The sequence below is a fragment of the Nonomuraea glycinis genome, assembly GCF_014646515.1.
Lineage (GTDB): Bacteria > Actinomycetota > Actinomycetes > Streptosporangiales > Streptosporangiaceae > Nonomuraea > Nonomuraea glycinis.
Window position 1 is genome coordinate 682,176 of record NZ_BMNK01000003.1, and the last position, 55,489, is coordinate 737,664.

A 55,489-nucleotide genomic window follows, 5' to 3' on the forward strand; every position below is an offset into this window, starting at 1 on the left:
GGGACTCGGGCGTGGTCCACCGGCCCACCACCGCGTCACCGACCAGCATCCCGCCCGCCGCCGCGACGAACAGCACGCCGGCCGAGTCCCCCGCGTACGGCACGTACAGCGCCTCAGCGCCGACGATGAGCCCGTTCGGCGCCCACTGGACGAGCAGCAGCCCGCGCAGATCCCGGTCGCCGAGGAGCAGCCGCGCCCCGGCGAGCGACCGCCGCTCGGTCGCCCGGGGCGCCCTGGCCCGCAGCCCCAGCCGGTAGAGCACCGCCACGACGGCGGCCGTCCCCGCGCCCGCCCACATCGCGGCCGTGGGCCCGACCAGTGACAGCAGCAGCGCCCCGCCGCCGAACCCGGCGATCTGCATGGCCCCGACCGCGATGTTCAGCACCGACCTGCCGAGCACGTACCCGTTGCCCGGCAGCAGGTCGGCCACCAGCGCGTTGCGCGCGGCGGCGGCCACGGAATCGGCCAGCCCGGCGGCCATGAGCAGCGCCGGCATCCCCCAGACCGGCAGCACACCGAGCGCGAGCACCGCGAGCGCGCAGGCGTGCACCGCCTCCCAACCGGCCAGCAGCAGCCTGGGCGGCAGGCGGTCGGCCAGCCCACCCAGCACGAGCGCGCCCAGCGCCTGCGGCAGGAACCCGGCGAGGTAGGCGACGGCGGCCAGGAACGGCGAGCCGGTGTGCGCGTAGACGAGCGTGGACAGCGCCAGCATCGTCACCGTGCTGCCCGCCACCCCCGCCGTCGCTCCGGCGAACAGCGTCCTGAACTCTCCGACCGCGAACACATCCCGATATGTCTGCATGAGAGGAGACCTTCGCGAGCCGGCGGCGCGCGGGCTACTGTTTCGCCGGAGGACGAAACAGCGATGGCTTATCTGGACTGCACCCCCGAAGACCTGACCAGGGTCAGGTTCGGCCTGTCCCCGATGGGGCAGGTCGTCGGCGCCATCGGAGTGCTGGGCGGGCACCCCGTGCCGCCGGGCATGCCGATCTGGAAGGCCCGCGTCCGTGACCGCTACGAGCGGCTGCTGGCCGCCGACCCCGCGCTGCGCGCTCTGGTCCGGCTGCACCGGGTCACCGACTACCTGCCCGACTTCTACTGCGTGCCGCCCGATGGCGTCGGCGTCACGTTCGAGGACGAGCTTCTCGCCGTCCGCCGCATCCCGCACGAGCGGGCGCTGGCGGACCTGCGGCTCAGCCATCGGGGGAGGCCGCTCGACACCGCGCTGGACGTGCCCGACGTGGCGCGGCGGGTGGCGGGGACGCTGGAGGCCGTCTGGCACGAGCTGGTCGCCCCCGAGTGGCCGCGCCTGCGGGCCCTGCTGGAGCGCGACATCGTGCAGCGGTCGGGCCGGCTCGCGGTCTACGGCTGGGCCGACGTGTTCGCCGGGCTCGGCATCGAGCCGGTCTCGCGGAGCGGGCGCATCCTGCTCGGCAGGCCGGGCGGCACGCCGCACCGGCCCGGCGGGGTGGGCCTGGTGCTCATGCCCAACGCGTTCGGCGCCGCCAGCGTCTACCTCGATCCGCCCCACGCCTACGGCCTGGCCTATCCGGCGCACGGGGTGGCCGCGCTGTGGGAGCGCTCACCCGCCGCCGACGGCCTGGTCGCGCTGCTGGGCCGGGGCCGGGCGACCGTGCTCGGCGCGCTCGACAGCCCGGCCAGCACCAGTCAGCTCGTCGCCCAGCTGTCGATGACGCTCGGCGGGGTGGGCGACCATCTGGCCGTGCTACGCAGGGCCGGCCTGGTCTCGCGCACCCGCAGCGGCCGATCGGTCCTCTACAGCCGCACCGCGCTGGGAGACGCGCTCATTGCTTGACGTTGTAGACGATCTCGACGCGGCGGTTCTTCGCCCGGTTCTTGGCGATCGGCCGGCCGTCGACGATGTTGGGCGCCTTGGGGCGGCTCTCGCCGTACCCCTGGGCCTGGAGGGTCACGTCCGCGCCGGTGAGCAGGCCGCGCATGACCTGCTGCACCGCCTGGGCGCGGCGCTGGGAGAGGCCGCGGTTGTAGGCGTCGGAGCCCTGGTCGTCGGTGTGGCCCTGGATCTTGACCAGGCCGCCCGCGCTCTCGGTGTTGACCTTGTCCGCGACCTCGCCCAGCCGCTGCCTGGCCTTGGCCGTCAGCTGCCATTTGTCCAGCGCGAACAGCACGTCGCTGGTGAGGGCGACGGTGACCTGGGTGCCCTCCTGGGTCTCGGTCTCGGTGCCGTCGAGTGACTCGATCTCGCCGATGATGTCCTCGACCGGCAGCACCAGGTCCTCGACCACCGCGTTGGCGGACTCCGGCGGGGCGGTGGGCGGCGAGGTCAGCAGCAGGGCGAGGGTGAGGCTAAGAGATCGGAACATCGGTCAGCACGCCGATCATCGGCATCTCGATGTTGAGCTTCGTCACGTCCGCCGGCGGGGCGGCGAAGAGGGCGTAGAGAGTGACCGTCTGCCCCTTCTTGAGGAATTCGCCCTGGGTGTCGGAGCACACGCACTCCGCGTCGGATCCGGTGCCGTTGCGCGCGACCCGATAGCGCTTGGCGTTGACGGGGTCGATCAGAGAGACGCCCGACACCGAGTAGTCCAGGACCGCGCTGCCCATGCCGTTGTGCATGTTGACCTCGCCGTCGACGACGGTGAGGGTCCAGTTGAGCGTGACGGTCTTGCCCTGCCGCTTGAGAACGGTGATGTCGGCACGGGCGGTGCCACCGGCACCCGCGGCACCCGAGGCGACCTTGGTCTCCCGGGTGGCGATCACCTGGTCGGACTGCGGCGCGGCGCTCTGCTGCGGCTCGTCCGACGTGGTCGGCCGCTGTGTGGGCTGCGCCTCGGTGGGCTGTGCCTGAACCGCGGTCTGCTGCTTCTCCTCGCCACCGCCGCCGCCGAGCTGTCCGGGAAGCATCCCGCAGCCGGTGAGCGCGACGGCGGCCACAGCCAGCGTGAGCGTCTTGCGCATGATTACGGTCACCTTTCGGGGGTTCGAACGTGTGACTGGACGCTAGCGGGGCGACCTTCAGAATCCGCATAGTCCGCTATATCCGGCGCTGGTGCGCCTCCTGAGCGAGGCGCTCGGCCTCGATCCGGCCCTGCTTGTCACCAAGGACGTCAAACTCTCCCATAGCACGCGTAAGCATCTCAACCGCCTCATCAATCTCATGAAGGTCGATGAGTACCGTCGACAGGACGAGCAGGGCGTTGCCCGCGCCCCGGCGATCACCGTACGCCGTGAAGGTCTCCAGCGCCTGACGGGCCGGGTCGACCGCGTCCTGCGGCGAGCCCTGCGCCCGCGCGATCCTGGCCAGGACGAGCAGGCCCACCGCCTCCGGCAGGCGGTCGCCGAGCCGCTGGTTGACGGCGATCCGCCGCCGCGCGCAGTCGCCGGCCTCGGCCGGCCGGCCCGCGTCCAGGTGCAGCCTGGCCAGGTCGAGCAGCGACTCGGCCTGGCCGCGCGGATCGCCCAGCTCGCGGTAGGCGGCCAGGCTCTCCTCCAGCAGCCGCTGATCCTGGCGCAGCGCGCCGAGCGCCCGCAGGGTGTCGGCCCTGCCCCGCTGGTCCGCCGCCTGTTCGAAGACCCGCAACGCCCGGCGCAGCACCCGCTCGGCCTCGGCCGGACGCTGCTCGACCAGGCCGAGCCGGAGCGTGATCCGGGCCTGTTCCAGCCCTTCGACCAGGGGTTGGGCGGCCCTCAGCGCGGCGGCCGCCGCGTCGTTGCGGCCCTCGGCCCGGTGCAGGTCGGCCAGGCCGCGCAGCAACAGCGCCTCACCCTGCCGGTGGCCCGCCGCCCTGGCCGCGTCGAGCCCCGTCGCCGTGGTGGCGTGCCAGTCATCGTGGTGCCCGCCGAGCTCGAACAGCGGAGTCAGGTAGAAGGCCAGCCGCCACGCCTCCTCGTGCAGCCCCGCCCGGAAGAAGTCGCCGACCGTCGCCACCAGGAACCGGCGCTCCGCGCTCAGCCAGCGCGCCTCATGCCGCAGCCGGCCCGTCTCCAGCAGGTGCTCGGCCGTACGGACCAGGGTCCGGCCCGAGCCCGGCTCGGCGGGCAGCAGGGTGACCCTGGCCCGCCTGGTCCTGTCGAGGATCTCGGCCGCCCGGCCGGCCAGCACACCGGCCGGGCCGCCCTCCTCCTCCGCCAGCCGTTCGGCCGCGTACAGCCTGGTCAGGTCGTGCCGGCCGTACCTCTCCTGCCCCGCCTCGTCCAGCCCGCGTGACTGCAGCAGCCCCGCCTCGACCAGCGGCTCCAGATCCTCGCCCAGCACCCACGAGGCGAAGTCGGGCGCCGTCAGCGCGCCCAGGGCACGCAGCAGCCGCCGCTCCGGCTCGGCCAGCCCGCGATAGCCCAGCGCCAGGCTGCCGCGCACGGCCAGGTCGCCCGCGCTGAGCTCGTCCAGCCTGCGCCGCTCGTCCGCCAGCCGCCCCACCAGGTGCGCCAGCGTCCAGCCCTGCTTCCTGGCCAGCCGCGACCCGGCGATGCGGAGCGCCAGCGGCAGCGCACCGCACAGCCGCACGAGGGTCCGCGCGGCCTCCGGCTCCGCCTCCACCCGGTCCCGCCCCGCCACGTTCGCGAGCAACCGCAGCGCCTCGCCCGCCTCCAGCACCCCCAGCTCGTACGCCCGAGCGGCCTCCAGCCCGGCCAGCGGTGACCGGCTCGTCACGATCGTCACACTGCCGGGCCCGGTCGGGAGCAGCGGCCGTACCTGCGTCTCGTCGGCGGCGTCGTCGAGCACCACGAGCAGCCGCCGGCCGGACGTCAGCCTGCGGTAGAGCCGCACCCGCCCGTCCAGCGTCGGCGGCACCGACCCGTCCGGGCAACCGAGCGAGCGCAGCAGATCCTCCAGCACGGCCCCCGGCGCCCGCGCACCGAGCACCGCGTACAGCCTCCCACCAGGCAGATCAAGCAACGTCGCAGCCCGTACGGCCACCGCCGACTTCCCACACCCAGGCGCCCCATGCACCACCAGACGCACCGGCGCCCCCACCACCCCACCCCCGAGGCCCCCCGACGCCGCACGGTCCCCGGAGCCCTCCAACGCCGCACGGTCCCCGGGGCCCTCCGCGGCACCGGCGCCGGGCAGCCCCGTCGATATGCCGTCCTGGGCGGGGGTCGTCGACGACCCGTGGGGGCGGGCGGAGGCGATGATCCAGGCGAGGACGTCGTCCCTTCCCGTGAAGTCCGAAATATCGGGCGGCGTCTCGTTAAGCGGGATTTTCCGCTCTTCGGGCGAAACGGCGCCTGCATACGCCTCGCCGCCGTCCAGCACCCGCTGGTGCGCCTCCCGCAGCTCGGGCCCCGGCTCCAGGCCCAGCTCCTCCACCAGCGTCCGCCGCGCCTCCTGGTAGACGGCCAACGCCTCCGACCTGCGCCCCGCCTGCCCCAGCGCGGCCATGAGCTGCCCCCAGGCGCGCTCCCTGAGCGGATAACCGCCGACCAGCGCCCGAAGCTCGCCGACCACCTCACCGCCCCGGCCCAGCCGCAGGTCCAGCTCCACGCGCTCTTCGAGCGCGGTCAACCGCAACTCCTCCAGAGGTACGCCATGCGCCCGGCGGAGCTCGGCACTGTCGATGCCCTCCAGGGCCTGCCCCCGCCACAGCGACAGCGCGGCCCGGAACCCGTCGGCGGCCTCGGCGACCGCCCCCGCCTGCCCGGCCTTCCTGGCCCGCGCCACGAGCCGCTCGAACCGGTGGCAGTCGACCTCGTCGGGATCGACCTCCAGCAGGTAGCCGCCCGGCACGGTGGCGATGCCGTCCACCACCTTGCGCAGCGCGCTGACGTACACCCTGAGCACCGACTCCGCCGAGACCGGCGCCCGCGCTCCCCACAGCATCGTGATCAGCCGCTCGACCGGCACGGCCTGCCCCGCCGAGACCAGCAGCGCCGCCAGCAGCGCCCGGTGCTTGGCCGGACCGGGCTCAGGACCGCCGTCGATCCGCAGCGGACCCAGCACCCGAAACCGCACCACCGTCATGCTCAGCTCTTCGCGGGCCTGAGCGCGAACGACTCGAACCGCACCCGCACAGCCCCGCCCGCGTCCGGAGCCGCGTGCACTCCGGCCTCGCTCGGCCCGTAGGCGTCCGTGGTGTCGGTGACCTCCGCGACGAGCCCCTCGTTCAGCCACATCCGCAGGATCACCCCGTCTCCGCTCCCGGCGCACTCAGCCACGACCCGATCGGCCTTGGTGGCCCTGGCGGCCGCGGGACCGTACAGGATCTCGCCCGGCTGCCCCGTGCGGCGCTTGACGATGGAGGCCTTGCCCGAGCCGCTCACGGAGAACTCGTAGCGGTCACCGGAGCCGGCCGCCCCGTGGCACCACACACCGTACTCCCCGCTCCCCTCCTGCAGCGTGGCCCGCGCGCTGACCACCACGCCGCCGGGCTCCCGCCGGGGCGCGGACTTCCACAGCCGCCAGCCGTCCTTGACGGTCAGCACGTACCCCGAGGCGTCCTGCGCCGCGCTGCCGCCGTCGGACGAGCCGACCGCCCACGAGTCGGCGAAGTCCGTCTCGTACGGCCAGGTCTGCTCGGCCAACCCCGGCACCACCACGACCGCCACCCCCACCGCAACGGCGACCAGCACCGCGACGCCCCCCAGCACCCACCCCTTACGCCGCCGCGCAGAGCCGGCGGGCGGCCCGGCGAGAGTGACCGTCCGTCCCGCAGCAGAGGCGTCAGACGACCCCGCGAACCCGGAGGACTCCCCCGCAGGGACCGCAGGCGACCCGGCGAAGCCCGAGGACAGCCCCGCAGAGGCGGAGGACGATCCCGCGAAGCCCGAGGACGCCCCCGTAGGGGCGAAGGACGATCCCGCAGGGGGCGAAGGCGGGCCTGCGGTGGTCGAAGGCGGGTCGGACCAGGTGCGTTCGACGACCTGGGTGGCTGAGGCGGCGCTGTGCTGGGTGCCGCCGAGCAGGTCGCCCAGGAGTCGCGTCACCGTGGGCCGGGCGCGCGGATCCTTGGCCAGCGCCCGCTCCACCACGCCCCGGACGCCGTCGTCGAGACCGTCGAGCCGGGGTTCCTCGTTGACGATCCGGTAGAGGACCTCGCCCGGCGCTCCGGCGCCGAACGGGTGCCGGCCCGTCCCGGCGAACGCGATCACCCCACCCCACGCGAACACGTCGGTCGCGGGCGTGAGCGGCTCGCCGCGCGCCTGCTCCGGCGCCATGAACGAGGGCGTGCCGAGGATGGCCTGGCTGACCAGGCTCTCGGTGTCGATGAGCTGGGCGATACCGAAGTCGATCACCCGGGGCCCGAGCGGGGAGAGCAGCACGTTGGAAGGCTTGAGGTCGCGGTGGATCACCCCGGCGCCGTGGATGGCGCTGAGCGCGGTCGCGATCCCCACCGCGAGCGCCTCCAGGTTGCTGCCGGACAGCGGCCCCTGATCACGTACGGCCTGCGCCAGGTCGGGACCCTTGACGTACTCGGTGACGAGGTAGGCGACGTCCCCGTCGATCCCGGCGTCCAGCACCGGGGCGGTGCAGAACCTGGCCACCCGGCGGGCGGCGGTCACCTCCCGGTCGAACCTGCGGCGGAAGGCGGGGTCGCGGGCCAGCGACGGGTGGATCACCTTGACCGCGGCCAGCCCTCCGGTGGGCGTGGTGGCCAGATGCACCTCGCCCATGCCGCCCCGGCCGAGCACGCGCCGCAGCACATAGCCGCCTAGGACCCGTTCGCCGCTCACCGCAGACAGAGTAGCCAGGTCCCGATTCTCCCGCTTCGCCCAGTGCCAAGCGAGTGGGTCAAGCGGGTGGGCCAGGCGCGTGGGGTCAGGCGGGCGCCTGGGCCAGCCGGAATCGGGACGGCGCGATCCCGTACCGGTCGACGAAGGCCTGGCGCAGGGTCTCGGCCGTGCCGAACCCGCAGCGGGCCGCGACCGCCGCCATCGGCAGCGAGGTAGAGGCCAGCAGGTGGGCGGCGGCCTCGGTGCGGGCCTGCCGGACGTACCGGCCGGGCGTCTGGCCGAGGTGCTTGAGGAACAGCCGGGTCAGGTGCCGCTCGCTCACCCCCGCTCCGGCGGCCAGGGCAGGCGTGCTGAGATCGGCGTCCAGATGGCCGGTGATGTGCTCGACGGTCCGTTTGATCAGGCTGTTGGAGGCGGGCGGCGCGCTGACGAACATGCTCATCTGCGCCTGGTTGCCGGGACGCTGAAGGTAGGTCACCAGGCCGCGCGCGACCGTGCGCGACAGCTCGACGCCGTTGTCCTCCTCGACGAAGGCCAGCGTGAGGTCCAGAGCGGCGGTGACCCCCGCCGAGGTGGCGACCTCCCCGTCGCGGATGAAGATCGGATCGGCGTCGACGCGGACCTCGGGGTGCAGGGTGGCCAGGCGCCGCGCCCACTGCCAGTGGGTGGTGGCGCGGCGGCCGTCGAGCAGCCCGGCGGCGGCCAGCACGTAGGCGCCGGTGCACACCGACGCGACCCGGCGGCTCTGCCTGGCCAGCCGGCGGACGTGGGCGACGATCGACGGGTCGGCGGCGGCGTTCTCGCAGCCGATGCCGCCGGACACGATGAGCGTGTCGATCGCCCCGGTGACCCGTTCGAGGGTGACCTGCCCCTGCAGGGTCAGCGCGGAGTCGGTGACGATGGGACGGCCGCCCGGGGTGGCCAGGCGCACCTCGTAGCAGGGGGCGGCGCCGTGCCAGTTGGCGCTCTCCAGCGCCGAGGTGACGCAGGCGATGTCGAGTAACTGCGCGGCGTCGTAGCCCACCACGATGACGCGGCGTGTCTCCATGACACCGACTCTAGGTCCGAAAGACGCAGAGCCCAAGATTCCGGACCTCCACTCTCACCTTCCTGGCCTCGGATCCGCCGCTGCCGCACAGTCGTGGACATGGATCCGATCACCTCGAACACCGCTGCCCGCCGCTGGACGAGATTCGCCCGGCACTACGTGGAGATGGTCATCGCGATGTTCGCCGGGATGTTCGTCCTGGGCTTCGCGCAGTCCGCCGCCGGGCTCGCCTTCACCTACCAGAGCGACCCGGAGCTCGCCTACCTGCTGATGGCGTTCAACATGTCCGTCGGGATGGCGGTCTGGATGCGCTTCCGCGGCCACGGCTGGCCCGCCACGCTGGAGATGTGCGGGGCGATGTTCGCGCCGATCGTGCCGCTCTTCCCGCTGCTGTGGCTCGGTCTCATCGACGGGATGGCGCTGATGGTCGTCGCGCACGTGGCGATGTTCCCGGCCATGCTGGCCGTCATGCTCAGGCGCCTGGACGAGTACGCGGGCTGCGCTCCCTAACGCCTGGCCTTGCGGTAGCCGTCCAGGACGTCCTGCCGCAGCAGGTGCCCGAACCCGGCCCGCACCAGCCGGAGCCCCAGCGAGGCGGCGTCGGTGCCGAGCGCGGCCGCCGTCGCCGGCAGGCTCCAGTCGTGCTCTGGTCTGCGCCTGCGAGAGCGTCTGCGATTCTCTGTGGTTTCCTGAGGGAATCAGGAAACTCGGGTGGGCGTAGCCTGGTGTCTGCCGCTCCCGTACTCGGCAAGAGCGAGTACGGGGGTGGCTTTCACGTGGTGGAAGCCGGTCCGTTGGTGAGAATCGCGTACAAGTCCTGTGCGGACGGCCGTTGGGCCGTTCGCCTGGGGTACTTGGCCCGCCGGACGCTGTCCCACCGCAAGGGTGGGGGCGGGCACCAGACGCCGGTCGGGCACCTGGCTGAAAGTCCTCGTGCTGGGTTTTTGCCCGTGGGTCGTTGAGGGGTGGGGCCGGTCTTGGTCCGGTCCTGTCGGCTTTGTGGGCGTGGGTGCAGGTCGGTGCGGGTACGACGGGCGCGTCTGGCGGCTCGGGTCGGCTTTTTGGGGCGGCGGGCGCGGGTGAGGTTGCCTTCCACGACGGTGCGGATGGTGCGGGTGCCGCTGACGCGGTCGGTAACGGTGTGGTGTTGGGCGAGCATGCCGCGGGAGACGATGCGTTCGGCGGCTGCTTGGTCGCGGTCGCAGGATAGGCCGCACCTGGGGCAGTGCGCCCATTTCCAGCCGCGTTGGTCGAGCCGGTCGGGGGCGGGTGCGTGGTGCAGAGGTGCGGTGCCGGTGCCACAGCGGGGGCAGTATTTACTGGTTCCTCGTGCGGGCACTGTCACCACCGCGAGCCCGGTTTTGGCGGCGAGGTGGCGGATGGCGTCGGCCACGCGTCCCCGGATCTGGCCGGACAGGGTGGCGTTGCCTCGCCTGCGGCCGCGTGCTTCGAGGGTGGCGAGGTCTTCCAGGTAGATGACCGTCGCGCCCAACGCGACCGCTTGGTCGACGGCCCAGCGGGCGGCGCTCCACGACAGCGCGTTGTTCAGGCGCCGGATCCGCGCACACACCCGCTCATGCAACGCGGCCACCTCGCGGTAGCGGGCCGCATCACGGGCGGGGTGGCGGGCGGCGTCGCTTGGGGTGAGTCCGGCTTGGAGGGTGGCGTAGTGGTCGCGTTTGGCGGCCAGCGCCTCACGATGCCCGCGCAGCCGGTGCAGCTTGGCGCTGACCGGGGTGGCGTCATAGATCAGCGGCCGGCCATCACCCTCCACCCGGCCGTCGTGCAGCCGCCCGACTGTGCCCACGAGCAGGGTATTAATCCCCCAGTCGAACCCGATCGCGACGGTGTGACCGGTGGCGGGGGCGTACGGCACGGGTACCGTGAACGGCAGGTCCACCCGCACCCGGCCGTCGACCACCCGCAGAGTCGGACTGCGCAGCTCCGCGTCGGCCGGTACCTGCGCGGGCAGCGGGACCGGCAGCACATGCCACGCCCAATCCCGCCGACCGGCCGGCCGCGCACACAGGGGAAGCTGGACACGCAACCGCACGCCAGTACCTCCGACGCGTTCCAGGGTGATCAACTGCCGGTCAGCGGCCGCCAGCAGCACCTGAGCGGCCACCACCGGTGGCTCCTCCACCTCCACCACATCCACCTGACCGGCCCGACCGGCTTGACCGTTCTGGCCGGTCAGGTCGGCGGGTGAGAGGCCGTGCTCGTCGAGGTAGGCGCGTACCTGCCGGGTCCGGTTACGGATCAGTGCGGTCGACACCCCACCGGCTACACCCGCCGCGTCCAGCGCCGCACGCAGCGCGGTCCAGTCGGCGTCGGTGCGGCGGCCGGGATCGGCGGGCCATGTCGCGATGATCGCAGCCAGGACCGCCCGGCGATGCAACGCCAACCGCAGGGCGCGGGCGGCCTCCTCCTCCGCGCACCGGCGCACCCGATCAGAGACATACACCCCGACAGGAACATCCGCGCCCCACCCCAGGCGGCGCACCGCCATCCACCCCTTCGCGGGCAGCGCCCGGCCATCCAGCCCGACCCCAGCATCCAGCCGATCCAGATCCGCCCGAGTCCAGCGCCCCGCCACCACCCCCGCCGCCATCTGCCGGACCACAGCCGCCAGCCAGCCCACCCGCTCGGCCAGCACCCGCTCCCCGACCACCTCACCCGAGGCTTCTAGCACCGCGCGAAAGGCTCGGCACGTCGCGGTGGACACCACCTCACCCATCAGCATCCACCTGACCCGCGTCCGCCCTATGACCTCAGCCCGTCGGGGCCTGCGATAGCTTAGCGTGACGTGTCCGACACGAGCAGGTCATAGCCGAAACGCAGCTACACATAGCGGACACAAAGCACAGCCTTACCTGAAGGTCTTCAGGTACGCCGTCCGCCCGTCGGCGTCGTTGATCGTCTCGCCGACGCACCGGAGTTCCGCGGCCGAACCTGATCTCGGACCACTACCGGCTGTCGCCACCCCACGCGACACCATTTTCCCCGAGTTCCCCCGAAACCAGCCACCAGAGCACGCTGTCACCGCATTCGGCAGCGGCGGCGCCGGAGGCCCCGCCGCTGGTTGCCGCTGGTTGCGGGGTCAGGCCGCGGGGCGCTTGGTGTCGTACTCGCGCAGGAACCGCTGGAGGCCAGCCAGGTCGTCGGTGTTGAGGTGGTCGACGTCCGCCGCGACCAGTTCGCGCCAGATCGCGTCCCTGGCAATACCGGCCGTGTCGGGCGTCTCCCAGAAGCGGACCCGCTGGCCGTCGCGGTGCGCGGTCGCCACGATCTCCCGCAGCTTCGCCCGCTCAGCCTCCGGCATCTCACCCTGTCCGAGCCAGCCGAAGTGGTTGGTCCAGTTGTCGCTGATCAGCGGGATCAGGGAAGCCCCGCCCTGCCCCAGATCCGACATGCGGCCGTCGTAGAAGGCGTAACGCCGGTCCTGGGACGCCATGAGGTCACGCGGCCGGTCGCCGCTGATGACCACCGTCACAGCGCCGGCCTTCACCTTGCCCTTGTGGTAGCCCGTCAGCATCTTGCGATACGTGCGCAGCACCCGGTCGATCTCGGTGTAGGTGGCGACGCCGTTGTTCTTGATGTCGACCAGGAACTGGAGTTGCTGACGGCTGCGGGGATAGACGTGCCCGTGCCCTGCGCGGACCCGCAGAGCCAGCGGGTCGAGGTAGAGCGACTGAAGCGTCCGACCGGCCACCAGGTCCTCCGGGTCGTGCCCGACCCGCAACTCGCCGTCCACCAGGTACACGTCGGCCTCGACACTGGTGAACCCGTGGTCGAGCGCGTCCAGCAGCGGGCGGCCGTGCTCGTAGTCGTTGTGGGCGTGGGCCTGGGGCAGCGGCTGGACCCCGGTGGCCGTCGCGGGGGCCGCCACCAGCAGCATCGCCCCCGCGGCAACCAGCGCACCCAGAGCTCGACGAATCATTACATCTCCTCACAAAGGCTGAAACAAGAGATGTAAGGCACGCTAGATGGGCAAGATGTGACGAGAGTGACTTTCCACCGAATAGTGGGCACCCAGTGGGTTCCCTGGGGCCCGGGGGTTCCCGGGGGGTTCACCGGGTGCCGGGTGCGGTTCCAGGGGGTTCGCTGGGCGCCCAGGTGAGCTCACTGGGTGCCCGTCAGCTCCCACTTGCGCCGCAGCAGCGCGGCCCGTACGGCATGTGCCCGTGCCGTGGCCACCGCCGACACGACGATGAACGTGGCCCCGCCCACGACCGCCGGCACCACACTCGCGTCCCTCCCGACGGCCACCGCCACGATGAGCGCCGTCGTCACGGTCGAGGCCGCCACGGCTAGCCAGCCCGCGAGCACCCGATCCAGCGCGAACAGCGGCGCCCTCCTGCTGATCACCCACCCCCGTAACCCGCCCAGGCCAGGCAGAACCCGGTGAGCAGGCCGAAGGCGAGCTGAGTGCGGCCCGGTAGCGGCCCCGGCTCGGTCACCCACAGCAGGACCACGAAGATCACTCCGGCCACCCCTGCGATCAGGGCCACCACCCCACCGGCCCGCCGCCACGGGGACAGGGCCCCCTCCAACCGGCCGATCATCTCCTCCGCCGACATGCCCGGCTCGTCGCTCATCGCTGGAATCCCTTCTCCTCGAGGTGGTCACGCAGCAGACGACGGGCCCGGTGGAGCCGGGACTTGATCGTGCCGGGCGGGACGGCGCAGATCTCGGCACAGTCCTCGATCGACAGATCCTCCAGGTAGAACAGCACCAGGACCTCACGTTCAAGGGCCGGCAGCCCGGACAGCCCGGCGATCAGCTCGGCCCGGTCCACCGCCCAGGTGATCCAGGCCACGGTCAAAAGTAGTTGAAAACTTGACTTCTTTACCGGCTCCGCCCGACTATGGGAGCGCCCGAAACCGGAGCAGGACGCCACAAAGGGCCCATGGCGTTCCGGTATTCACCTCCATGAAATGAGGAGTACCTTGCGCGTACGCAGACTCATGGCAACCCTCGGCAGCGCCGCGATGGTGTCCGCCGCCGTCCTCGCCGGAGCGTCCGCGGCTTCGGCGGACGCGGCCGACCTGGAGGCCTGCCAGGCCCAGAAGGCCGTGTGCTTCTTCGCCAACGGAGTCGAGGGCGAGCCCGCCTCCTACCCTGGCGCACCCACGACCTGCACGGTCCTGCCTTTCACGGTGCACACAGAGTTCAACTTCAGCACGAAGGCCATCCAGGTCTACAGGACGACGGACTGCACCGGTCACGCGCTCACCTTCCCCGCCAACGACTTCCACACCTTCAACGGCTTCGACGGCCGTAGCTTCAAGGCCGCGAGCTGAGGCACCCGCACAAGCGCCCGCGCGACGCCCGGCCGACGCCGGGCGCCGCGCGGGGACCATCCCCTACGCGATCGAGGCCGCCCTTCTGCGATCGATCGCCGCCTGCACGCGCTGGCCAATGGAGAAGCCGCGCGCCAGGCTGCCCCGGATCGCGGGCCGGGCGCACCTGGCTCCGTACAGGCCAGCGCGGACAGCGCGGAAAAGAAGAGGAGCGCCGGACGAACCGTCCGCCGGCACGTTGTTCACCGTCAGCCCCCTTTGGCAGGCTCATGGCTCCGACCTGATGGTGCCACGAGGCGGGCATGGGCGTAACGACCTAGCCGGACTCGGCACCGGTCCCCGGGCAGCCCTTCGCGCCCTGGAGACGGATGCCCTCGATCGCGATGTCCAGCAGCCGGCCCGCCTGCTCGTTGTCATCCTGGTGCTCGGTGACCAGGGAGATGCCGTTGATGAGCGCGAGCAGGTCCTCGGCGAGCAGGCCGGGACGCACGGCGGACGCCTCCTGCGCCCGTCGCAGGAGCTCGCGCGTCGCATGGGTGAACTTCGCCTGGCAGCCGTCGTTCCGCTCCAGCAGGTCGGCGTCCCGGCCGTCGTGCAGCAGTGAGGCGGCGAAGCCGCGACTGCCGGCCGCGTAGTCGTTGAGGTCCCGCAGCCAGGCGAAGAGCGCGGGGCCCGGCTCGCTCTCCTTCGCGCGTTGCTCCGCCATGGCGCACAACTCCTCGACGTGATCGTGGAAGACCGCTTCGAGAAGGACCCGGCGGGAGGGGAAGAGCCGGTGCAGGGTCGCCGATCCCGTCCCGGCTCGACGGGCGATCTCCTTGAGGGAGGCGCCGGCGCCATCGCACGCGAAGACCTCCCGGGCCGCGCTGACGATCCGGTCGTAGTTGCGCTGGGCATCCGCGCGCAGATGTCGTGGCTGGGTGGCGTGGGCCATGACCGTCTCCAGGCTTTGACAAACGGGCTGGCTGCCCAGTTAGAGTAGCCGAAGCATAAGTGGACCACCAGCCCACTTAACTCCGGACGATGGGAAGAGCTCATGCGCGCCGTCCAATATGACCGTTTTGGCCCTCCCGAGGTGTTACGCGTCAACGACGTGCCCACCCCTCGGCCCGGGCCGGGAGAGGTCCTCGTCGAGGTCCACGCCGCGAGCGTGGAGGCCGGGGAGCTCGCCTTCCGCGCGGGCAAACTGCGCGCCATCAGCCGGGCCCGCTTCCCCCGCGACCTCGGCACCGACTTCGCCGGCCACGTCGCGGCCCTGGGATCCGGCGTCCACGCGTGGACCGTGGGCGAGCAGGTGTGGGGGATGATGCGGCACTTCACCTTCGGCGCCTTCGCCGAGTACGTCGCCGTTCCCGAACAGCGGCTCGCCCGAGCGCCGAAGAACCTGAGCCTGGTGGACGCCGCCGCCCTGCCCGTGTCCGGCACCACCGTCAGGAAGGCCCTGCTGGAAAGTGCCGGCCTCAGCAGCGGCGAACGACTCCTGGTCCGCGGCGCCACCGGGGGCATCGGCAGCCTCGCCGTCCAACTGGGCAAGGCGCTGGGCGCTCACGTCACCGCGCTCGCCGGCGCCCGCAATCTCGACTGGGTCACCGAACTCGGCGCGGACGCGGCCCTGGACTACCGCACGACCCGTCCGCAGGATCTCGGCCACTTCGACGTGATCGTCGACGTCGTGGGCACCGACATCGGGGCCTACCAGGCCCGGCTCACGCGGGGTGGCCGCATGGTCGCGCTCGCCTTCGACTACGACCGTCCTCTGGCCTCCATGGCCTCCATGGGACTGCGGGCCGCCCTCTCACCCCGGCGCATGAAGCTCTTCAGCAACAACCCCTCCGCCGAACGCCTCGCCGAACTCACCGCCGCCGCCGAGGCGGGGATCATCCGCCCGGTGATCGACACCGTCTACCCGCTCACCGGCATCGCGGCGGCTCACGAACGACTCGAAGCCGGCGGCGTCCGCGGCAAGCTCGTCGTCGACCTGCGGCTCTGACGCGCGCGACGGGAGGCCCGTACGAGCCGTGAAAACACGAAAACCGCCCCCTACCCGCAGGTAAGAGGCGGTTTTCGAACAGTGGAGGTGGCGGGAATCGAACCCGCGTCCTTCAACCCCAAGACAGGGCTTCTCCGGGCGCAGCCTGCTGCGTTTTTCTCAGCCCCGGCGATCATGCAGGCAAGTGCGCCGACAGGCTCAGCCACTGTTTGGTTTCCCGATCACCCCCGTGGCCGGGTCGATCGGTTGAGCCTTCTAGCGATGCCAGATCCCAGGCCGAAGGCACTCCCGGGCTGACAGAGGTTTTACGCTACTTAGGCAGCGAGGGCCAGGGAGTCCTGGCCCACCTCAGCGTGCTTGTTATTGGCACTTAATGTTTGCGGTCACAGGATTAACGAGGTTATGTCCGCCGTCCTCGGCCCGCTTCACCTGACTTGCAAAGTCAAAGTCGAAGCCGGTCACCCCCATGTAGTTGTCAACACGCCCCTCAAGAGGAGCGAGCATTATGACGATACCCTTCACAACACCCCGGACGCCAATTCAATTCCGGGGCAGGACCGCAGGGCATGCCGAAACCCCCGGGAACGCCGCACAGCAGCTCACGTTCCCGGGGGTCGACCGGCAGGGTCGAGCCGGTCCGGACGGCAGGACTTCCCCCGAGATGAAGTCCTGATCTCATCACGGCGACTGAGCCCGCAACCCCCCGAGCGGGTCCAGTCACTAGGTAAGACGCAGCCGGACCGCCGAATGGTTGCTCTATGTCACAAGAAAATCACGAACGGCTATCGAGCGCCGCGAAGAAGTTGCCGGCCAGCGCCGCCGGGTCGTAGGCGCGGGTGAGCGCGGCGATCGCCACATCCCCCTGCCAGCCGACGAACCAGGCCATCTGCTTGTCCTCGCCGACATCCTTCGCCGTCACGCCGAAGACGCGTCCCCGGCCGTTCTGGGCCACGGTGCCCGCGGATCCCGCCCGCATCATCGCGGCGAGCGTCTTGCGCACGCGGGGATCGACGGGGACCGGCTGGACGGCCGGGGCCGGCGCCAGCTCCGCCGAGGCGTCGGGCTCGGCCGGCTCGGTGACCAGCACAGGCGGGCGCCAGGTGCCGGAGGCGACCGCCGAGGCGACCAGCGCCATGCTGAGCGGGCTGACCTCGACGTTCTGACCGGCGATGGCCTTGGCCTTGTCGGCGTCGCTGGACAGCTTGGCCAGCGAGCCGCTGAACGACTTGAGTGGCAGCCGCCAGGTCTGGCCGATGCCGAAGCTACGGGCGCTGCGGTCCAGCTCCGCGCCGCTCACCCGGCGGGCCAGCGAGGCCAGCGCGGTGACGCAGCCCTTGGCGAAGTTCTCCTGGAAGGTGGGCGAGGAGCCGATGACCTGGCTGGCGTGCACGAACCTGGCTCCGCCGACGGTCCGCTCCGCCGGGCAGGGCAGCTTCTGCTTGGGGGACACCTTGCTCCTGAGGAGGGCGTCGGCCGCCACGATGGAGAACGCCGTCCCGGCCGGGAATCTGCCGGCCAGCGCGTCCTTCTCCTGGTGCAGGCCCTTGCTGCCGACGGCCAGGATCTCGCCCGTGGACGCCTTGACCGCCACCAGAGCGCTGGTGCGGGTGTCGGAGACCGCCCGCTCGGCCGCCTCCTGCACGGAGCTGTCGATCGTGGTGCGCACCGAGAGGTTCTGCCTGCCGGGCCACTCCTTCAGCGCGGCGACCTCCTTGCCGGTCTTGAGGTCCAGGGTGATGACCGTGGTCCGGGTGGATCCGGTGAGGAAGTCCTGGTAGGCCTGCTGCAGGCCGCTCTGGCCGATGGAGTCGCCCGCCCGCTGCGGGCCGCCGAGCTTCTGCTCCGTCTCCGGGGTGAGCGCGCTGACCTTGCCGACGATCTGCTTGGGGTCGTCCGGGTCGACGGGCTGCGCCTGGGTCACGGTCTTGAGCTCGGGGATCGCGTCGAGCTTCGCCTTGACCTGAAGGTAGCGGGTGCGGCCGAACGTGACCAACGGCACGGTCACATTCGGCGGCGCGGATCGGATGCGGCTGAGCAGCCGGTCCTCGGCGTAGCCGGTGATCTGCGTGAGCTGCTCGACCACCTGCTCGGCCCGGTCGCCGAGCTGCGCGGGCACGACGCCCGTGACGTAGAGGAAGGTCTGCTCCTGCAGGGGGTTTCGGTCCTTGTCGACGATCGGCTGGCGCGGCTGCGGCTCGGCCTTGACGGCGAACCGCTGCCCCTCCTTGAGCTGGGGGTGCAGCACCGACGGCGACCAGCGCACCTTCCACTGGCCGTCGACCATGTGCAGCGGCAGCATGCCGTCGTAGGTCCACAGGGGGTTGTTGTCCCCCAGGTCGACCTCCACGCCGAACGCGGCCCGCGACTCCTCGCCCTCCACCTTGAGACTCTTGATCTTGAATCGGAAGGAGGCGGCGTCGAGCTGGAGCTTGGCGTCGGCCAGCGCCTTGCGGACCGTCTCGGGGTCGGCGTCGGTGCGGCCGGCGGCCAGGGCGTAGTCGTTGGACTGCCAGCCCACCAGGAAGTCGCGCACCGCGTCGTGCGGCGACGACTCCTCCAGGCAGGCGGTCAGGGTCATGCTCGCGACCGCCATGGTGACGGTCGCGGCGAGGGCGCGGCGGGCTCGGCTCATCGGTTGTGGTGCCGGAGCGCCCGAGCCATCTCCCGCTTGGCCTGCTGCTCAGCCAGCGACTGCCGCTTGTCCCAGTCCTTCTTGCCCCGGGCGATGCCGATCTCGACCTTCGCCTTGCCGTTGAGGAAGTAGAGCGCGAGCGGCACGATCGTGAGCCCACCCTCCTTGGTCTTCGCGGCGAGCTTGTCGATCTCCTTGTGGTGCAGCAGGAGCTTGCGCTTACGGCGGGCGGCGTGGTTGGTCCACGTCCCCTGGCTGTATTCGGGGATGTGGACGTTCATCAACCACGCTTCGCCGTCGTCGATCGTGGCGTAGCCGTCCGAGAGCGAGGCGCGACCCTCGCGCAACGACTTCACCTCGGTGCCCTGCAGCACGAGCCCCGCCTCGAAGGTGTCCTCGACGTGGTAATCGTGCCGGGCACGCTTGTTCTGGGCGATGATCTTCCGCCCGGTCTCACGTGGCATGCTCTGACCTTACCGGCGTTTCGTCAGACCCTGAGGTAGCGACGAAGTGTGACGAATGACGCCAGCACACAGATGACCACGCCGATGGCCATCGTCAGGGTGATGACCGAGGCCACGTCGTTCCAGCCGATCTGGGCCCCGCGCGTCAACTGAGCGCCGATCTCCTCGAACAGGAGCACCTTCGCGAGGATCAGCAGGACCGCGGCGAACACGCCGCCGATGAGGCCGGAGATCAGGCCCTCCATGACGAAGGGGAGCTGGATGTAGAGGTTGGAGGCGCCGACCAGCCGCATGATGCCTGTCTCACGCCGTCGGTTGAAGGCCGACAGCCGCACCGTGTTGCCGATCAGCAGAGCCGCCGCGAGGACCAGGACGACGGCGACCACGATCGCGCCACCGCGCAACTTGTCCAGCAGCTCGAAGACCTTGCTGACCAGGTCCTTCTGGTTGAGCACCTGGGCGACACCGGGTTGCCCCGTGAGGGACTGGACGATCGGCTGGTAGTTGTCGGGGTTGATCAGCTTCACGCGGAAGGACGTGGGCATGTCCTCCGCCTTGGTCGCGGCCACGAGCGCCTTGTTGGAGGCGAAGGACTCCTGGAAGTTCTTGTAGGCGGCGACCTGGTCCTCGTAGAACACCTTCTCGACCCCGGGCAGCCCCTGGATCTGCTTCTGCAGCGCCTGGGTCTGCGGGGCCGTGATCGCCTTGCCCTTGCAGGTTTCGTTGGCGGTGTTCTTCGTGCACAGGAAAACTGATACTTCGACCTTGTCGTACCAGAAGTCCTTCATCATCGAAACCTGGGCGTTGATCATCAAGCCGACGCCCAGCATCGCCATGCCGACCGCCACGGTGATGATGACCGCGATCGTCATGGTCAGGTTGCGACGGAGGCCGATCCAGACCTCGGAGAAGATGAAGTTCGCCCGCATGGTTTGTCTGCTGCTCCCTGCTCAGTACGCCTGGCCGTAGACGCCACGCGACTGGTCGCGGACGATCTTGCCGTCCTCCAGCTCCACGACACGTTTGCGCATGGAGTCGACGATGGCCGCGTCGTGCGTGGCCATGACGACCGTGGTGCCGGTCCTGTTGATCCGGTCGAGCACCTTCATGATGCCGATGCTCGTCGCGGGGTCGATGTTGCCCGTCGGCTCGTCCGCCAGCAAGATCATGGGCCGGTTGACGAACGCGCGAGCCATGGCGACGCGCTGCTGCTCGCCACCGGACAGCTCGTCGGGCATGCGGTGTGCCTTACCTTCCAGGCCGACCAGCTCGATGACCTCCGGCACGACCTTGCGGATGAACCGCCTGGGCTTGCCGATGACCTCGAGCGCGAACGCCACGTTCTCATAGACGTTCTTGTTCGGGAGCAGCCTGAAGTCCTGGAACACGCAGCCGATGCGGCGGCGTAGGTGGGGCACTTTGAAGTTGGAGAGCCGACCCAGGTCCTTGCCTGCGACATGGATCGCCCCGGAGTTGGGTCGCTCCTCTTTGAGGATCAGGCGGAGGAACGTGGACTTGCCTGATCCGGAAGGACCGACGAGGAACACGAACTCGCCCTTGTCCACGTCAACCGAGACGTGGTCGAGAGCGGGCCTGTTCTGGTTCGCGTAGGCCTTGGTGACATTATCGAAATGGATCACGAGAGCATCACGGCATGCCAGTCTAGGGGTCAGGACGGATGCGAGGGTGGCACATGCCCACTTCCCGCCGCTCGCCGATCGGGGACGCCCATCTTTACCGATGATCGACGTTCCGATTGGCCAGAGGACAGTCTAGGGGGAAGACTGGCATGGAACGTCCATAACGGAAACAAAACGATTGTGCGGCTAGACTTGGGGCTGACATGAGTTGCCAACACCTCGTATGCGCGCAGTGCGCCCACCCCGTGATAGAGGGCCGCTGCTCCCTCTGCCGTGCCAACCGCGAGCGGATGCACCAGCACGGCTTCGCCGGGCTGACGCCCGCCCTCTTCGCCCTGCTGCTGGTCGTGCTGCTCCTGGTGACGCTGGCGCTGCGCCACCTAGGCGGGCTCTGACTCCTGGCGGCGCATCCAGCGGATCTCCGACTCGATGAACGCGTCGAGGTCCCCGTCGAGCACCGCCGTCGGGTTGCCCGCCTCGGTGCTCGTGCGCAGGTCCTTCACGATCTGGTAGGGGTGCAGCACGTAGTTGCGGATCTGGGTGCCCCATGACGTGGTCGAGACGCCACGCAGCTCCGACATCTTCTCCGCCTCCTCCTGCCGCTTGCGCTCCAGCAGCTTGGCCTGCAACACGTTCATGGCCGTGGCGCGGTTCTGCAGCTGTGAGCGCTCGTTCTGGCAGGAGACCACGATGCCGGACGGCAGGTGGGTGATGCGGACGGCGGAGTCGGTGGTGTTGACGCCCTGGCCGCCCGGCCCCGACGAGCGGTAGACGTCGACGCGGATCTCGTCCTCGACGATGTCGATGTGGTCGGTCTGCTCGACCACCGGCACCACGTCCACCCCGGCGAACGAGGTCTGGCGGCGGCCCTGGTTGTCGAACGGGCTGATCCGGACCAGCCGGTGCGTGCCGTGCTCGCCGCGCAGCGTGCCGTAGGCGTAGGGGGACTTGACGGCGAAGGTGGCCGACTTGATGCCGGCCTCCTCGGCGTAGGAGGTCTCGTAGACCTCCGTGGGGTAGTTTTTCCGCTCGGCCCAGCGGAGGTACATGCGCAGCAGCATCTCCGCCCAGTCGGCCGCGTCGACGCCGCCCGCCTGGGAGTTGATCGTGACCAGGGCCTCGCGCGCGTCGTAGGGGCCCGCCAGCAGGGTCCGCACCTCAAGAGCGCCGATGTCGGACTTGAGGGAGCTCAGCTCCTTGTCAGCCTCGGCCCTGGTGTCCTCGTCCGCCTCCTCGGAGGCCAGCTCGAAGAGCACCGACAGGTCGTCGAGGCGGCGGACCAGCCCGTCCACGCGGTTGAGCTCGCCCTGGATGTGCGAGAGCTTGCTGGTGACCTTCTGCGCCTTGTCGGTGTCGTCCCACAGGTCGGGGGCGGCCACCTGCTCCTCCAGCTCCTCGATCTGCTTGCGCATCGCGTCGAGGTCGAGCACGTCCTGGATGCTGCGCAGCGTGCCCGCGAGCTCGTTGATCTCTTCTGCCGGATCGATGACTGCCACGTCTACCAAGCGTACGCGACCCTCGCGGGCACGAATAACATGGCGAGGTGCGTGTACACGGTCGGCGGAAGGCGCTGGCGCTCGCCGTCGCCCTGCTGACGGTGGCGTCCGCCTGCTCGACGAGCCCTGGCGACCCGGCGACCACCCCGGCCGCCGCGACCAGCGGCGCGTCCGCGCCCGCCACCCCCTCCTCGACCGTCCCCGCCACCGCCGTCACGCCGGAGGAGGCGGCCGAGGTGTTCGCCACCTTCACCGCCACCGACAACGTGCTGCGCGACGGCGGCGACCTGCGCCTCGCCATGGAGTACGTACGCGACGCCGAGGCCCGGCTCACCACCGTCGCCTACCTGTCCACCAAGGGCGAGCCGCCCCGTCGCACCTGGGGACCCCCCACCCTCTACGTGCCGCGCTTCCCGGCCGGTGAGTCGTCCCCCTGGTTCAGCGTGCTGACGACCCGCGACGGCCACCTGACGATGCTGACCTTCGCCAAGTCGGGCGACTGGCGGCTCGGCGCGGCGGCCCGGCTGCTGACCGGCCGGCCGGCGCCCGACATCCACCTCGACGCCGACGGCTACGCCACCGCCATCGTCCCCGCCGACAAGAGCGTCACCATCAGCCCTCAGTACATGGGCCCCCTGCACGCCACGGTCGCCGAGGCCGGCGCCGACGGCGTCGCCGCCGGCCTCATCGCCGCCGGTCCCTACACCACCGACGTCGCGGCGGAGATCACCGCCGCCCGGGAGCGGGCGAAGAAGAACGGCTTCAGCTACGACTCGATCTTCTCCGCCAACGACAATCCGGTGTACGGCCTGCGTACCGTCGACGGTGGGGCAGTGATCCAATACTCACTGTCGCGGACCACCACGACGACGACGAAGACGGCCGAGGACGACTACATCCCGGTGCCGGCGTCCGCCCGCTGGGCCATCTCCGCCCCGGTGGTGCGCCGCAACCTCAAGATCACCGAGGTCCACCAGTACGTCACGGACGTCCCCCCGTCGAAGACCCCGGCGGCGGCCGAGGTGATCGCCCACGACGGCGCCCTGACCCGCGCCTCCGGCCAGTGACCCGTCAGTGACCCGTTCGGTGACCCGCGCCTGCCGCCGGTCGCCGGGGAGGCCCCGCCAGGTGTCCTGACGGGGCTCCTGAGGCTCTTGGGGTCAGGATTCCTTGTAGGGGAGGCTGGTGGCGGAGACCAGCGTGCGGATGGCTCTCAGGGCCACCGAGAGGGTGGCCAGGTCGAAGTTGTCGCTCTCCCAGATCTCCGACAGCGTCTGCTTGGAGCGGTGGACGGCGGCCGAGTTGGCCTCGGTCCACCTGGCCAGGCGTTCCTCCGGTGACAGGCCGGGGGTGCTGTGCGCCAGCACGTCGCGGGTGAGCGCGGCGTGGGCGGCGTACAGGTCGTCGCGGAGTGCGGCGCGGGCCATCGCGTTCCAGCGGTTGTCCCTGGGCAGGGCGATGATGCGCTCCCTGAGGCGGGCGAGCTGGAGGCGGTCCGCCAGGTCGAAGTAGACCTCGGCCACCTCGTTGACGGGCCGGCCCGTCTGCGAGGAGACCTCCACCAGGTCGAAGGTGGAGTAGGCGGGCACCATGGCGGCGACCCGCTCGGCGAGGCCGGCGGGGACGCCACGGGCGATGAAGGAGTCGCGGCGGTCCTCGAAGGCGGCCAGGTCGGGGCCGGTCAGGAGCTTGGGCAGGTGGGACAGCAGGCCGTTGACGCCCTTGACGAAGAAGCCCACGGAGACGTCCAGGTCCAGCGGGGGGCGCCGGTTGGTGAGCAGCCAGCGGGTGCCGCGTTCGGCCAGCTTGCGGGCCTCCAGCAGCATCGCCAGCTGGGTGGCGGTGTCGACCTGGTTGTCCAGGGATTCGACCTGGCGGTAGAAGCTGGCGAAGTCGAAGACCTCGCGGGCGACCAGGTAGGCGCGGACGATGTCGGGGGTGGAGGCGCCGGTCTCCTCACCGACGCGGAACATGAACGTGGTGCCCATGGAGTTGACCAGCTCGTTCACCACACCGGTGGTGATGATCTCGCGCCGCAGCGGGTGCGCGTCCATGTACGTCCTGAAGCGGTCGCGCAGCACCGAGGGGAAGTACGACACCAGCCAGGAGGCGAGGTAGGGCTCGTCGGGCAGGTCGGTGCCGAGCAGTTCGGCGTCGGCCACGAGCTTGGTGTAGGCGAGCAGGACGGAGAACTCCGGGGCGGTCAGGCCGAGCCTGGCCTGGCGGCGTTCGGCGAGGGTCTTGTCCGACGGCAGGAACTCCAGCTCCCGGTTGACCAGCCCGTCGCGTTCGAGCCGGCGCAGGTAGCGGGCGTGGATGTGCAGCATCTCGACGGCCTGGGCGCGGGAGGCGGCCAGCACCACGTTCTGGGCGTGGTTGTCGCGCAGCACCAGGGCGGCGACCTCGTCGGTCATGGAGGTGAAGACCTCGTTGCGCTGCTCGTCGGTCAGCTCGGCGTCGCGGACGACCTGGTCGAGCAGGATCTTGATGTTCACCTCGTGGTCGGAGGTGTCGACGCCGGCGGAGTTGTCGATGAAGTCGGTGTTGACCAGCCCGCCGTTCAGCGCGAACTCGATCCGGGCGAGCTGGCTGAAGCCGAGGTTGCCGCCCTCGCCGATGACCTTGCAGCGCAGGTCGGCGGCGTTGACCCGGAGCGAGTCGTTGCCCTTGTCGCCCACGTCGGAGTGGGATTCGGCGCTGGCCTTGACGTAGGTGCCGATGCCGCCGTTCCAGAGCAGGTCGACGGGGGCGCGCAGGATGGCGCTGATGAGGTCGTTGGGCGCCAGCGTGGTGACGCCCGGGTCGAGCCCGAGCGCGTCCCGCATCTGCGGGGTGATCTGGATGGATTTGGCGGTGCGGGCGAAGACGCCGCCCCCGGCCGAGATCAGCGCGGTGTCGTAGTCGGCCCAGGAGCTGCGCGGCAGGTCGAACAGGCGTTGCCGTTCGGCGTAGGAGCGGGCGGCCTCGGGGTCGGGGTCGACGAAGATGTGGCGGTGGTCGAAGGCCGCCACCAGCCGGATGTGTCGGGACAGCAGCATGCCGTTGCCGAAGACGTCGCCGGACATGTCGCCGACGCCGGCCACGGTGAAGTCGGTGCTCTGCACGTCCACGTTCATGGTGCGGAAGTGGTATTTGACCGACTCCCAGGCGCCGCGGGCGGTGATGCCCATGCCCTTGTGGTCGTAGCCGATGGAGCCGCCGGAGGCGAAGGCGTCACCGAGCCAGAAGCCGTACTCCTTGGCGATGCCGTTGGCGATGTCGGAGAACTTGGCGGTGCCCTTGTCGGCGGCCACGACCAGGTAGGTGTCGTCGCCGTCGTGCCTGACCACGTCGGGCGGGGGCACGACCTTGCCGTCCACGAGGTTGTCGGTGACGTCGAGCAGGCCGGAGATGAACATCCGGTAGCACGCCACGCCCTCGGCGAGCAGGTCCTCCCGCGAACCAGACGCGGGCGGACGCTTCACGACAAAGCCACCCTTAGACCCGGTAGGCACGATAACGGTATTTTTCACCATCTGGGCCTTGACCAGCCCCAGGATCTCGGTCCGGAAGTCCTCCATCCGGTCCGACCACCGCAACCCGCCCCTGGCGACCTTCCCGAAGCGCAGGTGCACACCCTCCACCCGCGGCGAGTACACGAAGATCTCGTACTGCGGCCGCGGCAGCGGCAGCACGCTGATCGCCTGCGGGTCGAACTTCAGGGAGATGTACGGCTTGCGCCGCCCATCGACGGTCTGGAAGTAGTTGGTACGCAGCGTCGCCTGGATCATCTCCAGGTACGCCCGCAGGATCCGGTCCTCGTCCAGCGAGGCCACCTCGTCCAGCGCGCCCAGGATCTCCTCGGTGAGCGCGTCGGCCAGGTCGGTGCGCACGTCGTCCGGGCGCCGCGGGTCCAGCCTGGCCTCGAACAGCCGTACCAGCAGGCGGGACAGCCGCACGTTGCCCAGCAGCACCCGCTCCATGTACCGCTGGGAGAACGTGCTGCCGGCCTGGTGCAGATACTTGGCGTAGACGCGCAGGATCTCGACCTGCTCCCAGGTCAGCCCGGCCTTCAGGATGAGGGAGTTGAAGCTGTCGGCCTGGATCTGGCCCGTCCACAGCGCGATGAGCCCGTCCTGGAAGAGCCGCTTGAAGTCGTCGTTGTCGACCTCGTCCGACGGCGCGCAGCGCAGCCCGAAGTCGTAGATCCAGGCGTTCTTGGTGGCGGGGTCGTTGTCCCTGTCGATCTCGTACGGGCGCTCGTCCACGACCTCCACGCCGAGCCGCTGGATCAGCGGCAGCACGTGGGAGAGCGAGATGGGCGAGCCGACCTTGTAGATCTTCAGCCGCCGCTCACCCTCGGTGGTGTCGTACGGCTCGTAGAGGCTGAGCCGGATCTCCTTGTCGTCCGCGCCGACGAGCTCCTCCATGCGGCGCAGGTCGACCACGGCCACCTCGGGCGGGAAGTCGGCTTTGTACCCCTCGGGGAAGGCTGCCTGGTAGCGCCGCAGGAGCTGCGGCGCCTCCTCCTCGGCGGCCACCTCCAGCAGGGTGGTGGCCAGATCGTCCTCCCACGAGCGGGTGGTCGCGGCCAGCCGCGCCTCCAGCTCCTCCACGTCGACGCTCGGCTGCGGCAACTGCTTGCCGCGCTCGCCGCGCACCACCACGTGCAGCCGGGCCAGCGCCGACTCGCCGATCATCGCGCTGTAGTCGAGCGTCCTGCCGCCCAGCGCCTTGAGCAGCAGCTGCTGCATCTGCAGGCGGATCTTGGTGGTGTAGCGGTCCCGCGGCAGGTAGATCAGGCAGGAGATGTAGCGGCCGTAGTCGTCGCGGCGCAGGAACAGCTTGACCTGCTTGCGCTCGCGCAGCCGCAGCACGCCGAGCGCGATCGGCAGCAGCTGGTCGAGCGAGGTCTGGAAGAGCTCGTCGCGCGGGAACGTCTCCAGGATCTCGATCAGATCCTTGCCGTCGTGGCTCTCCGGGGTCAGCCCGGCCCTGCTGAGCACGTCGGCGAGCTTGCGCCGGAGCACCGGGATCCGGGAGATGGACTCGTTGTAGGCCACGTGCGTGAACAGGCCGAGGAAGCGGCGCTCCCCGATCACCTCGCCCTCGGGCGAGAACAGCTTCACGCCGATGTAGTCGAGGTAGGCGGCGCGGTGCACGGTGGCCTTGGAGTTGGCCTTGGTGATGATCAGCAGCTGCTTGTCCCGCGCCTTGGCCCGCAGCTCGGCGGGCAGGGCGGAGAAGCTGTCGGAGCCGGCCTTGTCGTCGCGCAGGATGCCGAGCGCCGCGCCGGGCAGGGCGCGCAGCGTCTCACCCGCCGCGCCGCTCTCCAGCCGGTACTCGCGGTAGCCGAGGAAGGTGAAGTGCCCGTCGGCCAGCCAGCGCAGCAGGTCCAGGCTGTCCTCGACCTCCGCGGGCTCCAGGGGCGGCGGGTTCAGTGTCAGGTCCTCGGCCGTCCGCATGGCCAGGTCCCGCATCTTCGGGAAGTCCTCGACCGCGTGCCGTACGTCCGACAGCACCCGCAGGAGGTCGGCCTCCAGCCGCTTGAGCGCCTCCGGGTCGGACTGCCTGTCGATCTCGATGTGCATCCACGACTCGACCAGCATCTGGCCGGTGACGTCCTCCTCGCCCCGGCCGAGCATCCGGCCGGTCAGGTCGCGGCGGACCCGCATCTGCGGATGCACGACCAGGTGGACGCCGATGTCGTGCCTGTCGAGCTCCATCGTCACCGAGTCGACCAGGAACGGCATGTCATCGGTGACCACCTCCACGACGGAGTGGCCGGGGTCCCAGCCGTCCTCCTCCAGGGTGGGGGTGTAGGCGCGGATCGCGGCCCTGCCCTGCGGGCGGAGCTCGGCCAGCCGCCGCTGGGACATCGCGGGACCGTACAGGTCGACGGGACCGCGCTGGAGCAGGTCTTCCGGGGCGACGTGCCGGTAGTAGATCCGCAGGAAGGACTGTGCTTCTTCGGGGCTCACATGGTCACTGCCCACCGCGCACCGTTGCGCGGCCCTTTGGAGCAGCTCATCCTTGGCCTCGTCGAGCGGCATTTCGCTCTCACTCCTTTGTGAGGGTTCGCCATGGCTTTTCACAGCCTGGCCCTTAGTTCCCACAGCAGCGGGAAGTAGTGCATCCGGACCCGCCCGCGTAGGTAGGGGGCGCCCGTCGAGCCGCCGGTGCCCGATTTCGTGCCGATCTGCCGTTCGACCATCTGGACGTGCCGCATCCGCCACTGTGCGGTGGTCTCGTCATGCGTCAGAAGGTCCTCGGCGAGTTGCCACAGATCGTCGTGCGATCGGCGGTCCCTCGCCACGGTCAGCAGCGCGGCCATGATCTCGTCATCGTCGGAAACCGGCAGGCCACGTCGGGACAGGGCGGTCACATAAGCATCCCACAGCGTCGGCTCTTCCAGCCGTCGCCGCAGTCTGGCCCGTTCGGTGTCGTCGGCGTCCCTGAGCCGATCGAGATAGCGGGCGTCCTTGACGCCGGACAGGAACTCCAGCTCGCGGAACTGCACCGACTGGAAGCCGCTGGCCGGCGCGAGGTGGGCGCGGAACTCCAGGAAGTCCTGAGGCGTCATCGTCTCCAGGACCCCGACCTGCTCGACGAGCACCCGCTCCACCGCGTGCACCCGCTTGAACACGTGCCTGGCCTGCCAGAGCTCGCCATCGCACATGGCGGCTCGGGCCACCTCCAGCTCGTGCAGCAGCAGCTTGAACCAGAGCTCGTAGACCTGGTGGATGGTGATGAACAACAGCTCGTCCGGAGCCTCGGACTGGGGCCGCTGCTGCGCGAGGAGATCGGGCAGGCGAAGGTAGCCGCCGTAGGACAACCGGCCGCCTTCTTCGCCGAACCGCCGATCGTGAGGGACGGCCGCATCATCGTCGACGCCCACCGGTCACCTCCCCCGCCTCGCCCGGTTCTGAATACCGGGCGCACGCCTCGCCGTACCGATACCACCCGAAAAGGGCAAATACGTCAACGTGACATCGACATCGGCGGGTCGTCCTCAGAGGCGGAGGGGTCCTGCTTGAGCTCGTCGAGCCGCTCGGGAACGCCGGCGAGCTCCATCAGCTCGGCCTGGCATCGCTCACACCCGTCGAGGTGCCGCTCGAACGCCTCGTGCTCGTCATCGTCGAGCACACCGAGGACATAGGCGGCCACCTCGTCATGCATCAGCCGGCTACCCCCTTGTCGCGCAGCAGTTCGCGCAGCGCCCGGATGCCGTAGTAGAGCCGGGACTTCACGGTGCCCGGCGGAATCCCCAGTATCTCCGCCGCTTCACTTATCGTACGGTCCCGGAGATAGGTCTGCTCGATGACTTCGCGGTGTTCTTCGGACAGACTGCGGAGGGCGTCGGCGACGACCATCGCCGACAGGGCGCGCTCCGCGCCGTCGGGCACCGCCATCATGTCGCTGTCAGGCGGTTCGACCTCGTGCGGCCGAACACTCTTCCGGCGACGTCCATCGATGACGATCCGACGGGCTACGGTGAGTAGCCAGGCCCAGAGAAGGCCCGGCTCCCACTGCAGCCGTGCCGAGTTACGCCAAGCACGGACCAGCGTCTCCTGTACGACATCCTCGGCCCATTGCAGATCGTTACCGGTGGACTTGCGTACGTGGCGCAGGAGAGGGCCGCCGAACTCCTGGTAGAGCTCCGCGATGCGGTGCTCCGCCTCGGCTTCGGCACTCTCGAACCTGCCGTCGAGGTGACCTAGCACGGGGCACATCTTTACATCTTCGTTATGCGTCCGGTAGCCACTCCGATAACTCCAGTCATTTCTGACTATCTCCCGGAATAGGTGAACCGGGCTCGGAATACCCGCGTACCTCCGACCATGCACAGGCTTTTGCGCGGCGAAGTGGTGATGTTCAGTGGCTTCGCCCTCGCGGCTGCGATCACGATCCTCCTGATCATGCCGCAGGCGAACACGGCCGTGCTGACCGAGGTCACTCAGACCGCATCGGGCCCGCTCGGGCCCGCTGATCGTGACTTCCTGGTCAAAGTACGGCAGGCGGGCCTCTGGGAGATTCCCGTAGGCCAATGGGCCCAGGTACGGGCCGACTCGGCCAGGGTCAAGGACGTCGGCGCCCATCTTGTGGAGGACCACAAGAAGCTCGACGCCGCGGTCCGCCAGCTAGCGGGACGGCTCGCCGTACCGCTGCCCGATCGAGCCAGTCCGGACCAGCAACAGTGGATGGCGCAGCTCGCCACCGAAACCGGACCGGCCTTCGACCGGGACTTCGCCAACCTGCTCAGAGCCGCGCATGGCAAGGTCTTCAGCCTTGTCGCGAACGTGAGGGCGGGCACCCGCAACTCGGAGATCAGAAGGTTCTCCGGGACAGCCATGACGGTGGTCATGCGGCACATGACGCTGCTGGAATCCACCGGGCTGGTCAACTACGACGAACTGCCGGCACCCCCGACGCCTTCACCCGCAGCACCCGCCCCTGCGGCGGTCGACCCGAGGAGACAACCATGAGATCCAGACGCATGGCCGCGGCCATGTCCGCCTTGGCCATGGTGGCCGGCGGGCTGGTATCCGCGGCCGTCATCGGCAGCGCGACACCAGCACTGGCCGACCACTGCGAAGTCGGCGAACAGGCTCCGCAGAACAACAACAGGCAGCAGCAGGACCAGAACCAGCAGCAGGATCAGGATCAGCAGAACCAGGACCAGGACCAGGACCAGAACAACCAGCAGGACCAGAACCAGCAGCAAGACCAGAACCAACAGCAGGACCAGCAGCAGAACAACCAGCAGGATCAGAACAACCAGCAGAACGACCAGCAGCAGAACCAGCAGGACCAGAACCAGCAGCAGGACCAGCAGCAGCAGAACGGGGACCAGGACCAACAGCAGCAGGACCAGCAGCAGAACGGCGTATCCGGTGGCGGTATCGCCGCCGACCCGGTCCAGGACCCCAACGCGCAGGACCAGGGCAACCAGGACCCCAACGCGCAGGACCAGGGCAACGACGAGGTCCAGAGCCAGAACCGCCAGCAGAACGACGTCCAGAACCAGGACCAGAACAACCGGCAGAACAACGTCCAGGACCAGAACGCCCGGCGGAACGGCAACCCGGACCAGGACCAGGACCGTCGCAGGAACCGCCCCAGGCCCACTCAGCGGCCGACGAACTCGCCCTCACCCAGCCCCTCCCCCACCGGAGGCGGCGAGGAGAACGAGTGCGCCGACCTCGGCCCGTTCGTGACCGACTTCGTCAACATCAGGCAGATCCAGCCGCGTCAGCTCGACGCGCGGATCGGCAGGAACGGCTCCAGGGGATCGTTCGTCTCCGCCTGTGGGACGAACCGCAACGGTCACAACAACCCCGACAACTTCATCGTCGCTCCCGGTGTCAGCAACGGCGCACACCACCTGCACGACTACGTGGGCAACCTGTCGGCCGACGCCTTCTCGACCGACGAGAGCCTGGAAGCCTCGGGCACCACGTGCCGCCTGGGTGACAAGTCCACCTACTACTGGCCCGTGCTGCGTAACCGCCAGGTCGACGCCAACACCGCGGACCCGGACGGCAACGTCGGCCAGGTCCTGCGCCCCCGTTCGGTGACGCTGCAGTTCCGTGGGAACGCGACCTCCAAGGTCGTGGCGATGCCGCGCTTCCTGCGGATCATCATGGGCGACGCCAAGGCGGCCACGAACGGCCCGGCCAACGCCCGCGCCGGCTGGAGCTGCACCGGCTTCACCAACCGGGTAAGTCCTGACAAATACCCGCTTTGCCCGCGCGGCAGCCAGGTAGCCCGTATTCTGGACTTCCCGAGCTGCTGGGACGGCCAGAACACCGACAGCGCCAACCACCGCAGCCACATCGTCTTCCCTGATCAGAACGGCGCATGCCCGCAAGGAACCCAGGCCGTGCCGCAGCTCCACATGGTGCTGACGTACTCGGTGCCCTCAGGACCGTCGTTCGCTGTGGACGCGTTCCCCGAGCAGCTCCACAATCCGATCACCGACCACGCGGACTTCGTCAACGTGATGCCGGAGCGCCTGATGAACAACGCGGTCAACTGCATCAACCGAGGCCGCCGCTGCTGACCTGACATCCGTGTCGCGACGGTAGCCAATGTCAGGCCCTCCCGAGTCGCACCCTCACCCCGACCATGGAGGGAATCGATGCTCCACAGACGTCAACCCCGGCACGCCCCGAGCAAACTGGACAGCAGAAGCGTCCGGCTCGGGGCGAGCGCCTCCCTCGCCGCGATCCTCCTGTCAGTGTTCGCCCTGACACTGACGGATCGCGGCATGGCGATGCTCGGCCGCGTGGTGGGCTTCCTCGAGTTCTACGGAGGCGTGCTCGCCTTGGTCAGCCTGACCGCCACGGTGGCGCTCGGGCTGCTCACCACGGAGCGCGTCTTCCTGTCCCCGCCGAACCGGGTCCGGGCGCAGTTCGCGCACCGGGCCACCGCGTTCGCCGGGATGGCCTTCCTGCTCACGCACATCTCACTCATGATCTCGCTCAACCACGTCCCGCTGGCCGCGGCCGTGGTTCCCGTGGCGGGGCTCTACGTGGGATTCGGCACGATCGCGTTCGACATGATGGTCGTGGTCGCGGTGACCGGCATGCTGCGAGGACGTTTCGCGGTGACCGGAAGGCCGTGGCTGTGGCGGTTCATGCACGCCTCCGCCTACCTGTCCTGGCCGATCGCCATTCTGCACGGGCTGACCGCGGGCCGGTTCGCGGCGAGCTGGGTGTCCTGGTCGTACATGGCCTGCCTGGCCGCCGTCGGCTCGGCCCTGCTCATCCGGGTCCTGGCCACGCTGCTCAGGCCGGCGCTGACGCCTGAGTGGGTCGACGCCCCTGAGGTCAGCGACATGCCTGTCGCCGTACCTGAAGGGATCAACGCGCCGGTCAGCCTCGCCGAGGCCCGACGGAAGTACCGCGAGGCGGGATGACCCCGCCCGAGAATCGCTAGGAGAACGCCGTGATCCCGCATTCAGTGCCGCGCGTGCTGCGGATGGGTCCGGCCCGTCTCACGGCCGGACTCGACCACACCAGGCGGCTGGACCTGCCCGCGCACCGCACATTGCACGGTGACCAGGTGCCCCGCAGCCTCGACGACATCATCGCCCTGGTCGAGGAGGTGGACATGCGCGGGCGGGGCGGCGCGGCGTTCCCGTTCGCCCGCAAGCTGCGGGCGGTGGCCGACGCCGCCCGCGGCGGCGAGTGCGTGGTGCTGGTCAACGGCGCCGAGGGCGAGCCGGCCAGTTCCAAGGACGCCATGCTCCTGGTGCGCAACCCGCACCTGGTGCTCGACGGCGCGGTTCTGGCCGCGGAGGCGCTGAACGCCCGCGAGGTGGTGCTCGCCACCGTCGAGGGCGAGGTCGCGAAGTCCTCGATCGAGGCGGCCGTGGCCGAGAGGCGGGCCGCCAACGTGGCGGGCGCGGCCGAGAGCCGCATCAACATCAGGGTCGTCGGCCTGCAGGAGAAGTTCATCTCCGGCGAGGGCGGCGCCCTGGTGCGCGCGGTCAACGGCCTGGAGGCGGTGCCGCCGGGCAGGAAGCGGCGGGCCAGCACGAGCGGCGTCGACGGGCTGCCCACGCTGCTGTCCAACACCGAGACGTTCACCCAGCTCGCCGTGCTCGCCGAGCTCGGCGCGGAGGAGTACGCGAAGGTCGGCACCAGCAGGGAGCCGGGCACCACCTTGCTCAGCGTGAGCGGCGGAGCGGCGAACCCCGCCGTCGTGGAGGTGCCGACCGGCACTCCGCTGATCAACGTCCTCGAGATGTGCGAGGCGGAGATCGGCGACGGAGTGCTGATCGGCGGCTACCACGGCGCGTGGCTGGACGCTGAGACGGCCATCTCCGCCATCATCTCGCGCGAGGGCATGAAGAGGGCCGGCGGCAGCCTCGGCGCGGGCATCATCGTGCCGCTCGGGGAGTCGACCTGCTCACTCGGCGAGGCCGCCAGGGTCGCCGCGTACCTGGCGGCCCAGTCGTCCGGGCAGTGCGGCCCCTGCCGCCTCGGCCTGCCCGACGTGGCCAGGGCGCTCACCGCCCTGGTCGACGGCTCGGGCTCGACCGACTCCATCCGGCGCTCGGTGCGCGCTGTCGAGCGCCGGGGCGCGTGTTTCCACCCGGACGGCACCGCCAAGTTCGTGCTGTCGACGCTGGACGCGTTCGAATCCGACATCGCGCTGCACCAGGAGCACGGCTCGTGCGGACGTCCGGTGCGTGGCATCCTGCCGCTGCCGGAGCGGGAGGACGAGCCGGAGTACCGCCTGGAGGTGGACTGGACCCGCTGCCAGGGGCACGGCCTGTGCGCGCACCTGCTGCCGGAGTTCGTCAGCCTGGACGACTACGGCTTCCCGTCGTTCAAGACGGTGCCCGGCTGGATGGTCAAGGAGGCCAGTCGCGCGGTCGACATGTGCCCCGCGCTGGCCCTGCGCCTGGCCCAGGCGACTTAGCGGCCGTTGCGCGGTCCAGCCGCCTCGTCCGCCGGCCACGGCGGACGAGGCGGTCTTTTCCATCGCCGCCGCTACCCGAACAGACCGGCCGGCGGATCGGCGGGCAGCCCGATCGGGAAGATCCGCGTCTCACCACCGTAGCCGTCGACGTCGGTGGTCACGTTGGCCGCCAGCCAGCGGCCGTCCGGTGACCAGGCCAGCGGCCCGCCGTAGATGCCGCCGCGGCGGCGCGTGATGATCTTGTGGTCGGTGATCCTCCAGACGCACAACTCGTGCTCACTGGGCTCGTAGTACCGGTTCGTGTCGACCGTGGCCGCCACATAGGCGCCGTCCGGGCTCACCGCCAGACCCTTCACCCCTTCCCCGACGTCGGCGATGGTGCCCACGATGCTCACGGTCGACGGATCCAGGACATGGATATTCGCGCCCATGCCTGCCACGAACAGCCGGGACTCGTCCGCGGTGAAAGCCGCCGACTCAACGGTGAATTCCGGATCGTCCGCACCGACGGGCACGACGCCTTCAGCTATGCCGGAATCGCTGACGAACGCGTCGAGCCAGTAACCCTCGCCGTAATCCACGCGATAGCGGCCCGTGCGGGACCGGGCCTTCCCCGGTTGACGGGGCACATCGACGGAGGCGCGCGCGGCCACGTCGTACGCCCACTGCCCGTCCCCTTGGAACGCCGTCAGCGCCACCACGTGCTCCCCGGGAACCCAGACGAGTTGGGGGAAGAGCCCTATTCTCACGCCGTCGACATCGGCATGCTCGGTCCAGTCGTCGGTGTTGTAGATCAGCAGCCCGTCCTTGTCGCTGGCGACCGCCAGATAGCGGCCGTCATCCGAGAAGGCGAGCCCACCCGGCGTGCCCGCCTCCTTGGACCGGCCCTCGAAGGGCATGAGCGTGACCGCGTTGCGCAGGTCCGGAACGTACGCAGCCTCCTCGTAGCGCACGTCGTCGGCAGCCATGGGGTACGCCGCCGTACCCCAGGCGTCGCCGACGCTCAACTGCTCCAGCCAGCGCGGATCGGTCACGTGCACTTCGTACTCGGCCTGGACAAGCAGCTCTTCGTCCTTCCAGCCGCCCGGACGCTCGTAGTAGAAGTCGTAGAGCCGCTCGAAGTCCTCGTCCTGGGGCGGATGGTTGGCGGTCGAGGTCCGCTCGATGTTCTCGATGAACCACCGGCTGTGGAGGTTGACCCACTCATCGTTCAGGATCTGGTCCACGGTGATCGCTTCGCCCAGCGGATGCTCCCACCGCCCCTGCTGCCACAGAACATGGAGGAAGAAGCCGGGCTCATCTGGCAGCGGCGGGTAGGTCTTGGCGTGCGTGTCGTAGTAGACGACGAAGACCTCGAACGTCACCTTGCGGCGCTCAGGTTCGAGCGCAAGCACGCGGACACCGTACAGATCGGTGGACAACTGCGGAACCTCACAGTCAGCAAGAAGGAGTGTGCCACGCACACGAAACGACTGGTACAGCTGATCTTCACACAATCCGTGATTATGGCCCGCAGTCCACGGATTCCGCGCATGATCCCTGGATCTCCTCCATCGGCCCATCCCTCGAGACGGCACCGGCTGCGTTCATGATCTCCATGGGGCCCGTGGGCACTCCGCCATCCGCAGGGGCTTGCGCGTACAAGCCGCGCGTCACTGGACCAGGCGCTCGGCGACGCCGGTGACGATGGGGCAGGACTCGCGGCGGTATCTTCCCGGCGCGAGTCCGTGCTCACGCTTGAAGGCGTTGGCGAAGGCGAACTCCGAGCCGTAGCCGACGCGGGTCGCCACCTCGCTCAGCGGGGCGTCGGTGGAGCGCAGCAGCCGGCCCGCCAGACCCATCCGCCACCAGGTCAGATAGGCGAGCGGGGGCTGCCCCACCAGCGTCGAGAAGCGGCGGGAGAAGGCGGCCCTCGACAGGCCCGCGCGGGCGGCGAGCGACCCCACCGTCCACGGATGGGCGGGATCGCGGTGGACCGCGTCCAGCGCCGCGCTGATGCCGGGGTCCGCCAGGGCGGCCGACCAGCCGCTGACCTCGCAGTGCCCCGGCTCGGCGTCGAGGTGGGCGCGCAGGATGTAGAGCAGCAGCAGGTCCAGCAGGGACGCCACGACGGTGTCGGCGCCCGGACGCGGACTGCCGATCTCGGTGGCGAGCAGGTCGACGGCGGCGCGGAGCTCCGGGTGGTGGCCCAGCCGGGCCGGCAGGTGGATCAGATCGGGCAGGTTGCGCAGGATCGGATGGGATCGGCTGTCGTCGAGCCGGTAGCCGCCGCAGAGGATGACCGTCGCCGCGCCCGGCCCCGCGATCGAGGCGGACCTGAAGAGCGCGGCCTCCTTTTCCGGATCGCAGTCGGAGTCGGGGACGGGGGTGGACGGCGAGTCCGCCAGGACGCAACCGTGGCCGTGCGGGAAGAACACCACGTCGCCGACGCTCAGCGGGATCGGCTCGCCGCCCTCCGGGATGAGCCAGCAGGAGCCCTGGAGGATCACCTGGAAGCCGGCGGAGCCTGGCCAGGAGGAGAACCGCCGCGCCCAGGGGGCGTGCCAGGTGACGTGGCTGGAGTTGGGCAGCCCGACCCGCACGGCGGCGATCACATCACTGAGCACGTCCACGGGGCGAGTCTAGCCCGAGAGACGATCGCGTATGAAAAGCAGACACAGACACATTGGATGACGCAGCGCCCTCTCCTACGGTTGCAGACGAACGAAAGGAGAGCCTCGTGTCCACGAGTGCCACCATGAGAGCCGCGCGCATCCATGAGTACGGCGAGGCGAGCGTGATCCGCCATGACGACATCCCTGTGCCGTCACCGGGGCCGGGTGAGGTGCTCGTCCGAGTGATCGCGACCTCGTTCAACCCCTCGGAGGTCGGGCTGCGCGCCGGGTTGCTGCAGGGCCTGCTGGAGGTGACGCTGCCGTACACCCTGGGCTGGGACGTCTCGGGCACGGTCGCCGAGCTGGGCGCGGGGGTCACCGGCCTCGCCGTGGGAGACGGCGTCATCGGCCTGGTGGCCGGCAGCGCCGCCGAGTACGTGGTCGCGCCGGCGGCCGAGCTGGCCCGCGCGCCGCACAACATCCCGCCGGCCCATGCCGCCGCCATCCCGGTCGCCGGGCTCACGGCCTGGCAGGCGGTCTTCGACCACGCCCGGATCGGCGCCGGGCAGCGGGTGCTGATCAACGGCGCGGGTGGCGGCATCGGCCTGTTCGCCGTACAGCTCGCCAAGCACGCGGGCGCGACGGTGATCGCCACGGCGAGCCCGCGCAGCACCGAGGCGGTCCGCCGGCTCGGTGCGGACGAGATCGTCGACTACACGACCACCCCGCTGCCGGGGGACATGGACGTGGTGCTCAACCTCGCCGCCGTCTCCCCGGAGGAGGCGGCGGCGCTGGCTCCCCTCGGCCGGGTGGTCGTCACCGTCGCCACGCCGATCGACGCGCCGAACGCGCACCACTTCGTCGGCACCAACGAGCCGGCCCAGCTCACCGCGATGGCCGAGCTGATCGACAAGGGCGAGCTCGTCGTCGAGATCGCCGAGACCCATCCCCTGACCCACCTGACGGAGATCCACCGCAGGGCCGAAGCCGGCCAGACCCGCGGCAAGATCATCCTTTTCCCCGAGGAGACCTCGTGATCAAGATCGGCATCATCATCGGCAGCACCCGTCCCGGCCGCAACGCCGAGACCGTCGCCCGCTGGGTGCACGACCTCGCCGTCAAGCGTGACGACGCCGCCTTCGAGCTGGTGGACCTGCGCGAGTTCGACCTCCCGCACCTGGACGAGGCGCTGCCGGCGGCGGCGGGGCGCTACGACCACGCGCACACCCGGGCCTGGTCCGACAGGATCGCCGCGTTCGACGGCTTCATCTTCGTGACGCCCGAATACAACCACTCGACCTCGGGCGCGCTGAAGAACGCGATCGACTTCCTGTTCGCCGAGTGGGCCGACAAGTCGGCGGCGTTCGTCAGCTACGGCGTGGACGGGGGCGCGCGGGCGGCCGAGCACCTACGGCAGGTGCTCGGCCAGCTCAAGGTCGCGGACGTGCCCGCTCAGGTCACGCTCTCGCTGCACACCGACTTCGAGAACTTCAGCGTCTTCCAGCCGGGCCCGCACCAGGAGGAGAAGGTGACCGCCATGCTCGACCAACTGCTCTCCTGGGCCTCGGCGCTGCGCCCGCTCAGGGTCTGAAATGGCTCAGCACCTCGGGGTTGACCATGGCGTCGGGGTTGGCGGCCTGCTCGACCGGGGTGCCGAGCAGGATCCGCCGGATCGGCACCTCCAGCTTCTTGCCGGACAGCGTGCGCGGGATGCCCGGCACGACCCGGATCTCGTTCGGCACGTGCCGGGGGGACAGCTCCGTGCGCAGTGCCGAGCAGATCGCCCGCTCCAGCCGCTCGTCCAGGGCGGCCCCCTCGCCGAGGGTCACGAAGAGCAGCAGCTGCCCGTCCTGACCTAGCTGGCCGGTGTCGATCACCAGGCTGTCGGCGACCTCCTCGAAGCGCTCGACCACCCGGTAGAACTCGCTGGTGCCCATCCGGACCCCGCCCCGGTTGAGCGTGGAGTCGGAGCGGCCGTAGATGACGCAGCTGCCGTCGTCGTTCAGCTTGATCCAGTCGCCGTGCCGCCACACGCCGGGATAGACGTCGAAGTAGCTGTCGCGGTAGCGCTCGCCGTCGGGGTCGTTCCAGAACATCACCGGCATCGACGGCATCGGCTGGGTCAGCACCAGCTCCCCGACCTCGCCGACGACCGGCTCGCCGGTGGGGTCGAACGACTCCACCTTCGCCCCCAGCGATCGGCACGGGATGATCCCGGCCCGGATCGGGTGCAGCACGGTGGCGCCGACGAACCCGGTGCACACGTCGGTGCCGCCGGAGAACGACCCGAGCGGGATCCCCGGCAGCCGCTCGGCCGCCCAGGCGAACCCCTCCGGCGGCAGCGGCGAGCCGGTCGAGCCGACCCCCCGCAGGCTGTCCAGCCCTTCCGGGACGACCCCCGCCTTCATCGACGCCATGATGTACGGCGCGCCGACGCCGAAATAGGTCACCTTCTCCGACGCCGCGATCCGCCACAGGGCGGCGGCCGAGGGGAAGGCGGCCGAGCCGTCGTACAGCACCGGCGTGGCCCCGACCAGCAGGGCGCCGATGAGGTAGTTCCACATCATCCAGCCCGTGGTGGTGTACCAGAAGAACACGTCCCCCTCCCCCAGGTCCTGGTGGAAGGAGAGCGACTTGAGGTGTTCGAGCACCACCCCGCCGTGACCGTGCACGATGGGCTTGGGCAGCCCGGTCGTACCGCTCGAATAGAGGATCCACAGCGGGTGGTCGAACGGCACCCGCTCGAACTCCAGCGGCGCGCTCTGCGCGCGCAGCCCCTCCCAGCCGATCACCTCGCCGTGCGGCAGCTCCCGGGTGTCGGCGGGGGCGGGCTCGGCCCGCTGCGGCGCCCGCCCGTCCTCCACCGCGCTCAGGTACGGGATCCACACGGTGGCGCGGAGGGTGGGCAGGCCGGCGGCGATCTCGTTGACCGCGGCCGAGCGGTCGTAGCTCTTGCCGTTGTAGTGGTAGCCGTCGACCGCGATCAGCACCTTGGGCTCGATCTGCTTGAACCGGTCGATGATGCTCGGCACGCCGAAGTCGGGCGAACCCGCCGACCAGATGGCGCCCAGCGAGGCGGTGGCCAGGAAGGCGATCAGGGCCTGCGGAATGTTCGGCAGGTAGCCGGCGACCCGGTCGCCGCGCTCGACGCCGAGCCGGACCAGGCCCGCCCGGACGCGGGCGACGTCCTCGCGGAGCTCGGCCCAGGTCAGCTCCTGGCGGGCGCCGTCTTCGGAGACGAAGACCGCCGCGACGCCCTCGGTGCGGCGCAGCGCATTCTCCGCGTAGTTGATGGTGCTGCCGGCGAACCACTCGGCCTGCGGCATCGTCCCGGTGATCACGGGCCCGTCGGCCCGCTCCCCGAGCACGTCGAAGTATTCCCAGATCGTGGTCCAGAACTCCGCCGGACGGTCGACGGACCACTGCCACACCTCCTCGTAACCCGCCCCGGCTCGCCCGATCCAGTCCAGATAGCGAGTCAGCCTGGCGCGAGCGACGATCTCATCAGTGGGTTCCCAGAGAAGTGCACCTTCAGCAACCATGTGCCCCATCCTGTCGGCCTGGTGGGAGGAAGTCATACCCGTCTACCCACATAACTCGTTATCTGCGTAGGTGGTCCACCGCCATACGCGCGGCCGTGCCGATCACCGCGTCGGCGCGCGGCTGGTTGAGCGCGCTGCTGAACGAGCGGGTGGACACCGCCACGGCGTAGCGGCCCCCGTCGGGATACTCCACCACGCCCGCCTCGCTGCGCAGGGTCGGCAGCGTCCCGGTCTTGCCGCTGACCCCGACGTCGTCGTACGGGAAGCCGGAGGCCAGCCGGTGCGGCCAGACCTGCAGGTTGAGCACGCCGCGCATCCACGCGCAGGACTCGGCCGAGGCGGCCTCGTCCCGCCAGATCAGGCCGAGCAGGCCGGCCAGCTCGCGGGGGGTGCTGCGGTTGGTGCGCGCCGGGTCGAGCACCCGCAGCCGCGCCAGGTCCTCCGAGTCGAGGAACGGCCAGCCGTGCCCGGCGTCCTCGGCCATGCTCGCGTTGGTCTCCCGGCAGCTGTGCACCACCCGGGTGCCCGCCAGCCCGAAGCCGTCCAGCATGGCGTTGATCGCGTCGCGGCCGATCCTGGCGAGCAGCGTGTCGGCCGAGGTGTTGTCGCTCACCGCGATCATCAGGTAGGCCAGGTCGCGCAGCGAGATCGTGACGTCGTCGAGCATCGAGGAGATCCCCGTCGGCCCACTGACCCGCTCGGCCGCGGTCACCGTCACCCGGATGCGCGGGTCAAGCAGCCCGGCGTCGGCCTGCCTGCAGAACTCCACCAGCAGCGGCACCTTGAACATCGACGCCGTCGGCATCGGCTCGTCGGCGCCGTACGCCACCTCCCGGCCGGTGTCGATGTCGGCCGCGAACAGCCGTCCGCGCACCCCGGCCGCCCGGAACAACGCCTCCAGCTCCGGCACTCCCACACGTGGAGCCTCCACACCGGGAGCCGCCAGATCCGGGACCTTCGGGTCTGGGATCTTCGGATCTGGGCCGCTCATGCCAGCATCCCCGGCCTCCGGCTCACTCGCCGCACCGGGGCGGCTCCCTCGTCCATCATCCCGGCGCGCTCCTTCAATGTCTGTACGGCCACCGCGGAAAACCCGGTCACCGCCGCCGTGGCCGTCCGCCAGGCGGTGGAGACCCGGCAGACGAGCGGCGAGCCTAGCAGCGGCCGCCAGGCCAGCCCCGGCTGCTCCACCCTGGGCCCGAACGCCACCGCGACCCCCGCCAGCACCAGACCCAGCCCGGCCCCCTCGTGCACCTGGGCGGGCACGTAACCGTGGCGGCGGCACTCGGCCAGGACCTCCGCGTGCATGCCCGGCTCCCCCTCCCGGGGCGGCATCAGCAACTCCCGCCCCGCCAGGTCGGCCAGGTGCACCTCGCCGCTGCCCGCCAGCGGGTCGCCGGAGGCCAGCAGCACACCCTGGGGCTGCACCAGCACCTGGCCGAAGCGCAGGCCGGGCGCGCTGACGGGATGGCGCACCACCCCGACGTCGATCAGTCCCTCGGCCAGCGCGCCCACCTGGTCGGCCGTCCAGATCTCGGCCGGGGCGAGCCGTACCTCCGGGTCGCTCGCGCGAAAGCCCTCGACCAGCCCGGCGATTACGGCGGCGGCCAGGTCGGGCGGGACCCCGATCTTCAGGACGGCCCCCTCGCCATGGCGGACCAGCTCGTGCAGGCGGTCCACCCGGGCCACGATCTCCCGGGCCTCACCGAGCAGGAGCCGGCCCGCCTCGGTGAGCCTGACCTGGCGGGACGAGCGGTCGAACAGCCGCACGCCGAGCTCCTCCTCCAACCGCTTGATGCGCTGGCTGAGCGGCGGCTGGGCCATGCCGAGCCGGATCGCGGCGTTGCCGAAGTGCAGTTCTTCCGCGACCACGGTGAAGTAGCGAAGGTGCCGAACCAGGTCCACAACCAGCAACCATAGCCGTATTCATATTGATGTGTGCCTTATATCAGTATTGGACATCGTCGGTCCGGCTCTGCTGTCCTCTGACGCATGGCATCACAAACGGGGGCAATGTACGCGCATCTCCAGCCGGAACGACCTCCCCGGCGCAAACGGCCCAAGTGGCCGTGGATCTGTGCCGCGCTGCTGGTGCCGACGGTCGCCGCCGCCGGTTTCCTCTGGCTGCGGACGGCCGGCTCCCCCGAGAGCGTCGCCGACACGTACCTGCGAGCGTGGGCCGACGAGGACTACAACGCGATGCGGGAGCTGGTCGCCGAGCCGCCCCTCGACTTCGAGCGCACCCACCGGCTCTTCCTCAAGAACCTCAAGGCCGAGCGCGCCTCCTTCACCCGGCACGTGCCGAACGGCGTCTTCGCCTCCACCGGCGCGGACACCGGCGAGGTCACCTTCAAGGCCGTGCTCAGCGGGGCGATCGACTGGACCTACGGCGGGCGGCTCAGGTTCGTCGAGCGGGACCGTACCTGGAAGATCGCCTGGACCCCGGCCGCCGTCCACCCCGACCTCACCAAGAGCCGGACGATCCGGCTGATCCAGGACAAGGGCCCGGCGACTCCGGTGCTGGCCGCCGACGGCAGCCGGATCGACACCCCGGACGCCCCCGGCTCGGTGCAGCAGCTCGTCGAGGGGATGAAGCAGACCTACCCGGACCGGTTCGGCGCGTACGCCCGCGCCCGGATCGACCTGGTCGAGGGCGGCGACACCGTCAAGACCCTGCACAAGACGCCGGACAAGGAGCCGCTGCGCACCACGATCGACCTCAAGGTGCACCGGGCCGGGGCCGCCGCCGTCACCGACATGACCAAGCCCACCTCGCTGGTCGCGGTCCGGCCCTCGACCGGCGAGATCCTGGCCGTGGTGAACAACCCGGGCGGGTTCAACCGCGCCCTGCTCGGCAAGTATCCGCCCGGCTCGACGTTCAAGGTGGTCACCGCCTCCGCGCTGGTCGCCGAGGGGCTGCGGCCGGACGAGCGGGTCGCCTGCCCCGCCGAGCAGAACATCGGCGGCTTCCCGTTCCACAACGCCGGCTTCAAGGACTACGGCACGCTGCCGTTCCGGGACGCCTTCGCGCACTCGTGCAACACCACCTTCGGCGCGATGGGCGTGTCCGACCTGGGCAAGGAGCGGCTGGCGAAGGTGGCCGAGAGCTTCGGCTTCGGCGCCGTGATCGCGCCGGGAGTGCCCGCCGTACGGGCCGAGTTCCCGGCTCCGAAGGACGACACCGACCTCGCCTCGGCCGCCATCGGGCAGGGCCGGGTGCTGGCCAGCCCGCTCAACATGGCCTCGGTCGCCGCCGCCATCGCCGACGGCGCCTGGCGCCCGCCCAGGATCGTCCCCAAGGACATCGTCCCCGACCACACGCTACGACCACGCCCCCTGGAGAAGGCAGTGGTCACCGCCCTGCGCGACCTCATGCCCGCCGTCATCACCGACGGCACCGCCCACGCGGTCCACTTCCCCACCGGCACGGCCGGCAAGACCGGCACAGCGGAGTACGGGTCCGGCAAGGAACCGCCCGCCCACTCCTGGTTCATCGGCTACCGAAAGGACGTGGCCTTCGCAGTGGTCGTGGAGGGCGGCGGCGCAGGCTCCGCCGTCGCCGCCCCGATCGCCGCCCGCTTCCTCACCGAACTGCCCTGACTCCTGCTCATCCGGCCGTTCATCCGGCCGTGAGAAGAGCCCAAACGACCTGCTCGTTCTGGACGTTGTAGTAGTGGCCCCATGCGCCGCCGGTGATCGCGTGCACCACCTGCAGCCCTCGGCCGCACTCGATCATCGCGTCCTCATCGTCAGGACCGGGGTCGTTCACGGGCCGGCGCAGGTGCGGGAAGGTGCAGGCGTGTCCGGGGTCGATCACGACCAGGCGCAGAAAGCTCGGCTCACGCTCCAGCCTCATCCGCACCCACCGCGTCGCGGGCATGGTCCCGAGTCCGTACCTGACGGCGTTGGTGATCAGCTCTGTGGCGAGCAACTGAAGGTCGTACGCCCGAGGATGGTCCGCCCCCGTCCATGACGTGATGGCCTCCCGAGCCCTGGCCGGGACAGCATGAGAATCCAGCTCGGCCACGGTGAAGGTGTGGTGGTGGGACTGGAGCGCCACTTGCATGACTTTCACCCGACTTTCTCCGTTTCGTTCTTGCTTCCGTTTCCGTCCATGTTGTTTCACCGCAAAAGAGAGTCGGTGAATCACTCGCTAGAATGGCACCGGACAAGTATTTTGCTAAGTGGCCGACCAGGTCTGTAGTAACACAGTGCCTGGGCCACCGAGTTTCACCGCGGTGACACGAACGGAGAGGGCGGACCATGGGAATCGAGCGGATAATAGATCCCGAAACCAGTCCAGAAGCCCGATTCGGATATGAATTGCGGGAACGCCGCAAAAAAGCAGGAATGACGCTGGCCCAGCTGGGCGCGCGGGTCGCTCTGACGGGCCAGCAGATCGGCAATGTCGAGCGGGGCGATCGGCGCATGGACGAAGACAGGGCACGCCGCTGCGAGGAAGCCCTGGGCCTCACGCTGAACGACCTCGCCCAGCACCTCCCCCGAAGGTGCCGCAAGAGCTTGACGTTCCGGAACTTCCTACCGTGGCTGGAGAGGGAGAAGCGCGCTACAGAAATATGCGCTTATGAAGGACTAGTCATCCCTGGCCTGCTTCAAACTCGGGAGTACGCGGAAGCCATCTGCCGAGGCGTGCCGGGGGCGACCCCTGAGCAGGCGCAAGAAACCGTGGAGGCGCGGATGCAGCGACAAGCAGTCTTGCATCAGGGCAAACCTCCATACCTGTACGCCGTCATCGATCAGGGTGTACTGCTACGTCCGGTAGGGAGTGAGGAGATCACTCGAAATCAGCTTCAGCACCTCCTGACTATGGGTAGAAGTCCTAATATAGTGATTCAAATCGTCCCCCTACGCGCCATGTCTACGAGTGGGCTGGTGGCCGGATTCGTGATCGCCCGGACCGCCGCAGACGGAGACGGGGCCGCCTATTTCGACTCCCCCGACGGGGGCCGCATGGTGGACCGGCTTGAGTCCGTGGAGAAGCTGAAATTCTGGTTTCAGACGATCAGGGCGGACGCACTCCCCCGGGCAGACTCGTTGGCGCTGATCGAAGAGAGGTTGGAACAACCATGGACCTGGAACTGAGCGAGGAACTCAAGAACGCGACCTGGCGGAAGAGCCCCCTCTCGGACGGCCAAGGAAACTGCGTAGAGGCAGCCCTCCTATCCGGCGGACGCGTCGCCGTACGAGACAGCAAGGACCCCGACGGCCCCGCCCTGGTCTTCACCGACCCAGAATGGAAGGCGTTCACCGGCGGCGTGAAAACCGGAGCATTCGACCTCTAGGCACTAACGAAAGGGGGCCTGGCCGTCTTCCAGGCCCCCTTCCACATCTGGAAACACAGTCGAGTTGACCAACTAGGACTGCGCAGTTTCCAGAAGAAGCCGGCACTGGTCAGGGGGTTCTTCAACGATCCCAGCCTCTCCTACGTCTCATCAGCGCACCAATAGTGCAGAAACCCACAATCCTCTTAGATCACTGCTGCTGCGTGAGGAGTCGCAACGTTCTCGGTGACGGTCGGAGGGCAGGTGTCTATGTGGGGAACGTAACGCCGACGTGCGTGGATCGCATCCATTCTTCGTCAATAGCAGCTTGCAGCAGCGCCTCGGCGGTGATAAGTATGGCGACGCCCCAGCGATTGTCCCATCTTTCCGTGCCGGCAGGCGTAGTGGCGATCCATTGTTCGACGCTGACGAGATCGGGATCCGGGCGCCAGTCCCGACTACTTGCGTCGAACATGATTACGCGACCGTCTTGAGCGTAATGGGACACTATCTGGGGGACGTCGCCACCCCATGCAGCATTCAGACAAGGCCCGTACTGCGCCAGGGCGGGAAGAATCCCAAGTGTGGGGGAATCGACGCTGTAATCCATGATGATGGTGCCGTTGCCGAGACGCCCAATAAGCACATCGATATCGCCACCTAGGATTTTCATCGGCTCTGTGATCTCGGGCGAGATGCCGTAGGCCGCCAGGACATCATCGCTCGTGGTGCCGGAGGACCATGTAAGTGCGAGGACGCTATTGGTCCACCCCCGGAACCAACGAGCATAGCTCTCACATGCTGCGACGAAGTTCACTGTCGCCTCTGCTTCCTCGCTGTCATAGGCGTGTGCGAGAAAATCAGCGTAAGGACGCAAGGGACCGAGGAGTTCTGTCCAAGGGGTGAAGGGAAGATCGATCGGCTCCGGATACCCAAGCTTGCCTCGCCCTCCCCATAGTCGGCGTACATGCTTGCGTTGCCGTTGATGTCGAATGCCACGTGCCAGTGCCGGAAACCGTCGCCGCCCAGTTGATCGGTTACCTGCTTGCGTTCCGGCAGGGGATAGACCCCGTCCAGCGTGACGAGCCGGTGTAGGTGAGGGCCTTGGTGGTGCCGCCGGTGGACAGGGACAGTTCGCCCTTGACCGCCTTGGGCTGCAGGGTGCCGTCTTTTTCGATCAGCCGGGGGTCGATCGGCTGCCAGGCACCGTCCTTGTGCACGCGGACCGGGGTGCTGGACACCTCGGCGAACAGGGTTTTGCCGTCCGGGTTGGCGTAGAAGGTCGAGGTGTCGGACTGCGGAAACTTCATGCAGGTCGACAGCTCACCGTCTGATCACCGACTCAGGACTCCGCCTCAACCCGCCTTGCGGCCCATGGGTGTGGTGAGGCGGGACACCGCGGCCACCACCTCGGAGGCGTTCGACAGGTCCGGCAGCACCAGGTCGGCGCCGGCCTCGTGCAGTTCGGCCGCCGTCGAGCGGCCCGAGGCGACCGCGATCATCCCGGCCCCGCCGATCCTGGCGGTCTGCACGTCGCGGGTGGAGTCGCCGATCAGCACGGTGTTGGCGAGGGTGAACGGAGTCCCGAGGCGCTGCTTGGCCCGGCCCTGGGCGACCTGCAGCAGGCTCGCCTTGGGGTAGACCTCCTCGCCGTAGCCGCCGAGGTCGAAGTCGACGTAGCGGTCCAGGCCGAACGCGCGCAGCTTGTGCACCGCGTTGCTCTTGATCGTGCCGGTCAGCACCGTCTGGGTGACGCCGTCGAGCTTGGCCACGGCCTTCAAAGCCTCCTTGGCCCCGGCCATCGCCCGCCCCTGCTGGGCCAGCCGCTTACGCCGGTCGGCGAAGGCCATGGCCAGCGCCGCGAGGAACCTGGGCAGGTGGTCGTCCTCCGCGACGATCCCGTTGACGGCGAGCGTCTCGAAGACGATCTCGGAGTCGGGCCGGCCCATCGGCGGGACCAGCTTGACCAAGGGACGCCCGGTCACGACCCGGAACGCCTCGGCGTAGGCCTCCCTGGTCACGATCGCGACATCGACCAGCGTCAGGTCGATGTTCCAGAGAACTAAGCGATTGATGGCAGCCTCCTGACAGACAACTCTGCCAGAGTAGGGCCATCGCCCTGCCTGGGGCTCCTACCCTGCCGATTCAGGCATGCTCAAGGGCCTCGGCGAGCGTGTCGACCACCGGAAAGCCGGTGGACTCCAGCTCGGCCCTGGTGGACATGCCGCCCGTGTAGAGCACCGCCCGCGCGCCGACGTGGCTCGCCGCCACCGCGTCGTCGACGCTGTCGCCGATCACCAGCACCTCACGGGGACTGACCGCGATGGACTCGATGTGCGCCGCCATGTGTACGGCCTTCTCCCCGCCGGTCGTCCCGAGCAGCCCGTCGACCCGGGTGAAGTGCCGGGTGATGCCGAAGGCGTCGACCTTGGGGACCAGGTGGGCGTGCGGGGCCATGGAGCAGAGCGACTGGGTGCCCGTCCACGTCGACAGCGCGTGCTCGGCGCCGGCCGCGAGCGCGCACTCCACGGCCAGCCGGAAGTAGTGGTCGTGGAAGCCGGTGTCGAGCAGCTCCCACTCCCCTTCGGCCAGCGGGCGGCCGAGCATCCGCTCGTAGGCCACCCAGATGGGCCGGGTGTAGACGGCGCGGAAGCCGTCCGCGGTAATCGGCGCCAGCTCGTACGCCTTGAAGACCTCGTTGGTGGCTCCGACCACGGCGTCGATGTCGTGGAAGAGCGTGCCGTTCCAGTCCCAGACAATGTGCTTCGTCATTGGTCCGAGTTTACGGGGCCGCCCGGCAGGTCAGGAGTCCAGGATGTCGGGGATCTCCTGTGTGGCGTACCACAGGAGCTCGTGCGCCTCGGCGCCGTCGACGGTGAAGCGGGCGTCGTCGTCCCCCTGGTCGGCGTCGGGCAGCGCGGCGACCGCCGCCTTGACGTCGCCCGTCGCGCGGAGGTCGTCGACGTGCACCGCGGCCACCTTGGTCATCGGGATCGGCTCGGTCAGCCGTACCCGTGCCTTCTCCCGCAGGTCCGCCCCGTTGTGCGGCAGCGAGCCGTCCGGCACCTCGGCGGCGACGACCACGCGGCGCGGCGGCGCGGCGGGGTCGTCGACCAGCATGCGCAGGGAGGCGCGGGCGGCCTCGGTGAGCGCGACGTACTCGAGCTCCTCGGTGTCACCCGAGGCGTACCACTCGACCAGCGCGGGCGTCACCGCGTAACCGGTCAGCGGGGCCGGGCCCAGCTCCCCGGTCTCGACCGCCCTGGCCAGCTCGGGCAGGGTGCAGGGCAGGTAGACGCGCATCAGGAACCTTTCACGGCGTGCGAGGGCTCTATCATGCCCGGCGCAACGGCAGTCGGAGGAGAGACTCGAGCTCCAGGATGGTCGTGTCCGCGTCGCGGTGGTGGATCCCGGCGATGCCGAGCCCGCGCGCGGCCACGATGTTGGCCTCGATGTCGTCGATGAACACGCACGACTCGCCCGGCAGGCCGATCCGGCCGAGCGCGTGCTGGAAGATGCGCGGCTCCGGCTTGCGCATGCCGACCTCGCCGGAGATCACCACCGCGTCGAAGATCTCGTCCCAGTCGTCGCGCGGATAGGTGTTGGACCACGAGTTCGACAGCAGGCAGGTCCTGACCCCGTTGGTCCTGACCTCGCGCAGCATGTCGTACATCGCGTCGACCCGGTCAAAGCCCGCGAACATGCGCTCCAGCAGCCCTTCGGCCTCCGGCGGCACCCCGTCGAGCGTCACCAGCCGCGCGGCCAGGTCCCGCTCGAACACGGCACCGTCGATCTCGCCGCGTTCGAGCCCGTGGATGATGTTCTCGCCCTCGCCGCCGTAGGCGCGGTCGACGAGCTCGCGCATGATCTCCCGATAGTGATCGCCGTTGATGCGATCCGCCATGATCCACTTTGCGATGGAGTCCGAGAGCCCGGTGGTCAGCACCCCACCCCAATCGATCAGCACACCTTCGACCACGCCTGCCTCCTCATCCGTCCAGTGCTCCAGAGTAGAGCGTCGCACGCCGGGTTTGACCCCACATAAACCCCCGATAAAGGAATGCCCAATCACTTGCTTAAGGTGGCCCTCCATGAGGTAACTCACCAGAGAGGACCGCCGTGCGAGCGACGATCCTGATCATCTCCCCCGACCGGTTCGAAGCCCCGGGGATGGAACTGTTCGACTTCCCGCCGATCTTCGCCGGCGGGCCGGAATGGCTCACCAAACCCGTACTGATCGCCCTGCTCAGCTCGGTCGTGGTCATCGCACTGTGCTGGGCCGCCTTCGCCCGCCCCGCGACCGTCCCCCGTGGCTGGCAGAACCTCGGCGAGTACGCCTACACGTTCGTCCGCGACGAGATCGCCCGGCCGCACCTCGGCAAGGACACCGACCGATGGATGGGCCTGCTGTTCAGTGTCTTCCTGACCGTGCTGGTCTGGAACCTGATGGGCGTCATCCCACTCATCCAACTCCCCCTCGCCGCGTACATCGCCTTCCCCGCCGTGATAGCGATCAGCGTGTACGTGATCAAGATCTATCTGGGCGTCAGGCACCACGGCCTGCTCGGCTACCTCAGGGGAATCATCCACCTGCCGGGCCTGCCCGGCTGGGCTTACGGGCTCTACGCTCCCCTGATCCTCGCCGAGGTCCTGATCAGCTCGTTGTTCACGCATTTCGTCCGGCTGTGCGCGAACATGTTCGCCGGCCACATGCTCCTGGCCTTCTTCAGCTCGGTCGGCTTCTGGTTCCTGTTCGAGAAACTCACCCCGCTGGGCGCCGGCGTCGGGGTGCTCGGCGTGCTGATGACGATCCTGCTGACCGCGTTGGAGATGTTCATCCAGTTTCTCCAGGCCTACCTGTTCGCCATGCTCGCGGCGATGTACATCTCCAGCGGGCTACGCGGCGGGCACTAGGGGACGCTGGCGGCCAGCTTGCGGTGGGCGGGTGAGCGGACCACCTTGGCCGCCTCCTTCACCGAGGCGACGGGCGGCTCGGCGAGCAGGCCACGGGCCTGCTTGAGCTTGAGCAGCCGGGTCACCGACTGGTCCAGCCGCTGCTCGGAGATCCGCCCCGACTTGGCCGCCGCCAGCACCGCGTTGTAGGCCTTCGGCAGGTCGTACGGCATGAGCAGCAGGTCCGCGCCGGCCAGGACGGCGCGGACCGCCACCTCACCGTCGCCGTACTTCTCCCGCACGCCGGCCATGTTGAGCGCGTCGGTCGAGATCACACCCTTGAAGCCGAGCTCCTGCCGGAGCAGCCCGGTCAGGATCGGCTTGGACAGCGTCGCCGGATCGCCCGACGGGTCCAGCTTGGGGAAGACGATGTGCGCGCTCATGATCGCCTCGACGCCGGCCCCGATGGCGGCCTTGAACGGCGGGGCGTCCAGCCGCTTCCACTGGGCCCGGGTGTGGTCGATCACCGGCAGCCCGGTATGGCTGTCGACATGGGTGTCGCCGTGGCCGGGGAAGTGCTTGGCGGTGGCGATCACCCCGGCGTCGTTGAAGCCCTTGACCGCGGCGGCGACCATCCTGGACACCTCGGCCGGCCGGTCACCGAAGGCGCGCTCGCCGATGACCGGGTTGCGCGGGTCGATGTTGACGTCGGCGACCGGCGCGAAGTCGAGGTTGACGCCGAGGGCGCGCAGCTCCTCGCCGGTGGCCCTGGCCACGGCTCGCGACACCTTGACGTCCTTGGTGGCGGCGATCCGCGCGGCCCCGGGGAAGGGCGTCATCAGCGCGGACATCCGCGACACCGGGCCGTTCTCCTGGTCGGTGGCGATCAGGAGGGGAAGGTCGGCGGCCTTCTGCATGTCGTTGTTCAGCTTCACGACCTGGTCGACGCTCTTGACGTTCGCCGGGAAGAGGATCACGCCACCGAGGTGGTAGCGGTCGATCACCTTGGCCGGGGTCTGGGCGCCGTAGCGGGCCTGGTTCTCGCCTGACACGCTGTCGGCCGCGGTGCCGTACAGGACGGGCATGAACAGCTGGCCGACCTTCTCCTGCACGCTCAGCTCGGACAGCGCCCGCTTGACCGGGTCCGCCTGCGCCGGCGTGCTGCTGGGCACGGCGCTCGACGCGGGCGGCTGGGCGGGCGGGACGACGGTCGCCGACCCGCCCCCGCCGCTGCACGCCGCGAGAGCGATCACCAGGATGCCTGTGGTCCCCATCCGTCCAACCATGCCCCCACGGTATCGAGGCCGCGAACTGCCCGTGCCGCTCGATGACCAATTCTTCACAGACCCAGAGGCGCCAGCCCGGGAAGGTGGGCACGGGCCGCCGCGCGAGCCTGCGCCGCCGTGGGCGCCTCCCGCGCGGCCTGCGCGGCGAACCGGCACTGCTCCATCGTGTGCCCGGCGAGCGCGGCCCGGGTGGCGGGCAGCACGGCCGGGCTCATCGAGAGCGTGGTCGCGCCGAGCCCGACGAGCACGCAGGCCATGGCCGGATCGGCGGCCGCCTCCCCGCAGACGCCGCACGGCTTGCCGGCCGCCCGCGCCGCCGAGACGGTCATGGCGACCAGGTCCAGCAGCGCGGGCTGCCACCGGTCCTGCAGCTCGCTCAGCGCGCCGAGCTCGCGGTCGGCCGCGAAGCAGTACTGGGCCAGGTCGTTGGTGCCGATCGAGACGAAGTCCACCTCGGCGAGCAGGCCCGGCGCCCGCAGCGCCGCCGCCGGCACCTCGATCATCACGCCCGCGCTCGGCAGGTCGGCGGAGCGGCAGGCGGCGGCGAACCACCTGGCCTCCTCCGCCGTGGCCACCATCGCGGCCATCACGTGCAGCCGGCCGGAGGAGCCCGCGGCCGCCGTGGCCAGCGCGTCGAGCTGCGTCTCCATCACCTCCGGGTGCCTGCGGAACAGGCGGACGCCACGCTCGCCGAGCGCCGGGTTCGGCTCGGGCGCCGGGGGCGGCAGGAAGGCCAGCGGCTTGTCCGCCCCCGCGTCCAGCGTCCGCACCACGACCGGGCCGCCGGGGAAGGCGTCGAGCGCGGCTCGGTACGCCTCCTCCTGCTCCTCCGGGCGCGGCGGCTGCCTTCTGCCGAGATAGAGGAACTCGGTGCGGTAGAGGCCGATGCCCTCGGCGCCGGCCGCCAGCGCCGCTTCGACGTCGCCGGGGCCGCCCACGTTCGCCAGCAGCGGCACCGCGACGCCGTCCTGGGTCCTGCCGGGGCCCCTGACCTGCGCGATCGCCTCCTGTCTGGCGGAGGCAACGTTCTGGGCCTGGGCCACGTCGGAGGCCGTCGGCTGGGCGCGTACCTCTCCCGAGGTGCCGTCGACCAGCACCCGCACGCCCGCGGTGAGAGTGGTCGCGGCCGCGCAGGCCACCACGGCGGGCACGCCGAGCGCCCTGGCGATGATGGCCGTGTGGCTGGTGGGCCCGCCCTGCTCGGTGACGAAGGCCGCCACGGTCTCCCGCGACAGCAGCGCGGTGTCGGCGGGCGCGAGGTCGTGCGCGACCAGCACGTACGGCTCGGGGCCCGGGGTCGGCAGGCCGGGCATCACCTGCCCGGTGAGCACCGCGATCACCCGGTCCCTGATGTCGTCCAGGTCGGCGGCCCGCTCGCCCAGATAGCCGCCGAGCCCGGCCAGCACCTCGCGGTATTTGCCGAACGACTCGTAGACGGCCCGCTCGGCGGCCATCCCCTGCTCGACGCACGACCTGATCTTCACGATCAGGCCGGGGTCCTCGGCCATCAGCGCCTGCGCCTTGAGGATCTCCCCGGCCTCGCCGCCCGCACGGTCTCCGCGCGACTCCAGCTCGCCGGCCACCTGCGCCAGGGCCGAGACCGCGCGTTCCTTCTCCTGATCCGACTCACCCGTGTATGTGGCGCCCTCGGGGGGTTCGGGCACACGAGTGGTCAGGATGTAGGCGGGTCCGTGCCCGATGCCCGGGCTGACCCCTACCCCCCGTAGGTTCATGGCGTCGTGGCTATGCTCGCGAGCTGCTCGAGGATCTCGTCGGAGCCCTCGCCCTCAGCCTTGATGACGATGGTCTCGCCCTGGCGCACATCCAGCGCCATGATCTGCAGGATGCTCTTGCCGTTGACGGGATCACCGCCCCCCAGCTTGGCGACGCTGATCTCCATCGGCGCCGTCATGGCAGTCTGCACGAACGTGGCCGCGGGCCGGGCGTGCAGCCCCACCTCCGCCGCCACGGTCGCCTTTCGCTCGCCCATGAAATCTCCCTTCCTGTTCCGGTCCAGACCAGTCGCTGGATCATCGGTCATACCGTTTCACGCCCAGTGGAAGAGCTCGTCACCGGCGTGCACCGTACCCAGCGCCACGCCGGTCACCGCCCCGGCCACGGCGTCGAGGGCGACCACCGGGCAGACGGGGGATCGCCCGCCGGTCTCGATCGCGGCCGGATCCCACGCCACGACGGGCTGACCGGCGCCGACCCGGTCGCCTTCGGCCGCCAGCAGCTCGAAACCCTTCCCCTTGAGCTGGACCGTGTCGATCCCCAGATGCACCAGAACGCCCTTGCCGTCATCTCCTACGATGACGTACGCGTGCGGATGCAGCTTCATGATTTTTCCGGCTATGGGGGCGACGGCCGTGAGCGGCCCCCGTACCGGGTCGATCGCCGTTCCCGGCCCCACCATGCCTGCCGAGAAGACGGGGTCCGGCACCGCCGCCAAACCCACGGCCACCCCCTCGACCGGGGCGAGAACAGTCGTCATGGTCTCGCCCTCTAGCCGATGATGTCCTCGATGTCGCTGGCGATCGTGTCCGCCTCCGGCCCCACGACGACCTGCACCACACTGCCGGCCGCCATCACCCCGTGCGCGCCGGCCGCCTTGAGCGCGGCCTGGTCCACCTTGGAGGCGTCCCGCACCTCCGTGCGCAGGCGGGTGATGCAGGGCTCGATCTCGATGATGTTGTCCGCACCGCCGAGTCCGGCGATGATCGCATTCACGTCGGCCGCCATCGGACATACCCCCTCATGGCTCTGCGACCAGGGTTGAAACTGTGCTTCATGTTCGCTATGTGTAGCTGTATTTTGACTGGTCTGTAGGTGTTGGGCGCGTCACGCTAAGCTATCACCGGCCCGACGGGCTGAGGTCATGGGGCGAACCGCGGGTCAGGTGGATGCTGATGGGTGAGGTGGTGTCCACCGCGTCATGCCGGGCGTTTCGGGCGGTGCTGGAGGCCTCGGGTGAGATGCTCGGTGAGCGGACCCTGGCCGAGCGGGTGAGCTGGCTGGCCGCTGTGATCCGGCAGGTGGCAGCCGGGGTGGTGGCGGGGCGCTGGAACCGGGCGGATCTGGATCGGCTGGATGCCGGTGTGGGGCTGGACGGCCGGGCTCTGCCCGCCAAGGGGTGGATGGCGGTGCGCCGCCTCGGCTGGGGCGCCGCTACCCCGGAGGGGGTGTATATCTCTGATCGGGTGCGCCGGTGCGCGGAGGAGGAGGCCGCCCGCGCCCTGCGGTTGGCGTTGCATC

Annotated in this window: 55 protein-coding genes and 1 other RNA gene (2 of these 56 only partly in view); 17 read left to right on the top strand and 39 right to left on the bottom strand. The window is 69.8% G+C overall.

The window, feature by feature from the left end; genetic code table 11:
• A protein-coding gene (locus IEY87_RS12675; RefSeq protein ID WP_189138750.1) for an MFS transporter crosses the window boundary here: on the bottom strand, positions 1–802 show its 5' portion. Its footprint begins 368 nt before the window's first position; only the first 802 of its 1,170 coding nucleotides appear in the window; the start codon lies at positions 800–802; its stop codon lies beyond the left edge, outside the window.
• Positions 803–865: 63 nt separating this feature from the next.
• Here IEY87_RS12675 and IEY87_RS12680 point away from each other — a divergent pair, with 63 nt between their 5' ends.
• A complete protein-coding gene (locus IEY87_RS12680) occupies positions 866–1,816 on the top strand; it encodes an ArsR/SmtB family transcription factor (RefSeq protein WP_189138751.1) in 951 nt (316 codons plus the stop codon).
• On the opposite strand, the gene IEY87_RS12685 is transcribed toward IEY87_RS12680, so the two are convergent.
• From IEY87_RS12685 to IEY87_RS12705, 5 genes are all read right to left on the bottom strand, one after another.
• Positions 1,806–2,345, bottom strand: a complete 540-nt coding sequence (locus IEY87_RS12685) for an OmpA family protein (protein ID WP_189138752.1) — start codon at positions 2,343–2,345, stop codon at positions 1,806–1,808. The genes IEY87_RS12680 and IEY87_RS12685 overlap by 11 nt on opposite strands.
• Positions 2,329–2,940 (bottom strand): hypothetical protein, encoded by a 612-nt coding sequence (locus tag IEY87_RS12690; RefSeq protein ID WP_189138753.1) that lies wholly within the window; start codon positions 2,938–2,940, stop codon positions 2,329–2,331. Before IEY87_RS12690 ends, IEY87_RS12685 begins: the two co-directional genes overlap by 17 nt.
• Before the next feature lie 76 nt (positions 2,941–3,016).
• Positions 3,017–5,944, bottom strand: coding sequence for an AfsR/SARP family transcriptional regulator (locus IEY87_RS46635; protein WP_189138754.1), 2,928 nt, complete (start codon positions 5,942–5,944; stop codon positions 3,017–3,019).
• A 2-nt stretch (positions 5,945–5,946) separates the two neighbouring features.
• A complete protein-coding gene (locus tag IEY87_RS45660; RefSeq protein ID WP_225276961.1) occupies positions 5,947–7,653 on the bottom strand; it encodes a serine/threonine-protein kinase in 1,707 nt (568 codons plus the stop codon).
• Between the two features lie 85 nt (positions 7,654–7,738).
• The gene (locus IEY87_RS12705; RefSeq protein WP_189138755.1) at positions 7,739–8,701 is read right to left on the bottom strand and encodes a GlxA family transcriptional regulator; all 963 of its coding nucleotides are present in this window, start codon (positions 8,699–8,701) and stop codon (positions 7,739–7,741) included.
• 99 nt (positions 8,702–8,800) lie between these two features.
• On the opposite strand from IEY87_RS12705, the gene IEY87_RS12710 reads away from it, so the two are divergent.
• On the top strand, positions 8,801–9,211 hold the full coding sequence (locus IEY87_RS12710; protein ID WP_189138756.1) for a hypothetical protein: 411 nt from the start codon (positions 8,801–8,803) through the stop codon (positions 9,209–9,211).
• 262 nt (positions 9,212–9,473) lie between these two features.
• Here the strand turns inward: IEY87_RS12710 and IEY87_RS12715 are convergent, their stop codons facing one another.
• The 5 genes from IEY87_RS12715 to IEY87_RS12730 form a co-directional block, all read right to left on the bottom strand.
• Positions 9,474–11,438, bottom strand: coding sequence for a zinc ribbon domain-containing protein (locus tag IEY87_RS12715; RefSeq protein WP_225276962.1), 1,965 nt, complete (start codon positions 11,436–11,438; stop codon positions 9,474–9,476).
• Between the two features lie 363 nt (positions 11,439–11,801).
• Positions 11,802–12,641, bottom strand: a complete 840-nt coding sequence (locus tag IEY87_RS12720; RefSeq protein ID WP_189138757.1) for a phosphatidylinositol-specific phospholipase C/glycerophosphodiester phosphodiesterase family protein — start codon at positions 12,639–12,641, stop codon at positions 11,802–11,804.
• A 182-nt stretch (positions 12,642–12,823) separates the two neighbouring features.
• Positions 12,824–13,069: a hypothetical protein gene (locus IEY87_RS45665; protein WP_225276963.1), complete on the bottom strand. Its 246-nt coding sequence runs from the start codon at positions 13,067–13,069 to the stop codon at positions 12,824–12,826.
• Entirely contained in the window at positions 13,066–13,299 is a 234-nt protein-coding gene (locus IEY87_RS45670) for a hypothetical protein (protein ID WP_225276964.1), read from the bottom strand. The genes IEY87_RS45665 and IEY87_RS45670 overlap by 4 nt, the downstream gene beginning before the upstream one ends.
• Entirely contained in the window at positions 13,296–13,520 is a 225-nt protein-coding gene (locus tag IEY87_RS12730; RefSeq protein WP_225276965.1) for a sigma factor-like helix-turn-helix DNA-binding protein, read from the bottom strand. Before IEY87_RS12730 ends, IEY87_RS45670 begins: the two co-directional genes overlap by 4 nt.
• A 130-nt stretch (positions 13,521–13,650) precedes the next feature.
• Between IEY87_RS12730 and IEY87_RS12735 the strand changes: the two genes are divergently transcribed.
• The gene (locus IEY87_RS12735) at positions 13,651–14,004 is read left to right on the top strand and encodes a hypothetical protein (RefSeq protein ID WP_189138758.1); all 354 of its coding nucleotides are present in this window, start codon (positions 13,651–13,653) and stop codon (positions 14,002–14,004) included.
• A gap of 316 nt (positions 14,005–14,320) precedes the next feature.
• On the opposite strand, the gene IEY87_RS12740 is transcribed toward IEY87_RS12735, so the two are convergent.
• The gene (locus IEY87_RS12740) at positions 14,321–14,938 is read right to left on the bottom strand and encodes a TetR/AcrR family transcriptional regulator (protein WP_189138759.1); all 618 of its coding nucleotides are present in this window, start codon (positions 14,936–14,938) and stop codon (positions 14,321–14,323) included.
• Positions 14,939–15,040: 102 nt separating this feature from the next.
• Here IEY87_RS12740 and IEY87_RS12745 point away from each other — a divergent pair, with 102 nt between their 5' ends.
• Positions 15,041–15,994, top strand: coding sequence for an NAD(P)-dependent alcohol dehydrogenase (locus tag IEY87_RS12745; RefSeq protein WP_189138760.1), 954 nt, complete (start codon positions 15,041–15,043; stop codon positions 15,992–15,994).
• 79 nt (positions 15,995–16,073) lie between these two features.
• On the opposite strand, the gene ssrA is transcribed toward IEY87_RS12745, so the two are convergent.
• The 5 genes from ssrA to ftsE all read right to left on the bottom strand — a co-directional run bounded on the left by ssrA (position 16,074) and on the right by ftsE (position 20,730).
• Positions 16,074–16,460: a transfer-messenger RNA gene (gene ssrA, locus IEY87_RS12750) on the bottom strand.
• 306 nt (positions 16,461–16,766) lie between these two features.
• Positions 16,767–18,626: a penicillin-binding transpeptidase domain-containing protein gene (locus IEY87_RS12755; protein WP_189138761.1), complete on the bottom strand. Its 1,860-nt coding sequence runs from the start codon at positions 18,624–18,626 to the stop codon at positions 16,767–16,769.
• Positions 18,623–19,090, bottom strand: coding sequence for an SsrA-binding protein SmpB (gene smpB, locus IEY87_RS12760; RefSeq protein ID WP_189138762.1), 468 nt, complete (start codon positions 19,088–19,090; stop codon positions 18,623–18,625). The genes IEY87_RS12755 and smpB overlap by 4 nt, the downstream gene beginning before the upstream one ends.
• Positions 19,091–19,113: 23 nt before the next feature.
• Positions 19,114–20,019, bottom strand: coding sequence for a permease-like cell division protein FtsX (gene ftsX, locus IEY87_RS12765; protein ID WP_189138763.1), 906 nt, complete (start codon positions 20,017–20,019; stop codon positions 19,114–19,116).
• A gap of 21 nt (positions 20,020–20,040) precedes the next feature.
• Positions 20,041–20,730, bottom strand: a complete 690-nt coding sequence (ftsE, locus tag IEY87_RS12770) for a cell division ATP-binding protein FtsE (RefSeq protein WP_189138764.1) — start codon at positions 20,728–20,730, stop codon at positions 20,041–20,043.
• 203 nt (positions 20,731–20,933) lie between these two features.
• On the opposite strand from ftsE, the gene IEY87_RS12775 reads away from it, so the two are divergent.
• Positions 20,934–21,125, top strand: coding sequence for a hypothetical protein (locus IEY87_RS12775; RefSeq protein ID WP_189138765.1), 192 nt, complete (start codon positions 20,934–20,936; stop codon positions 21,123–21,125).
• On the opposite strand, the gene prfB is transcribed toward IEY87_RS12775, so the two are convergent.
• Positions 21,111–22,226, bottom strand: a complete 1,116-nt coding sequence (gene prfB / locus IEY87_RS12780) for a peptide chain release factor 2 (protein ID WP_189138766.1) — start codon at positions 22,224–22,226, stop codon at positions 21,111–21,113. The genes IEY87_RS12775 and prfB overlap by 15 nt on opposite strands.
• Before the next feature lie 47 nt (positions 22,227–22,273).
• Between prfB and IEY87_RS12785 the strand changes: the two genes are divergently transcribed.
• Positions 22,274–23,293 carry a DUF8094 domain-containing protein gene (locus IEY87_RS12785; protein ID WP_189138767.1) on the top strand — a complete coding sequence of 340 codons (1,020 nt, stop codon included), beginning with the start codon at positions 22,274–22,276 and terminating at the stop codon, positions 23,291–23,293.
• Between the two features lie 93 nt (positions 23,294–23,386).
• On the opposite strand, the gene IEY87_RS12790 is transcribed toward IEY87_RS12785, so the two are convergent.
• The 4 genes from IEY87_RS12790 to IEY87_RS12805 all read right to left on the bottom strand — a co-directional run bounded on the left by IEY87_RS12790 (position 23,387) and on the right by IEY87_RS12805 (position 29,938).
• Positions 23,387–28,258, bottom strand: coding sequence for an NAD-glutamate dehydrogenase (locus IEY87_RS12790; protein WP_189138768.1), 4,872 nt, complete (start codon positions 28,256–28,258; stop codon positions 23,387–23,389).
• 38 nt (positions 28,259–28,296) lie between these two features.
• Positions 28,297–29,103: a tryptophan 2,3-dioxygenase gene (locus IEY87_RS12795; protein ID WP_189138769.1), complete on the bottom strand. Its 807-nt coding sequence runs from the start codon at positions 29,101–29,103 to the stop codon at positions 28,297–28,299.
• 83 nt (positions 29,104–29,186) lie between these two features.
• Complete coding sequence (locus IEY87_RS12800; RefSeq protein ID WP_189138770.1) at positions 29,187–29,384, bottom strand: anti-sigma factor family protein; 198 nt, start codon at positions 29,382–29,384, stop codon at positions 29,187–29,189.
• Positions 29,384–29,938 (bottom strand): sigma-70 family RNA polymerase sigma factor, encoded by a 555-nt coding sequence (locus IEY87_RS12805; protein WP_225276966.1) that lies wholly within the window; start codon positions 29,936–29,938, stop codon positions 29,384–29,386. The genes IEY87_RS12800 and IEY87_RS12805 overlap by 1 nt, the downstream gene beginning before the upstream one ends.
• A gap of 108 nt (positions 29,939–30,046) precedes the next feature.
• Between IEY87_RS12805 and IEY87_RS12810 the strand changes: the two genes are divergently transcribed.
• The 4 genes from IEY87_RS12810 to IEY87_RS12825 all read left to right on the top strand — a co-directional run bounded on the left by IEY87_RS12810 (position 30,047) and on the right by IEY87_RS12825 (position 34,637).
• Positions 30,047–30,691, top strand: coding sequence for a DUF4142 domain-containing protein (locus IEY87_RS12810; protein ID WP_189138771.1), 645 nt, complete (start codon positions 30,047–30,049; stop codon positions 30,689–30,691).
• The gene (locus IEY87_RS12815; RefSeq protein WP_225276967.1) at positions 30,688–32,268 is read left to right on the top strand and encodes a DUF1996 domain-containing protein; all 1,581 of its coding nucleotides are present in this window, start codon (positions 30,688–30,690) and stop codon (positions 32,266–32,268) included. The genes IEY87_RS12810 and IEY87_RS12815 overlap by 4 nt, the downstream gene beginning before the upstream one ends.
• A 78-nt stretch (positions 32,269–32,346) precedes the next feature.
• Positions 32,347–33,126 (top strand): ferric reductase-like transmembrane domain-containing protein, encoded by a 780-nt coding sequence (locus IEY87_RS12820; RefSeq protein ID WP_189138772.1) that lies wholly within the window; start codon positions 32,347–32,349, stop codon positions 33,124–33,126.
• A 29-nt stretch (positions 33,127–33,155) separates the two neighbouring features.
• Positions 33,156–34,637, top strand: coding sequence for an NADH-quinone oxidoreductase subunit NuoF family protein (locus IEY87_RS12825; protein WP_308112914.1), 1,482 nt, complete (start codon positions 33,156–33,158; stop codon positions 34,635–34,637).
• Between the two features lie 71 nt (positions 34,638–34,708).
• Here the strand turns inward: IEY87_RS12825 and IEY87_RS12830 are convergent, their stop codons facing one another.
• Entirely contained in the window at positions 34,709–36,031 is a 1,323-nt protein-coding gene (locus IEY87_RS12830) for a WD40 repeat domain-containing protein (protein ID WP_189138773.1), read from the bottom strand.
• A gap of 258 nt (positions 36,032–36,289) precedes the next feature.
• Positions 36,290–37,249 (bottom strand): AraC family transcriptional regulator, encoded by a 960-nt coding sequence (locus IEY87_RS12835; RefSeq protein WP_189138774.1) that lies wholly within the window; start codon positions 37,247–37,249, stop codon positions 36,290–36,292.
• 107 nt (positions 37,250–37,356) lie between these two features.
• On the opposite strand from IEY87_RS12835, the gene IEY87_RS12840 reads away from it, so the two are divergent.
• Both IEY87_RS12840 and IEY87_RS12845 read left to right on the top strand, forming a co-directional pair.
• Positions 37,357–38,268 (top strand): NADP-dependent oxidoreductase, encoded by a 912-nt coding sequence (locus IEY87_RS12840; protein ID WP_225276968.1) that lies wholly within the window; start codon positions 37,357–37,359, stop codon positions 38,266–38,268.
• Positions 38,265–38,822 carry an NADPH-dependent FMN reductase gene (locus tag IEY87_RS12845; protein ID WP_189138775.1) on the top strand — a complete coding sequence of 186 codons (558 nt, stop codon included), beginning with the start codon at positions 38,265–38,267 and terminating at the stop codon, positions 38,820–38,822. The genes IEY87_RS12840 and IEY87_RS12845 overlap by 4 nt, the downstream gene beginning before the upstream one ends.
• Here IEY87_RS12845 and IEY87_RS12850 read toward each other — a convergent pair.
• From IEY87_RS12850 to IEY87_RS12860, 3 genes are read right to left on the bottom strand one after another with little or no spacing between them, the layout of a single operon-like run.
• Positions 38,812–40,773, bottom strand: coding sequence for an acetoacetate--CoA ligase (locus tag IEY87_RS12850; RefSeq protein WP_189138776.1), 1,962 nt, complete (start codon positions 40,771–40,773; stop codon positions 38,812–38,814). The genes IEY87_RS12845 and IEY87_RS12850 overlap by 11 nt on opposite strands.
• Positions 40,774–40,831: 58 nt before the next feature.
• Positions 40,832–41,764, bottom strand: coding sequence for a serine hydrolase (locus IEY87_RS12855; RefSeq protein WP_189138777.1), 933 nt, complete (start codon positions 41,762–41,764; stop codon positions 40,832–40,834).
• Positions 41,761–42,678: a LysR family transcriptional regulator gene (locus tag IEY87_RS12860; RefSeq protein ID WP_189138778.1), complete on the bottom strand. Its 918-nt coding sequence runs from the start codon at positions 42,676–42,678 to the stop codon at positions 41,761–41,763. The genes IEY87_RS12855 and IEY87_RS12860 overlap by 4 nt, the downstream gene beginning before the upstream one ends.
• A gap of 87 nt (positions 42,679–42,765) precedes the next feature.
• Between IEY87_RS12860 and IEY87_RS12865 the strand changes: the two genes are divergently transcribed.
• Positions 42,766–44,373 (top strand): penicillin-binding transpeptidase domain-containing protein, encoded by a 1,608-nt coding sequence (locus IEY87_RS12865; protein WP_225276969.1) that lies wholly within the window; start codon positions 42,766–42,768, stop codon positions 44,371–44,373.
• Between the two features lie 19 nt (positions 44,374–44,392).
• Here the strand turns inward: IEY87_RS12865 and IEY87_RS12870 are convergent, their stop codons facing one another.
• Positions 44,393–44,839, bottom strand: coding sequence for an ATP-binding protein (locus tag IEY87_RS12870; protein ID WP_225276996.1), 447 nt, complete (start codon positions 44,837–44,839; stop codon positions 44,393–44,395).
• Positions 44,840–45,036: 197 nt separating this feature from the next.
• Between IEY87_RS12870 and IEY87_RS12875 the strand changes: the two genes are divergently transcribed.
• Both IEY87_RS12875 and IEY87_RS12880 read left to right on the top strand, forming a co-directional pair.
• Positions 45,037–45,876, top strand: coding sequence for a helix-turn-helix domain-containing protein (locus tag IEY87_RS12875; RefSeq protein WP_189138780.1), 840 nt, complete (start codon positions 45,037–45,039; stop codon positions 45,874–45,876).
• Positions 45,861–46,076 carry a DUF397 domain-containing protein gene (locus tag IEY87_RS12880; RefSeq protein ID WP_189138781.1) on the top strand — a complete coding sequence of 72 codons (216 nt, stop codon included), beginning with the start codon at positions 45,861–45,863 and terminating at the stop codon, positions 46,074–46,076. The genes IEY87_RS12875 and IEY87_RS12880 overlap by 16 nt, the downstream gene beginning before the upstream one ends.
• 247 nt (positions 46,077–46,323) lie before the next feature.
• On the opposite strand, the gene IEY87_RS12885 is transcribed toward IEY87_RS12880, so the two are convergent.
• The 6 genes from IEY87_RS12885 to IEY87_RS12910 form a co-directional block, all read right to left on the bottom strand.
• Positions 46,324–46,872, bottom strand: a complete 549-nt coding sequence (locus IEY87_RS12885) for a hypothetical protein (protein WP_189138782.1) — start codon at positions 46,870–46,872, stop codon at positions 46,324–46,326.
• A 220-nt stretch (positions 46,873–47,092) separates the two neighbouring features.
• Positions 47,093–47,365, bottom strand: a complete 273-nt coding sequence (locus IEY87_RS12890) for a hypothetical protein (protein WP_189138783.1) — start codon at positions 47,363–47,365, stop codon at positions 47,093–47,095.
• A gap of 45 nt (positions 47,366–47,410) precedes the next feature.
• The gene (locus IEY87_RS12895) at positions 47,411–48,130 is read right to left on the bottom strand and encodes an HAD family hydrolase (RefSeq protein WP_189138939.1); all 720 of its coding nucleotides are present in this window, start codon (positions 48,128–48,130) and stop codon (positions 47,411–47,413) included.
• Positions 48,131–48,200: 70 nt separating this feature from the next.
• Complete coding sequence (locus IEY87_RS12900) at positions 48,201–48,827, bottom strand: HAD family hydrolase (RefSeq protein WP_189138784.1); 627 nt, start codon at positions 48,825–48,827, stop codon at positions 48,201–48,203.
• A gap of 30 nt (positions 48,828–48,857) precedes the next feature.
• Complete coding sequence (locus IEY87_RS12905; RefSeq protein ID WP_189138785.1) at positions 48,858–49,358, bottom strand: DUF6912 family protein; 501 nt, start codon at positions 49,356–49,358, stop codon at positions 48,858–48,860.
• Positions 49,359–49,389: 31 nt separating this feature from the next.
• Entirely contained in the window at positions 49,390–50,034 is a 645-nt protein-coding gene (locus tag IEY87_RS12910) for an HAD family hydrolase (RefSeq protein WP_225276970.1), read from the bottom strand.
• A gap of 140 nt (positions 50,035–50,174) precedes the next feature.
• On the opposite strand from IEY87_RS12910, the gene IEY87_RS12915 reads away from it, so the two are divergent.
• The gene (locus IEY87_RS12915; RefSeq protein ID WP_225276971.1) at positions 50,175–50,969 is read left to right on the top strand and encodes a F0F1 ATP synthase subunit A; all 795 of its coding nucleotides are present in this window, start codon (positions 50,175–50,177) and stop codon (positions 50,967–50,969) included.
• On the opposite strand, the gene nagZ is transcribed toward IEY87_RS12915, so the two are convergent.
• The 5 genes from nagZ to IEY87_RS12940 all read right to left on the bottom strand — a co-directional run bounded on the left by nagZ (position 50,966) and on the right by IEY87_RS12940 (position 54,976).
• Entirely contained in the window at positions 50,966–52,222 is a 1,257-nt protein-coding gene (gene nagZ / locus IEY87_RS12920) for a beta-N-acetylhexosaminidase (RefSeq protein WP_225276972.1), read from the bottom strand. The two genes, IEY87_RS12915 and nagZ, sit on opposite strands and share 4 nt — an antisense overlap.
• Before the next feature lie 65 nt (positions 52,223–52,287).
• A complete protein-coding gene (gene ptsP, locus IEY87_RS12925) occupies positions 52,288–53,967 on the bottom strand; it encodes a phosphoenolpyruvate--protein phosphotransferase (protein WP_189138788.1) in 1,680 nt (559 codons plus the stop codon).
• On the bottom strand, positions 53,964–54,224 hold the full coding sequence (locus IEY87_RS12930) for an HPr family phosphocarrier protein (protein ID WP_189138789.1): 261 nt from the start codon (positions 54,222–54,224) through the stop codon (positions 53,964–53,966). Before IEY87_RS12930 ends, ptsP begins: the two co-directional genes overlap by 4 nt.
• A gap of 57 nt (positions 54,225–54,281) precedes the next feature.
• Positions 54,282–54,728 carry a PTS sugar transporter subunit IIA gene (locus tag IEY87_RS12935; protein WP_189138790.1) on the bottom strand — a complete coding sequence of 149 codons (447 nt, stop codon included), beginning with the start codon at positions 54,726–54,728 and terminating at the stop codon, positions 54,282–54,284.
• 11 nt (positions 54,729–54,739) lie between these two features.
• Positions 54,740–54,976, bottom strand: a complete 237-nt coding sequence (locus IEY87_RS12940) for a PTS sugar transporter subunit IIB (protein WP_189138791.1) — start codon at positions 54,974–54,976, stop codon at positions 54,740–54,742.
• A 167-nt stretch (positions 54,977–55,143) separates the two neighbouring features.
• On the opposite strand from IEY87_RS12940, the gene IEY87_RS46640 reads away from it, so the two are divergent.
• Positions 55,144–55,489, top strand: the beginning of a protein-coding gene (locus tag IEY87_RS46640; protein ID WP_189138792.1) for a zinc ribbon domain-containing protein. Its footprint extends 1,721 nt past the window's final position; 346 of the gene's 2,067 nt are visible here — the first part of the coding sequence; the start codon lies at positions 55,144–55,146; the stop codon falls past the right edge of the window.

What these genes read in the sequence shown, in the direction of transcription:
- smpB (WP_189138762.1), bottom strand. Translation starts at nt 19,090, where the DNA reads ATGCCACGTGAGACCGGGCGGAAGATCATCGCCCAGAACAAGCGTGCC.
- IEY87_RS12755 (WP_189138761.1), bottom strand. Translation starts at nt 18,626, where the DNA reads ATGAGCCGAGCCCGCCGCGCCCTCGCCGCGACCGTCACCATGGCGGTC.
- IEY87_RS12790 (WP_189138768.1), bottom strand. Translation starts at nt 28,258, where the DNA reads ATGCCGCTCGACGAGGCCAAGGATGAGCTGCTCCAAAGGGCCGCGCAA.
- IEY87_RS12870 (WP_225276996.1), bottom strand. Translation starts at nt 44,839, where the DNA reads ATGCAAGTGGCGCTCCAGTCCCACCACCACACCTTCACCGTGGCCGAG.
- IEY87_RS12680 (WP_189138751.1), top strand. Translation starts at nt 866, where the DNA reads ATGGCTTATCTGGACTGCACCCCCGAAGACCTGACCAGGGTCAGGTTC.
- IEY87_RS45670 (WP_225276964.1), bottom strand. Translation starts at nt 13,299, where the DNA reads ATGAGCGACGAGCCGGGCATGTCGGCGGAGGAGATGATCGGCCGGTTG.
- IEY87_RS12900 (WP_189138784.1), bottom strand. Translation starts at nt 48,827, where the DNA reads ATGACGAAGCACATTGTCTGGGACTGGAACGGCACGCTCTTCCACGAC.
- IEY87_RS12905 (WP_189138785.1), bottom strand. Translation starts at nt 49,358, where the DNA reads ATGCGCGTCTACCTGCCCTGCACCCTGCCCGAGCTGGCCAGGGCGGTC.
- IEY87_RS46635 (WP_189138754.1), bottom strand. Translation starts at nt 5,944, where the DNA reads ATGACGGTGGTGCGGTTTCGGGTGCTGGGTCCGCTGCGGATCGACGGC.
- IEY87_RS12930 (WP_189138789.1), bottom strand. Translation starts at nt 54,224, where the DNA reads ATGGGCGAGCGAAAGGCGACCGTGGCGGCGGAGGTGGGGCTGCACGCC.
- IEY87_RS12850 (WP_189138776.1), bottom strand. Translation starts at nt 40,773, where the DNA reads ATGGTTGCTGAAGGTGCACTTCTCTGGGAACCCACTGATGAGATCGTC.
- ftsX (WP_189138763.1), bottom strand. Translation starts at nt 20,019, where the DNA reads ATGCGGGCGAACTTCATCTTCTCCGAGGTCTGGATCGGCCTCCGTCGC.
- IEY87_RS12800 (WP_189138770.1), bottom strand. Translation starts at nt 29,384, where the DNA reads ATGCATGACGAGGTGGCCGCCTATGTCCTCGGTGTGCTCGACGATGAC.
- IEY87_RS12685 (WP_189138752.1), bottom strand. Translation starts at nt 2,345, where the DNA reads ATGTTCCGATCTCTTAGCCTCACCCTCGCCCTGCTGCTGACCTCGCCG.
- IEY87_RS12815 (WP_225276967.1), top strand. Translation starts at nt 30,688, where the DNA reads ATGAGATCCAGACGCATGGCCGCGGCCATGTCCGCCTTGGCCATGGTG.
- IEY87_RS12940 (WP_189138791.1), bottom strand. Translation starts at nt 54,976, where the DNA reads ATGGCGGCCGACGTGAATGCGATCATCGCCGGACTCGGCGGTGCGGAC.
- IEY87_RS12720 (WP_189138757.1), bottom strand. Translation starts at nt 12,641, where the DNA reads ATGATTCGTCGAGCTCTGGGTGCGCTGGTTGCCGCGGGGGCGATGCTG.
- IEY87_RS12705 (WP_189138755.1), bottom strand. Translation starts at nt 8,701, where the DNA reads ATGGAGACACGCCGCGTCATCGTGGTGGGCTACGACGCCGCGCAGTTA.
- ptsP (WP_189138788.1), bottom strand. Translation starts at nt 53,967, where the DNA reads ATGAACCTACGGGGGGTAGGGGTCAGCCCGGGCATCGGGCACGGACCC.
- IEY87_RS12715 (WP_225276962.1), bottom strand. Translation starts at nt 11,438, where the DNA reads ATGGGTGAGGTGGTGTCCACCGCGACGTGCCGAGCCTTTCGCGCGGTG.
- IEY87_RS12880 (WP_189138781.1), top strand. Translation starts at nt 45,861, where the DNA reads ATGGACCTGGAACTGAGCGAGGAACTCAAGAACGCGACCTGGCGGAAG.
- IEY87_RS12875 (WP_189138780.1), top strand. Translation starts at nt 45,037, where the DNA reads ATGGGAATCGAGCGGATAATAGATCCCGAAACCAGTCCAGAAGCCCGA.
- IEY87_RS12775 (WP_189138765.1), top strand. Translation starts at nt 20,934, where the DNA reads ATGAGTTGCCAACACCTCGTATGCGCGCAGTGCGCCCACCCCGTGATA.
- IEY87_RS12865 (WP_225276969.1), top strand. Translation starts at nt 42,766, where the DNA reads ATGGCATCACAAACGGGGGCAATGTACGCGCATCTCCAGCCGGAACGA.
- IEY87_RS12855 (WP_189138777.1), bottom strand. Translation starts at nt 41,764, where the DNA reads ATGAGCGGCCCAGATCCGAAGATCCCAGACCCGAAGGTCCCGGATCTG.
- IEY87_RS12890 (WP_189138783.1), bottom strand. Translation starts at nt 47,365, where the DNA reads ATGAAGTTTCCGCAGTCCGACACCTCGACCTTCTACGCCAACCCGGAC.
- IEY87_RS12820 (WP_189138772.1), top strand. Translation starts at nt 32,347, where the DNA reads ATGCTCCACAGACGTCAACCCCGGCACGCCCCGAGCAAACTGGACAGC.
- IEY87_RS12690 (WP_189138753.1), bottom strand. Translation starts at nt 2,940, where the DNA reads ATGCGCAAGACGCTCACGCTGGCTGTGGCCGCCGTCGCGCTCACCGGC.
- IEY87_RS12745 (WP_189138760.1), top strand. Translation starts at nt 15,041, where the DNA reads ATGCGCGCCGTCCAATATGACCGTTTTGGCCCTCCCGAGGTGTTACGC.
- IEY87_RS12935 (WP_189138790.1), bottom strand. Translation starts at nt 54,728, where the DNA reads ATGACGACTGTTCTCGCCCCGGTCGAGGGGGTGGCCGTGGGTTTGGCG.
- nagZ (WP_225276972.1), bottom strand. Translation starts at nt 52,222, where the DNA reads ATGGGGACCACAGGCATCCTGGTGATCGCTCTCGCGGCGTGCAGCGGC.
- IEY87_RS12805 (WP_225276966.1), bottom strand. Translation starts at nt 29,938, where the DNA reads ATGTGCCCCGTGCTAGGTCACCTCGACGGCAGGTTCGAGAGTGCCGAA.
- IEY87_RS12810 (WP_189138771.1), top strand. Translation starts at nt 30,047, where the DNA reads ATGCACAGGCTTTTGCGCGGCGAAGTGGTGATGTTCAGTGGCTTCGCC.
- IEY87_RS12740 (WP_189138759.1), bottom strand. Translation starts at nt 14,938, where the DNA reads ATGGCCCACGCCACCCAGCCACGACATCTGCGCGCGGATGCCCAGCGC.
- IEY87_RS12710 (WP_189138756.1), top strand. Translation starts at nt 8,801, where the DNA reads ATGGATCCGATCACCTCGAACACCGCTGCCCGCCGCTGGACGAGATTC.